Genomic DNA, 57,671 nt, shown 5'->3' with positions numbered 1-57,671 from the left:
TGTTGCGGACTGTCGCGCCGATGATCTTGCCGATGCCCCCGAGCACACTGAGCAACTGCTCCGGGTTCTCGGGATCCAGCTCGACGCCGTACGCCTCACTTGCGGCGTCGAGGAACGCCCGGACCGCGGGCGTCATCCGCACCGGCCACGGGTGGCGGCCGAGCCGGGCGACAGCCTCGGACAGTTCCGTCACGGCGTTCTCACTGGACAGCATCGAGCCGTGCCCTGCCCTGCCGTCGACCGTCAGCCGCATCCACGCGATGCCCTTCTGCGCGGTCTCGATGAGGTACAGGCGCAGGTCGTCTCGGACGGTGAGGCTGAATCCGCCCACCTCGCCGATCGCCTCGGTGACTCCGTCGAACAGGTGGGCGTGATGGTCCACGGCCCAGTGCGCTCCCATGACGCCGCCGTGTTCCTCGTCGGCCAGGAAGGCGAGGACCACCGGCCGGTCGGGCAGCCGGCCGGAACGCACCCGGTCGCGGATCACCGACAGGGTCATGGCGTCCATGTCCTTCATGTCCACCGCCCCCCGTCCCCAGACACACCCGTCGGCGATCTCGCCGGAGAAGGGGTCGTACGTCCAGTCGGAGGCGTCCGCCGGAACCACGTCGAGGTGTCCATGGATCAGCAGCGCGTCCGTGCGGCGAGGGTCGGCGCCGTCGACCCGGGCGAACACGGATGCCCGGCCGGGCGCGGATTCCATGACGATGGGCTCCAGGCCGACCTCGGCGAGTTGCCCGGCAACGTACTCCGCGGCCTTGCGCTCTCCCGGGCCGCTGTGGTCACCGTAGTTGGAGGTGTCGATCCTGATGAGGTCTCGGCACAGTTCGACAACGTCGGCATCTGGAGCGCGCGTCGGGGCAGGCAAGGAGAAGTCAGGCATGCCCTCAAGCCTAACGGTCGGCCCGAGGAGCGCTCGAGACAGCGGTACGGGACGCTAGCCCTCCGGCTCGTCTCCCCGTGACTTCTCGCGGTCCTTCTTCCACGACCAGTAGAACAAGAACGCCACGATCAGCACAGTTCCACCGAAGAAGACCAACGTCCAGATGAATGTCTCCGCGTCCACGGCATCCACTCCTTCTCAGTCGTGCCGGCCGGGTTCGGCGGGCACGGTGCTGATGGGTCCCGGATTGATCCGGTTCGCGAGGCGGTTGTTCACGACGAGGAGGATCGCCACCAGCGCACCCCACTGCACCACCATGGTGGCGAGACTGAACGTGTCCGTGGGGTCCCACCACGCCTTGCCCGGGTCGGACACGGATTGGTAGATGAACCAGCCGAACAGGAACGCGAACATCACCGGGAAGAGCCGGATGAGGATCGTCCACCAGCCGCCCACTCCGAAGTCGCTGTCCGCATCCATGTCCCGGCGGGCTTGCTCGAGGCCGTACTTCATCATCGCCACCGCGGCGAACAGACCGCTGATGAGCAGCGCGATACCCCACACGTTGTCCTGGTTGCTCAGGTAGTCGAGGTTGAACGCCGCGGGAAGCCCGGCGAGGAACGCCACCGCTGCGATCGCCGGGACGGCTACCTTGCGACGGACACCCATGTCGACGACGTTGCGGGCGGCAAGCTCGACCATCGCGATCAGGCTGGAGATGCCGGCGAGGGCGAGCACGAGGAAGAACAGGGGCGCGAAGAACCAGGTGCCGCCCGGCATCTCGCCGAAGAGTACGGCGAGATAGACGAAGGTGAGCCCCTCGTTGCCGGCTCCCGTCGCCTCGTCCGCGAATGACGCGCCACCGAGAGCGAAGATGGTGCACACGACGGCGATGCCCGCGAGGAGGGAGGCCAGATGGTTTCCCGCCACGATCGTGGTGGCGTTCAAGGCGAAGTCCTCACGACGACGCATGTAGACGCAGTAGGTCAGGTACAGCCCCCAGCCGGCGCCGGTGGAGAACGCCATCTGCGCGAAGGCCTGGAGCCACAGTTCGGCGTCGCCGAGCAGGCTCCAGTCCGGCACGAAGAGGTAGCGCAGCCCCTCGGCCGAGCCGGGCAGGGTCATGGCCCGTACGGCCAGCACGGCCAGGATGACGAACAGCGCTGGGACGACGATCTTCAGGACGGCCTCGAACCCGCCCTTGAGGCCGCGGAAGACGATCAGGCCCACCAGGGTGATGGCGATGGCGTGGAACAGGACGGTCTGCGCCGGGCTGTCTGTGAAGCCCTCCCAGATACTGGTCGTCTCGCCGACGGTGATGCCGGCACTGAACTCACCGGTGACCGCGTAGACGAGATAGCGGATAGCCCAGCCGCACACCACCGAGTAATAGAACATGATGGCGATGGTGGCCATGCCCATGAAGCCGCCCATCCAGGTGAATCGGCGGCCCATGATGTCGCGGAAGGCGCCCGCCGTGCCAAGCCTGCTCTTCGAGCCCATAAAGGACTCGGCCATCAGCAGTGGGATGGCCCAGACCAGGTTGGCGACGACGACGGCCAGCAGGAAGGCGCCGCCGCCCCAGGCATGAACGTCGCGCGGAAACCGCCAGATGTTTCCGGTGCCGACGGCCATCCCGATGGCCGCGGCGACGAATGTGAACCTGCTGGCGAAGACGACGCGCCCGCTGCCGGATGTGTTCTGTTGAGTCATGACGAACCCCGATTCGCCGCCGTGACATGTTGCAGGTGATCATGCCCGTGTCACACCACGCTTGACAAGGGGTGGTCATGCCATCGGCGTGGTTTGACTCCGCCCGGATGGGAGCAACGGCCAGACATCGATAACGTTGCGCCGTGAACGACACATCGCCGAGCCGTCGGCCCAGTCCCGACCTACCGGGACTCCTGCCGGCATTGCTGACGGCCGACGTGAGCCCGGCGGAGCGGCACGCCCGGCGCTCGCCGCGCGACTGGGCCGTCGACGTAGCCGCCTTTCTCATCGCCATCGTCTTCGGAATCCTCGGCTTCGTCGAGGTCGTCCAGGTCGATGGGTTCACCTGGCTGCGGATCGTCGACCTCGCGGTTGGGGCGAGCGCTTGTGTCGCCCTGTGGTGGCGGCGTCGCTGGCCGGTCCACCTCGCCGTGATCATGACCGTGGCCGGGCTGTTCTCCCCCGCCACGAGCGGCGCGCTGGTGGTGATGATCTTCACCGTGGCCGTGCATCGCCGGTTCCCGGTGGTGGCCGGGATTGCGGCGGCCAACATTCTCGGAGCTGCGCTCTACTTTCGCATCTATCCCTCGCCAGACATGTCGTGGCCGGCCTCCATGGTGTTCATCGCCTTGTTCACCGTCGCGATCGTCGCGTGGGGAATGTTCGTGCGGGCTCGGCGCCAGCTGGTGATCTCCCTTCGCGAACGCGCCCGCCAGGCCGAATCCGAAGCGCATCTGCGCGTGGAGCAGGCCAGGCATCGCGAGCGTGAGCGGATCGCCCGGGAGATGCATGATGTGCTGGCACACCGGCTGTCACTGCTCAGCGTGCACGCCAACGCCTTGGAGTACCGGCCCGACGCGCCTCCGGAAGATCTCGCTCGGGTGTCCGGTGTGATCCGGGAGAGCGCACACCAGGCGCTACAGGATCTACGGGAGGTGATCGGGGTGTTGCGCACGCCTGCTCAGCGCGCCGACGGCGCTGGCCAGCCCGCTCTGGAGGAGCTGACCAGCCTGGTCACCGAGTCCACGCAAGCCGGCATGGACGTCACCGTCGTGGACACCCGCACGGACGAGGGCGACCCGCCGCCGCTCGTGGACCGGTGCGCGTACCGGCTCATCCAGGAGGGCCTGACCAACGCACGCAAGCATGCTCCCGGCACGGCCGTGACCATCTCCCTCGGTGGTGGACCCGGAGAGGGATTGCGCGTGAGCGTGCACAACGCGCCCCTGCGCCGCCACGTCGCAGACGGCAGTATCCCCGGGGCCGGCACCGGCCTGGTGGGATTGCGCGAGCGGGTGGATCTTGCCGGTGGGCTGCTCTCCCATCGTTCGCTACCCGACGGAGGCTTCACTTTGTCGGCCGAGCTGCCCTGGCCCCGGTAACAGTTCGATTCTCGTCCGTTTTGATCGTCGGCTTCGGGGAACAAGACCGCCAAGACTTCGCTGACTTGCGGGGAGGCGGACATGAGAATACGCAGTGCTTGGCTGTCCTTGACGGCAGTTGCGGTGCTGGTTGCGGTGGCGTGTACTCCCGGAGGTGACGACGGCGGCGACGAGGGCGAGACCAGGCAACTGGTGTGGGCTATCGGCGGGGCCGAGGCGCAACCCGGAGGCGTCCACGAACAGGTCGCAGAGCTGTGGAACGAGCAGAATCCGGACACGCCCATCCGAATCGAGCTGTTGCCCGAAGAAGCCGATCAGCAACGCGAGCAGCAAGCGCTCGAGCTTCAGGCTCAGGGCAGCGGCTTCGACGTGCTCGGAGTCGATGTCATCTGGACCGGTGAGTACGCGGAGAACGAATGGCTCGAGAGTCTCGAAGATGTCCGGGGCGAGATCGAGGGCGCGACGCTGCCCGGGCCGTTCGAGTCGGCGACGTGGGGTGACGAGCTGTGGGTGGCGCCGTACAACTCGAACGCCGGTTTCCTCTACTACCGGACCGATCTCGTCGATGAGCCGCCGACCACGTGGGATGAACTCTGCGAGGAGGCCATCTCCGTCGCCGAGGACGAGGGCATCAACGGCTTCATCGGCCAGGGCGCACGGTACGAGGGCTTCGTCGTGAACTGGCTCGAGTACTACTGGAGCGCAGGCGGCGAGCTGTACAACGAAGATCAGACACAGGTGGCGTTCGACACCGAGCTGGGTGTCCAAGCGACGGAGTTCATGGCCGACGCCATGGCCGACGGGTGCTACGCACCGGGGTTCAACACCGCGCAAGAGGAAGAGGCCCGCAACGAATTCCAGCAGGGCAACGTTGTGTTCATGCGTAACTGGCCGTATGTGCACTCCCTGCTCGAAGAGGACGAGGAGGCCCCGGAGTTCGACATCGCTCCCCTGCCGACCTTCACCGGAGACGGGACGATCTCAGCACTCGGCGGCTTCAACAACGGCGTGAGCGCCTTCTCCGACAACATCGACGCTGCCAAAGAGTTCGTGGTCTGGGCCGCGACCAATGAGGAGGCCCAGACGATGCTCGCCACGGAGGGGTCAGTGCCACCCACCATGGCCTCGGTATATGACGATCTGGCGGACGACCCGGTGATGGCGCTGCTCGGTGACGTGCTCGGCGAGGCCAAACCGCGGCCGCCGGCCCCGGAGTGGAATGAGATCAGCGTCGAGATGCAGCGCGCGCTCTTCCCGGCCGTCAATGGTGAGGCTGACATCCAGAGCTCGGTGGAGGCGGTCCGGTCTCACCTGGAAACCACGGTCGAGCAGTGACGAGGTAGGGCACCGGCCATGGCAGACACGCCCGTCGCGCCGGCCAGGAGTGTCGAACCTGCAGGCCCGGACCAGTCGTCGGTTCGGGCCGGTGGGTTCTCCGAACGCACACTCGCCAGGTTGTTCATCGCGCCGTCGATCATCCTGATGGCTCTGGTGGCGCTGTTCCCGGTGGTCTATGCATTCATCCTGAGCCTGAACGAATACACGCGCCGCCAGCATGTCGGGTTCGCCGGACTGCAGAACTACGCCGACGCGCTGACCGACGGCCGGTTCTGGGAGTCATTGCGATTCACCCTGGTGTTCACGGTGACCTCCGTCGGAGCGGAGTTCCTCATCGGGCTCGGTTTCGCCTTGATCATGAATCAGGCGTTCAGGGGACGCGGCATCACTCGAGCGGCGATCCTCATCCCCTGGGTGATCCCCACGGTGATCGCGGCCCAGATGTGGTTCTTCATGTTCAACGTGACGCCCGGGTTCATCAACAACGTGTTCGGCCTCGGGAACTTCAACTGGCTGGGCCAGCAAGGCTGGGCGACGTTCGCGGTGATCTTCGCCGATGTGTGGAAGACCTCACCCTTCGTGGCTCTTCTGCTGCTGGCCGGATTGCAGACGATTCCGGGTGATCTCTACGAGAGCGCGATGACGGACGGCGCGAACGCGCTTCAGCGACTGTGGTACATCACGCTTCCGCTCCTGCGCCCGGCCATCCTGGTGGCTTTGCTGTTCCGTACCGTCGAGGCGCTGCGCGTCTACGATCTTCCGCAGGTGATGACGGGCGGGGCGTTCAACACGGAGTCGTTGTCGATTCTGGTCCAGCAATATGTGGTCCGCACTCCCAATCCGGGCTACGGCGCTGCGCTGTCGACCTTGTCGTTCGTCATCATTCTCGGCGTCGGCCTGGTCTTCGTCTCCATGCTGGGCCGGCAACTGGTCATCGGAAGGACAACCGAGCGATGAGCGACGTCACGCAGGAGGCCACCGCAACCCAGACCACAGGTCGCCAGGGTCCGGTCAAGGCGCGTTCAGGGGGCCGGACATGGGCGAGGACTGGCCTGCTGGTGATCGTCTTGTTCTGGTGCCTGTTCCCGTTCTTCTGGCTGATCATGACCAGCCTCAAGCTCGGCGACAGGGCGCTCAACAGCCCCGATCTGTTTCAGGGACCGTTCGGCCTGGACAACTACGCCAGCGTGTTCGAGCAGAACTTCCATCTGAATCTGCGCAATTCCCTGGCCATCGCCGGCATGACCACCATCATCTGCATCGTCATCGGGTCGCTCGCCGGTTACGCCCTGGCCAGGCTGCCGATGAAGCGCAAGATCCTGCTTCTGTCCGGCGTCCTGGCGGTCTCGCTCTTCCCTCCGGTGGCTCTGGTGCCGCCGCTCTACGAGGCGTGGCGCACGCTCGGTCTGCTCAATACCTGGGAAGGCCTGTACCTGCCCTACACGGCGTTCACCTTGCCGCTCACCATCTTCATCCTGACCGCGTTCTACGCCTCCATCCCGCGGGAGCTCGAGGAGGCGGCCCGAGTGGACGGCGCGACCCCGTTCCAGGCCTTCTACAAGGTGATCTTCCCACTGGCGGCACCCGGCGTCTTCGCAGCGGCGATCATCATCTTCGTGACGGCATGGAACGAGTTCCTGCTCGCGAACACCTTCGCCCCGCGCAATCCGGAGATCGCTCAGACCGTGCCAGTGGCGATCGCCGCGTTCACCGGCCAGGTCGAGTTCCAGCGCCCGGTCGGGATCATCACCGCGGCGTGCGTCGTCGTCGTCATTCCGATGATCATCGTCGCGCTGCTGTTCCAGCGGCGGATCGTCGCGGGCCTGACGTCGGGAGGACTCAAGGGATGAGTACGTTGTTGTCCTGATCCTCCGGCGCGAAAACGCGGCGGCCGAACAGCCACCACACCCACACCTGGCTGGCCATCAGCAGCGGAGTGAGTGCCAGGGCCGCCGGCACCAGCCACGCCAGGGTCGCCGGGTCGGCCGCGGATCCGGTCAGCTCGAGCCCCGACCCGGCGGCCGCGACCAGAGTCATCAGGGCCGCGGCCGTGAGGGCGAAAGCCTGCTTCTCCCCCATCGCGCCGAAACCCTGCGCCGCGCGGCGCTGCGGCGCTCCGGTGAGCCGAAGCGCGGCGAAGGCCAGACCATGCAGGCCGAAAACCACCAGTACGGCCAGGACAGCGAAGATCACCGCCGGATCGGTGAGAACGCGCGTGAAGGTCCCGCCCAGCATGCCGGACAGGATCCATGCCCACGCTCCGGCCGCAAGCCAGCTCCCGGCGCAGATGGCCGCGTCACACCCGGCGCGCCAGCTACGTGCCGCGACGCCGTCGCCTGTGACCCTGCCGCGGAACCAGACACCGGCGTCACGAGTCACCCAGCCGGCCAGGAGAACCACGATCAGCGGAAACAGACCGCTGACCAGCTCACCTTCCAAGGCCGGGAAGAACCCGATCAGCAGTCCGGCGGACGCGATCAGCCAGACCTCGCTGGTCAGGAAGAAGGGCACGATCGCCGCGACAACAAGCCGCCGTTCGGCCCGGTTGCGGGCGAGGAACGGAAGCATCATGCCCGTGCCGAGGTCCGCGCCGCCGAGGACGAAGTAGCCGAGCACGTAGAAGGCCAGCGTCACCACAGCGAGTGTCTCCATCGGCGCTCATCTCCCCACGAACGTCAGGACGGCGGTGGACGGCTCCTGGCCACCCCGCTCGTCGATCACCCGGCCCAGGAACCCGGTGCCCGGGTCGCGTCGCGCATGCCGGGCGAGCAACCACACCGTGACCGCGATCAGCGTCCCGAAGATCGCGGTGAACGTCAGCAGCGACGCCCGCATGACGGTGTCCGAGACGTCCGAGACCGCGTCCTCGACGGTCAGCATCTCGTAGACCACCCACGGCTGCCGGCCTACTTCGCGAAAGACCCAGCCCGCGATCATCGCGATGTACGGCAGCGGGATCGACGCCACCAGGACGACGTGCCAGAGCCGGAACCTGAGCACGGCTCGGCGGAAGGACGCAAGCAAGGCGCCGGCGATCAGCAGCCACAGCATCAAGGCGAACGCCAGCAGCATCACCACGCCACCGGCGCGGGCCAGTGACGGAGGTGTGTAGTCGCCGGCACCGAACTGCGCCGACATCGCGGCTTGGAGGGCGTCCAGCTCCGCACTGTCACCCTCGAACGCCGCGATCTTCATCGCCTGGACGTCGCCCAGCCACTCGAATTGCATGCCGCCGGTGACCACGCTGAGCACCAACCCCGCGAGCGCGGTGAACACGCCGATGCGCAGCGAGCGGGTGAACAGCTCGCCGTGGCGGCTTCGGCGGTACAGGTGGTACGCACTGACCCCGGCCACCAGGAACCCGCCGGTGAGCAGGGCACCGCCGGCGATGTGCCAGAAGGCCGTGACGGCGCTCGGATTGGTGAGCACGGCGCTGAGGTCGGTCACGACGAGCGTGTCGCCGTCGACGCGAGTTCCCACCGGATTCTGCATGAGGCCGTTGGCCACCAGGATCCAGTACGCCGACGCGTACGCCGTGAGGGCGACGACCCAAAACACGGCCACGTGCGCCCACGGGCCCAGCCGGCCCCAGCCGAAGATCCACACGGCGAGGAACGTCGACTCGATGAAGAAGGCAACCAGCGTCTCCATGGCGAGCGCGGAGCCGAACACGTTGCCCGCGAAGTGCGTGAGCCCGCTCCAGCTCAACCCGAACTGCAGCTCCATGACAAGACCTGTCAGGATCCCCATGGCGTAGTTGATCACGTAAAGCTGGCCCCAGAACCGGACCATCTCCGTCCGCACCGGGTCTCTCGAAACCGTCGCCCGGAGCTGGACACAGGCCACGATGGTCGCGAGTCCGAGCGTCAGTGCGACGAAGAGGAAGTGCGCGCCCGCGGTCACCGCGAACTGCAGCCGCGCCAGCTCCAGGGTCTCGGCGTTCACGTGGCGACCGGATCACGCGGCACGAATGCCGGCTCCGCGCGTTCGATCGGAATCTGCGGAAGCGCCCGATCCAGCCAGCGCGGCAGCCACCACGCTTTGGCTCCGAACAGCCGCATCACAGCAGGGACGACGAGGCAGCGGACCACGATCGCGTCGAGGAAGACCGCCACGGCCAGACCGAGGCCGAACTGCTGCAACATCCGGTCCGGGCTGAACATGAACGCACCGAAGACCACGATCATGATCGCCGCCGCGGCTGTGATCACCCCGCCCGTCTTGGCCAAGCCTTCCCGCATCGCGACGACGGCATCGCCTGTCCGGCGCCACTCCTCGTGCATCCGCGAGACCAGGAACACCTCGTAGTCCATCGACAGCCCGAAGACGATCGCGAAGATCATGACCGGCACGAAGGCCTCCACAGGCCCCGGCTGAACGCCGAACATGCCCTCGCCGAACACCATGGTGACCACGCCCAGTGATGCCGCGATGACCAGCAGGTTGAGCACAGCGGCCTTCAGTGGGATCAGGATCGATCGGAAGACGGCCATGAGCAGCAAGGAGGACAGGCCGACCACCACGGTGAGGAACAGTGGCATCCGATCACTGACCGCTTCGGAGAAGTCGTCAGCGGCCGCGGTCGATCCGCCGACCAGGTATGTGCCTCCAGTCTGGCCGGCCAGGTCCGGAAGGACGTCGCCGCGCAGGTTCGCGACCAGGTCGCTGGTGGCTTCGTCCTGCGGCGCACTGTCGGGGAACACCATGACGGTAGCGAGGCTGGTATCCGGTATCGGCTGCGGAGGTGACGCGCTGGCGACGCCCGGTGTCTGAGACAGTCTCTCCTGAACCAGGCCCGCGTCCTGTTCCGGCACGCCGTCGGTCAGGACGAACAACGGACCGTTGACACCGGGGCCGAACCCTTCGGCCAGCAGGTCGTAGGCCTGTCTGCTGGTGGTCGACTCGGCGTCGTTGCCGGCGTCGGCGAAGCCAAGCCGCATACCGAACATCGGGATCGCCAACGCCGCCAGGAGAATCACGGCGATCGCCACCGGAGGCCACGGCTTCCGCGCAACGCCGTCGGCGAGCCGACGCCACCGGTCACCCTCGTCGCGCTTGGTCCGGGCGGCGTGCTTGGTGATCCGGCGCTCGATCCTGCGGCCGAAGACCGTCAACAGCGCGGGCAGCAAGGTCAACGACGCCACCATCGTGACAAGCACTGTCAACGCGACTGCCAGCGCGACTCCCTGCAATGAGCCGAGACCGAGTGCGAACAGGCCGAACAGCGCGAACACCACTGTCACACCGGCGAAGATCACTGCTCGCCCAGCCGTGTCCAGGGCCGTCCGTGCGGCTTCCTGCCGGCCGGCGCCACGCAGCAGCTCGGCACGGTAACGAGCGAAGATCAGCAGCGCGTAGTCGATGCCGACACCCAGTCCCACGAGCATCATCAAGGGCGGCGTGTAGCTCGCGATGGTCGTGACGTTCGACATCAGGACAATCACGCCCAACGTGCTGCCGACAGCGAAGATCGCGGTGATCACCGGGAGTGTCGCAGCCAGGAACGAGCCGAACATGAAGACGAGGATCACCAGTGCCGCCAGGATCCCTGCGCCCTCGGCCGCGCCCCCTTCCGACTCTTCGGCGCCGCGAATCGCGTCGCCGCTGAGTTCCACCTGCAGGCCGTCGCCGCCGGCCACGTGCGCGGTGTCGATGATGGTCCGCACGGCGTCGCTCGGGACATCGGTGGCACCGCCGTCGAGCGCGACGGTGGCATAGCCGATCGTCCCGTCGGCGGAGACCATGTGCCCCGACTCGTACGGGCTCGTGACCCCGACCACGTGCGGTAGTGTGCCGACCTCATCCAGCATCGTCTCGACCCGTTCCTGGACGGCTTCGCTCCCGAAGCCGTCGGGATCATGGAGAACGATCTGAATCGAGTCACCGGCCTGCGCGGGAGCATGTTCGGCGAGCGTGTCGCTGAGCTGTTGCGACTCGGTGCCGGGCAGAGTGTGATCGTCGTAGTAGTCGTCGCCGACACTCTGCGACACAGCAGTGACGCCGACGAGTACCAGTACCCAGAGCAGCAGGGCCCACCAGCGGTGCCGTTGCGACCATCCGGCCAGCCGCCCCATGCGGCCGGCTCCCCCTGCATTGTCGGACGTGGTCGTCGCCACGGTCATCAGCCTCCTGAACACGTCGGGCGCGACATGCGCACCGCTCGGACACCGTCCAGGGTGAGGCAAAGGCACTGCTCAAGGCATCGGCCTGGGGATGACACCTGCCGTACACCGTGGGTTGTGGCTCATGGCGCGGCCGTACCACGGAGGTTGTGCCCCGACGGGCGGGGCAGGCTTGTCAGTCCAGCCAGCCCGGGGTGATCAGGCCCGACTCGTAGGCGATCACGACGAGCTGCGCGCGGTCCCGGGCGCCAAGCTTGGTCATGATCCGGCTCACGTGGGTCTTCGACGTCGCGGGGCTGAGTACCAGTTGTTCGGCGATCTCGTCGTTGGACAGGCCCGCGGCGACGAGCGTCATCACCTCACGCTCCCGTTCGGTCAGCATCTCGAGCTGCGGAGCCGGCGCCGGCCTTTCACGCCGTCCCGCGATCTCCGAGATCAACCGGCGCGTCACCGATGGCGCGATCAGGGCATCGCCCCGGGCTGCCACCCGGACCGCGTGGATCAGTTCGACGGGGTCGGTGTCCTTGACCATGAACCCGCTGGCTCCCGCCCGCAAGGCGCCGTAGACGTAGTCGTCCAGGTCGAAGGTGGTCAGGATGACGACCTTCACGGTGCTCAGGGCGTCGTCGCGAACGATCTCCCGGGTAGCCTCGAGACCGTCCATCTCCGGCATCCTGATGTCCATGAGCACCACGTCCGGACCCAGCTCACGGGTCAGCCGCAGCGCCTCGGCGCCGGTGGAGGCCTCGCCGATCACCCGGATGTCGTCCTCACCGTCGAGGATGGATCCGAATCCGGCTCGAACGAGCCGCTGGTCGTCGGCGACAAGTACCCGGATCACGTGCTCTCCTCAGCGCCACGTTCCGCTGGCGGCGTCCCGTACGGCAGGCGCGCGTGGACCCGGAACCCGCCCTCGGCGCGAGGGCCGGCGTTGAGCTCGCCCGCCACCGATGCCGCTCGCTCTGTCATCCCGATGATGCCTACTCCCGTTCCGTCCGGTGTGCTGCCGGCTTGCCGCGTACCGCCCCGCCCATCGTCCAGTACCTCGATGACGACGGCCTCGGAACCGAACCGGACGCGGACGATGGCCGTCGACGCGTCCGCGTGGCGGGTGACATTGGTCAGGGCTTCCTGAACGATGCGGTAGCCCGCGACATCGACCGCGGACGGAAGCCACGCCGGCGGCTCGCCCTGGATCTCCGCATGAACGTCGAGATCGCTCGACCGGGTCCGCTCGATCACCTCGTGGACTCTGGACAAGCGGGGCGCCGGTGTCGTGGGGGCGGCCTCGTCCACCTGCCGGAGCACGCCGAGGGTAGCCCGAAGTTCGCGCAACGCCTCCTGGCTGCTCGCCTTGATGGCGCTCAAGGCCTCCTCCGCCTGGGACGTGTCCTTGCCCATCCGGTGCAATGCCGCTCCGGCCTGGACGTGGATGAGCGAGATAGTGTGGCCGAGGACATCGTGCAGCTCACGGGCGATCTGCAGCCGCTCCTCGGTAGTGTGCCGCTCGAGCTCCGCCACCCGGTTGAGCTCGGATTCCCGCAGGCGGCGCTCGACCTCCCGCAGGTATGCCCGCCGGTTGTAGACGGCGCCTCCGATCGCCATCACCGACAGCAACCAACCAGCGAAGAACAGCACCCCGAGCTCACCGAGGTTCTCGGTGTCGGTGCTGTACTCGCCGTAGAACGACGCCACGATCACCACGGCGGCAAGGAGCGCGCCGACGGCGAACCGGCCGGTGGCCATGAGCGTGTACAGGGCGATGGCGAACGCGATGATGACAGGTCCGTCGGGATCGGGCATCAACAGATACGCCGCTGTCCCGGCGAGGGTCACCAGGGTGACCGCGAGCGGATAGGCCCGCCGAAAGTACAGGGCAGCACACGTCAGGATGAGCACGAGCCAGCCGACGGGCGTGATCTCGGTGTCGCGCTCTGGAAACACGCTGCCGGCTATCGCGACCACAGCGGTCAGCGCGGCCAGGACGGCGTCCGCCGTGCGACCACGCAACCTCGGCGCCCCCGGGCTCGCCAGGCCCGCCAGGTGGGCTGAGTCCGCTGGGTTCGATTGGTCCGCCGCCGAATCCGCCATCGCCCGACAGCATACGAGGTGACGGCCGTCGGTGCGGCTGGCGGCCACCTGGCACGAGCCGTCGCGCGCGGCGCTGCACACGGCGCGGTGCACGCCGAAGATCGAACTGCCTCTGGACAAGCGCCGTCGTTACTCATTAGATGGCCTGATGCCGCAGTCCGATTTCGCCGACATGCTCCGAAGGCACCGATTCGCGGCCGGACTGTCCCAGGAGGAGCTCGCACGTCGCGCCGGTATCAGTGGCGATGCGGTGGCGGCCCTGGAACGTGGGCGGCGCCGCGCGCCGCGCCCCCTGACCGTGCGTCTCCTGGCGGATGCGCTGGAACTCTCCGGCGAGCAGCGCCAGCTGTTCATCTCGTCGGCACGACAGCGTCCCCGGCCAGAGCCGGCCGCGAACGGGCGGTCCACCGCCGTGGCGGACGATTTCATCGGCCGGACCTCCGAGCTGGCTCACGTGGTCGACATCCTGACGCAACCTCCCGGCCCCCGCCTGCTCACGCTGACCGGCCCGGCAGGCGTCGGGAAGACCCGGCTGGCCATCGAGGCGGCCGGCGAGGTGATGCATCGGTCGTCGGGGATCGTCAGCTGGGCGGCATTGGGTTCGTGCACCGACGAGGTGACCGTCACCACCGCTGTGGCCACTGCCCTGGGCCTCACCGTTTCTCCGGAGCACGCCCAGCCCGGCTTTCTCAGCGGATATCTCCAGAACCAGCAGGCGGTCATCTTCCTCGACAACTGCGAGCACGTGATCGACGCGGCGGCGGCGTTGTCGGAGAACCTGATACGGGAGTGCGCACAGGTCAGGCTGGTCGCGACCAGCCGGGAAACTTTGCGCATACCCGGCGAGACTGTCTTGACGGTACAGCCGCTCGCCTTGTCCGACGCCGCCCGGATGTTCACCCTCCGGGCGGCGGCGCACGCGCCGCCAGTCACCGACAGCGAGACCAGACACGTCCGGGAGGTCTGCCGGCGCCTCGAAGGCCTACCCCTGGCGATCGAGCTCGCCGCGGCGCGGGTGAACGTCCTGACCATCGAGCAGATCGCGCGGGAGTTGCGCTCGTCGTTCCGGGTCCTGGGGTCCGGTAGCCGGACGGCACCGAAACGCCAGCAGACCTTGCACGCCGCGATCGCGTGGAGCTACGACCTGCTGAGCCCGGCTGAGCAGGTCTTCCTGGCGGATCTATCGGTCTTCTCCGGCGGCTGGACCATCGCCGCGGCCCAAGCGGTGTCCACGGAGCGCTCGGGGCCGGACCCATCGCCCGTCATTGACGCGATCGGCCGGCTGGCGGACAAGTCTCTCGTGAACGTTCTGCGCGCGGAGGGCGAGGCCCGCTACGACATGTTCGGAGTGATCCGGGAGTTCGCGGCCGGACAACTGGACCGCGCAAACCGGTGCGACGAGGTTGAACAGCACCACGCCATCTATTTCATCGACCTGGCAGAGGAGGCCGAGACGGAGCTTCACGGCCCGGAGCATCGTGACTGGCTCACCCGCCTCGACCTGGAACTGGACAACTTCAGGATCGCCATGAAGCGCTCCTTGGAACGGCGGCGCCCGGTTCTGGCGCTCAAGTTGGCCGGCGCCCTCTATACCTACTGCTACCTGCGCGGACACTATACCGAGGGGCGCGGGTGGCTGGACGCCGCGCTGTCCGCCTACGAGCATGCCGGTCCGGCGCCAGAACACGCGCGGTGGCATGCGAAAGCACTCCTGGGTGCTGGGTATCTGGCGTTCTTGCAATGCGACTACGACGTCGCCCAGCGCATGCTCGAGACCGCCCGAGTCGTGTATGGCGAGCTCGGCGACCGGTCCGGCACCGGATTGACACTGCGCTATCTCGGCAGCGTTGCACGGGAACGAGGCGACTACGCGACGTCGGCCGATCTTCACAGGAAGAGCCTGGCGGTCTATGACGAGCTTGACGACGCGGCGGGAAGCGCGTGGGCCGTGCACCACCTGGCGTTCGTGGCATGGCTCCGGGCGGCGTGGGACATCGCGCGCCAGCATGCCCGCGACGCCCTCGAGCGGTTCCGGCGACTCGGTGACGGTGAAGGCATCGTGTGGTCCCTGATCAATCTCGGCGTGGTGGAGCTGTACACCGAGAACCTCCAGCATGCCCGCGTCATGCTGGAGCAGGCCCTCAGTCACGCTGAGGAGGAAGGCTTCCGAGAGGGAATCGCCTGGTGCCGCAATCAGCTCGGTGTCCTGGCCACATGCGACGGGGACCTGGACCGGGCCACCGATCTCCTGGACGCCGGCCTCGATATACACCAGGAACTCGGCGATCAATGGCGCGCCGCGAGCACGGTGGAGGCGATCGCGGCGGTGATGGTCCGCCGCGACCAAGCCAAGCAAGCGGTGGTCATGCTGGGAGCGGCGGCCGCGGCGCGGCACCGCATCGGCGCGCCCGTGCCTGTGTGCGAGGCGCCCGCGCATCAAGCCACGCTGACGGCGGCCCGCGCCGAGCTGGATGACGACGCGTTCGACGCAGCTTGGCAGCGTGGCCGGGAGACCCCGTTGCATCAGATCTAGAGTTCTGCGCTACCGCGCGCTTGGCCGGCCGCGCCCATGCCCCCCGGATGGGCGCCGCCGACCAAGGCGCGTGACCATTAGCGTCGCGTACGCGGCTATCAGCTGCCCAGCGACACCGCCCTGACAATACCCTGACAAACCGTTCAGCACCCGACAAACTTCACCCAATGCGCCCAGAACACGAGGACCACGCCGGCGTCGTCGCCGGTAGTGCTGGCCGGATGGCACCGCAGAAGCAGCTGGTGCGCGAGCCGCCGGTGGGAGCGGCCAAGTAATCTGCCAGACGTGAGCCACCAGACCCGCCCGGCGCCCGAGCCGGAGTCGCTGGCCGCACTGCTCGGAGGGCGCTCCGGGGCTGTCGACGCGTCGGCCCCGCCGGTCTTCTTCGTCACCGCGTGGCTGGTCGCGGGCGAGTCCATCGGGGCCGGGATCGCCGCTGCGTTCGCGGCCGCCGCCGTGATCGCCGGTATCCGGCTGCGGCGGGGCGCACGGCCCCGCGCCGCGCTCGTCGGCCTGCTCGCCACCGGCATCGCGGCACTTGTGGTCCTCTACACCGGGCGGGCCTCGGACTTCTTCCTGATCCAGCTGGCCAGCAACGTCGCCAGCGCGCTGGCCTGGGCCGTCAGTATCGTCCTGCGATGGCCGCTGTTGGGCGTCGTCGTCGGCGGCGTCCTCGGCCAGAAGGCGCGCTGGCGGCGCGACCCCGACCTGGTGCGTGCCTACGGACGCGGCAGCTGGGTCTGGGTCATGCAGTACCTGATCCGGGTCGCCGTGTTCCTGCCCCTCTACCTGGCCGACGAGGTGGTGGCCCTGGGGATAGCACGGGTTGTGCTCACGTGGCCGCTGATCGCGGCCTGCCTCGCGGTGTCCTGGGCGGTAATCCGCAAGACGCTGCCTTCCGGCCACCCCGGCCTCCGCCACCCGGCCCCCTCCGAATGATCATGTAAACCATGTTTTCTCGTGCTTCACCAGGGCTGCAGGCATGGTGAAGCACGAGAAAACATGGTTTACATGATCATTTAGGCCGCGGGTACGGCCGGTGGTGCGGGCGCTAGTCCTGATCGGCGCCGAGACGTTCCAGAAGGTCGCGCAGCTCCTCGGCGATCTTCGGTGTGGCGGCGAAGGTCAGCCTCTCCCCCGCTTCCTCGCCACGAAGGCCGCTGACCACCGCGCCCGCCTCCGAGGCGATCAGGGCACCCGCGGCCAGGTCCCACGGCTTGAGTCCCCGCTCGTAGTAGGCGTCCAGCCGCCCCGTCGCCACCGCACAGAGGTCCAGCGCCGCGGCGCCGGCTCGCCGGATGTCACGCACCACGGAGATCAGCTCCGCCAGGATCGCCCCTTGCCGGACACGGCGCGAGGCGTCGTAGCCGAAGCCGGTGCCCACCAGCGCGAGCGAAAGCTCGCTGCACTGCGTGGTGTAAATGGGAGAACCGTCGAGAAACGCACCGGAGCCGCGCACGGCCGTCCATGTCTCCCCGCTCTCCGGGTTGTGGACGACGCCGCCCTGGACCACTCCATCGATCTGCACGGCGATGGAGACCGCGTACTGCGGGATCCCGTACAGGTAGTTCACTGTGCCGTCGATGGGGTCCACCACCCATACGACGCCCGACTCGCCTGAGCTGTGTCCACCCTCCTCACCGAAGACCGCGTCTCCGGGCCGGGCGCCGAGGAGCCGGTCCCGGATGAGTTGCTCGGCCGCCGTGTCGGACTCGGTCACCACGTCGGTGGGCGTCGACTTCGTCGCGGCCACGGTCATGCGGCTGACGGCCTGCCTCCGCTCGCGGGCCAGCGCACCGGCCTCGTGGGCGGCGCCGACCGCGAGGTCGACGAGGTTCGTGACATCAGCGCTTTGCACAATCAGCTCCTGGGGTAAGGGGGTTCGTCCGTGCCGCACAGCGCCGGCTTCGGGCCGCGCGGGTTCGGGCAGCAGGCGGCCGGGCAGACATCGTGTGACGGACCGGGAGGTCCGATGCTCGACCGGGTCACGCTCTCGCCGCGTTCAACGGCGGCACGCTCCAACAGCAAGTCGACCACGGTGTCGACGAAATCGGGGTGGGTGCCCGCCGTGGCCGCACGGGCCGCGGAAAGGCCGAGGCGGGCAGCGGTGTCCAGCGCCTCCGTGTCGAGATCGTAGGCGACCTCCATGTGGTCCGACAGGAAGCCGATGGGAGCCATCACCACGCCAGGCACTCCGGCCGCCGCGAGAGCCTCGAGGTGATCGTTGATGTCCGGCTCCAGCCAGGGCATGTCCGGCGGTCCGCTGCGCGAGCAGTAGACCAGGTCGTACTGATACTCGACGCCGGTGCGGGCAGCGACCTGTTCTGTCACCGTACGCGCGACCGCTTCGTGCTGCGCGACATAGGCACCGCCGGCCGGCCCCGAGGTCTGCGCCATGGACACCGGGATGGAGTGCGTCACGTACACGAGCCGTGCGCGCTCGGCCGACTCCGCCGGAATCTCACCCAGTGCGCCGACCACCCCGTCCACATTCGCGGCGATGAATCCCGGCTGGTCGAAGCAGTGCCGGAGCCGATCGATCCGGGGCACGCCGGGCCCCATCGCCACGACCGCCTCGGCAAGATCCTCCCGGTACTGACGGCATCCCGAGTAAGAGCTGTACGCACTGGTCACAAAGGCGGCCGCCCGGGTGATCCCGTCGGCGGCCATGCGGCGCAACTCGTCGGAGAGGTATGGGTCCCAGTTTCGATTACCCCAGTACACCGGGATGGACAGGCCCATCTCGGACAACCGGTGCTCGAGGCCGGCCACGAGGGACCGGTTCTGATCATTGATGGGGCTCTTGCCGCCGAACGCGCGGTAATGCTCGCCGACCTCCTCGAGGCGTTCGGTGGGGATTCCCTTGCCCCGGGTGACGTTCTCCAGGAACGGAATGACGTCTTCTTGCCCCTCCGGGCCGCCGAACGAGACCACCAGCAACGCCTCGTAGGGCGCGAGCCGGGAGTCGACAGAATCAGAGCTACTCACCCTCTGATCCTCCCAAGCCCGCCGCGTACGCCGCACGGAGGGTGCCGAATACGCCCGGGCGAGCAACGCGGGAGTGGCGGCGACGGGATCCGGCTTTTGTCTTGTCTCGGCACGATACGCTTCAACAGTCCCTGCTCGTGCGGCGTGGCGGCTTGGTACAAACACTCTCACAAGCGACGATGAGAGCAGTCATGGTGTGGAGGTAAGGGTATGCGAGAGCTTCGCTTGACTGCGGTCAGCGAGGACTGCGAGTACTTGATCCTCTCCGACGGTGACGAACAGTTCGCGCTGCGGGCCGACGAGCGCTTGCACGCCGCGATCCGAGGTGACCGAGCGAGGTTGGGACAGTTGGAGATTCAGCTAGAGAGCCAACTGCGTCCGCGGGACATCCAGGCCCGGATCCGGGCCGGTGAGTCGGTTGAGTCCGTCGCCGCGGCCGCTACGATGCCGCTGGAGAAGGTGCGGCGCTTCGCCGGACCCGTGCTGGCTGAGCGTGAGCACATCGCCGGCAGGGCCCGTCAGGCGAACCTGCGCCGTCCAGCGGGCGACGGGCCGGTGCGTACCCTCGAGTCCGCGGCTGCCGACTACGCCGCCTCCATAGGCGCCGAGCCGGAGAGCGTCGAGTGGGACGCCTGGCGCGCCGACGACGGCCGCTGGCGGGTCCAATGCTCGTGGACCGCGCCCGAAGACGCCCCGGACGACACGACCGAGCCGTCGGCAGCGGTCTTCTCCTTCGATCCTTCCGGCCGTTCCGTCGTCCCGCAGGACCTCGTCGCGCGGCTGGTCTCCGGAGAGCCGCGGCCCGAGCCCGAACCGGCCCCGGAGGAGCCCGACGCGCCCGCCGGACCACCGCGGCTGTCGGTGGTCGCCGAAGCGCCTGAGGACGAGACGCCGGACGATGCATTCGATTCGGCGCCCTTGCCGGAGGCGATGACCACCGCCCAGGTGAGCGACGAGCCGGTGTCGGCCCTGCTGCGGTCCACCGCGCCGGTCGAGAACGACGCCGACGACGATCCCAACGACGAGAACCCCACCACACCCATCGAGCCCGTGGCCCGCCGTCCCCGGCGCACCGGCCGGTACGGCCGCCCCGAGCGACGTCGCCGCGAACCGGAGCTGTGGAGCGACCAGCCCGCTGACGACGAAGACAACGCCAGCACGGATCGCCTCCGCCTCAGCGACATCGCCAGTCACGTCGACGAGGGCGACGACGACGAGCACGAGCAGCCTGAACTGGCCCCCACGGCACAAGAACCGCCGCCGGTGGCGAAGCCTCGCGGGTCGTCCCGGTCGCGCCGTCCGAGCGTTCCTACCTGGGACGAGATCATGTTCGGTCGTCGTAAGCCCGAATAGAGCTCGACTCCGCCAAAAGTCCTAGCCCGCGCTCGTCAGCAACGGCACGAGCATCTCGTCCTCGCTGATGGCGCCGTGCAGGCCCACCAGCTTGGTCTCGACCGGGAAGACACTGCGGTATTCCACCGCGCACTGACCGTGCACGTTGGCCACCACGTCGCCGATCCGCTCGAGCACCCGGTTCTCCACCGCGCCGAACCAGCCCAGATCCACGGCTTCCTCACGGGTCACCACCGTGGCGCGGCCGCCGTCCAGCACATCAGTCCAGGCCGCCCGGACGTCCTCGGCGTTCGAGCGGTCGCCGTCGCGCGTGTAGACGTGCCGAAAGCGTGCCTCGCCGGCGATGAGTGAGACACCTTCGCGCAGCCCAGGGTGATCTCCCACGTCGATCCGGAGCTCGCTCGGGATGTCGACCATGCCGTGGTCACCGGTGACGATCAGCACGGCGTCGTCGGGTAGGGCGTCGTACAGCTCCTCCGCGAACCGGTCCACCATCACCAGCTGGTGCCGCCACGCCGCGGACCGGCAGCCGCTCTGGTGCCCGGTGTGATCGAGGTCGCTGTCGTAGACGTAGACCAGGCTCGAGTCGCCGGCGCGGACCGCGTCGGCGGCGGCAGCCACCCGTTCACCGTAGGTGCCGGCCGCGCGGAAGGGCCCGCGCAGGGCAGCCATGGTCAGGCCGGTCTCCCGGAACCGCCGCTCCCCCAGCACCGCGGTGCTGACGCCCGCATGGTGTGCCCGTTCGAAGAGGGACGGATGCGGCTGGTACGTGGCCGGATCGATTCGCGGTTCCCATTTCAGCGCGTTGAAGATCTCGTCGCGCCCCGGTACCCGCGTGGTGTAGCCGAGGACCCCGTGCCGGCCCGGCGGGAGTCCGGTGCCGAGGCTTGTCAGGCTGGTGGCGGTGGTGCTGGGCACACCGCAGGTGAGCGGGCGCCCGGATAAGGAGGCGAGGAACGGCGTCTGGATCGGATGCGACGACAGGAGGTTCCAGCCGAGCCCGTCCACCAGCAGCACGCAGTATCGCGACGCACGCGGCAGGTCCAAGGCGTTGTCCTCCCCCGGCAGGCCGAGGGCACCCAGCACCGACGGAAGCAGATCGGCAAGCGAACGCTCGCCGTATCGAGGCAGCACCGGCAAGCGCGTCACCGCACCCGCACGGTGGCGGCCGACAAGGCCCGCGCGAAGCGCAACATGTCGTCCACCCGGGCGATGCCGTCACCGGCCTCGCTCACACGCAGGGTGAAATCGTCGGAGGTCAACGCACCGGTATATCCGTGGTCCGCCTCGCAGTCTGGATCACCGCAGGTGGCGGGCTCGAGATCGATCCGGCTCATCGCTCCCCAGCCGATGGTCACCACGACATCCAGCGGCCGGTCGCCTATCTGGTGAGACGCCGGAGACGGAACCGTCCGGCTGACGACCACCGAGGACACCCGATCGAGCGGGACCGCCTCCGTGGAGGTGGTGGCGTACGGCCCACCGTGGGTCTCGTCCGACGGGTACTCGTCCGAGTGACCGACGATGAGCCGGGTAGGAGTGAGCACGAGGACGCTGACATGGCGACGTAGCTCGTCACGGTCGAAATGCGGCTCGTGATGAACGATGAAGGACTCGACCGGTTCCCCGGCCAGCGCTGTTTCCAGCGTGTCCGCGACGAGGTCCGGGTAGTAGCCCGCCTGCTGAATCGCGATTCTCAGCCCTTCGCGAGTCCCTGTGTCCGACATAGCCCCCATCCTTACACGCTCTGCTCAGGCCAGACGGCGTGCATACCAGTCCGGGCGCGGCGCGAGTCTCGACAGCCGCGCCGCGGCGTTCACCACAGCGACGCCTTCCTCACCCACCAGGACCGGATTCAGCTCGATCGCCGCGAGCTCGGGCAGGTCGTCCGCCATCCGGGATACCCGATGCAACAGGTCTTCAACGGCTTTGACATCAGCCATGATTCCGCCGCGGTACCCGAACAGCAGCGGCGCGGCCTTCACCTCGCGGACCATCTCCGCGGCCGCCACGTCGGTCAGCGGTGGGATCCGGTAGGCGCGGTCGCTGAGCAGCTCCGTGGCGACACCGGAGATGCCGAACGAGATCACCGGGCCGAACATGGGATCCTCTCGCCCCCAGATGGCGACCGGCACGCCGCCCGCGGCCATCGGCTGGACCACGAACCCGGCGTCGGCGGGATCGGCGAGGGTACGAGACATGGTCTCCCACGCGTCGCGCATCTCGTCGGCGGTGTCGATATTGCGCCAGACATCGGCGAGGTCCGGGCGGTGCCGCAGGTGTGATGCCGTGGCCTTGAGAACCACCTCGGTGCCGAACCGCTTCATCGCGGCCAGCGCGTCATCAAGCGTCGGGGCGGGCGTCATCGGCGTCAGCTCGACGCCGTAGTGCTGCAGGAGGTCGGCCACGTCGGTCGGGGCCAGCTCGACCGTGTCCTCGGCTGATGCAGCGAGCAGCGAGTCCACCAGTGCCCGGGCCGCCGCGGCGTCGACGCCGCCCACCGCCGGCACCTGCCCGTGCCGGCGACGCCGCCACGTGCCGTACCCGGTGACGTGCGCCAGGGCTCGCGCGGCTTCCTCGACCGACGGGTACGACGGCACCGAGCCGCGCTGGGGAACCCCGTGCTCGTCGAGCTTGCGCATCTCCTCGGGGACACCACGGCTGCCCAGGAAGGTGGTGACCATGGGCTTGCCGCTGGTCTCCGATGAATGCGCCAGCACCCGAGCCACGTCCTCCCCGCGGGAGGCGTCGACGGCGGCGGTGAACATCACGAGGAGTGCGTCGATCTCCGGGCGGGAGGCGAGATCGCCTAGCGCGTGCCGGTACGCGTCCGCGGACGCGGCTACGCCCAAGTCCACCGGCTCGCATCCGACGTCGAGCCCGGCGGCGAGGACGGCGTCGTTGGCCAGCAGACACAGCGCGCTGGAGTTGCCCACGATGCCGACCCGGTTTCCGGCCGGAAGCGGCTGGTAGGCCAGGATCTGGGCCACATCGAACATCTCCGGGATGGTGTCGACCCGGATCACACCGGACTGCCGGAACATGGCATCGAGCGCGGCCTCGGGTACCTCGATGGGCCGTACGGTGTGTCCGGTCGGCACCCCCTGCGTCGTCCTCCCGCTCTTCACCGCGACCACCGGCTTCACCTCGGCGACGTCGCGGGCGAGGCGGGAGAACTTGCGCGGGTTGCCCAGCGACTCGAGGTACAGCAGGACGACTTCGGTGGCGGCGTCGTCGCGCCAGTACTGCAGCAAGTCGTTTCCGGAGACGTCGGCGCGGTTGCCGGCGGAGACGAACGTCGACAAGCCCAGACCGCGGGCCGCACCGTCACTGAGAATCGCTGTTCCCAGCGCGCCGGACTGCGCGAACAGGCCGATCCGCCCCGGCGGGGGCACGATGGGCGCCAACGACGCGTTGAGCGAGTACGCGGGGTCGGTGTTGATGATGCCCAGGCAGTTGGGCCCCACCACCCGCATGCCGTTGGCGCGGGCCACCCGCACCAGCTCGGCCTGCCTGCGCCGGCCGTCCTCATTGCCGCTCTCCGCGAAGCCCGCCGCGACGACGACGAGGCCCTTCACCCCGTGCGCCGCGCACTGGAGGACGACCTCGCCCACCGACACGGCCGGAACGGCGACCACCGCCAGGTCGACTTCAGCGGGGATGTCGGTGAGCGACGGGTAGGCAGGCACCCCCGCGACGGCCACCGCCTCGGGGTTTACGGGGTAGACCGGGCCGGTGAACCCGTTGCCCACGATGTTGCGCACCAGCGCCTGCCCCGCTTTCCCGGCCGATCGGCTGGCGCCGACGATCGCCACCGATTGCGGCCTGAGCAGCCGCTGGATCGATCTGGCCTCGGCTCGGTGTTCGCGAGCCTCCGTGACGTGCAGGGAATGGTCGGTGGGCACGATCTCGAACTCGACGTGGACGATGCCGTCCTCGAAATGGTCGTCGACGGTGTAACCGGCCTCGGAGAACACGCTGATCATCTTGCGGTTGACTGGAAGGATGTCGGCCACGAAGCGGTGCACCCCGCGCTCTCGCGCGGCCTGCGCGAGGTGCTCGAGCAACACACTCCCGACGCCCCGGCCCTGGTGGCTGTCCTCCACCAGGAACGACACCTCGGCGATGCCGTCGGTGACGCGATCGTAGCGGCCGACGCCGATCATCTGGTCGCCAACGAGGACGATCAGCGCGACGCGCCGGACGTGGTCCATACGGGTGAAATGAGCGACGTCGCGCTCGCTGAGCCGCGGGTACGGCGCGAAGAAGCGGAAGTACTTCGACTCGTCGCTGACCCGGGCGTAGAAATCGACCAGCCGGTCAGCGTCCTCCGGGCGGATCGGCCGGATGTGCGCCGTGGCGCCGTCGGCGAGAACGACGTCGGCCTCCCAATGAGCGGGGTAGGTCGCGGCGGATTGCACACGAGAAGGCTAGCGCGCGGCGGCCCACCGGCGGCGCAAGCGACGGCCGGGTAACCGGCACGAGTCCAGTACGCGACGCCTCGTGGTCCGATCCTTCTCGACCTGCCGTAGATCTTGACAGGGCAAGAGCTTTCCGAAAGAGTCCAACTGCACGAAATGCCTTCTAGGTACCCGCATTCGCAAATGCCGGTTTCCTCGGAAGGCAGAGGGGTTTCGCTTTCTCGCATGGGCGTTTGCCGACCGTGAGCGCCGTGGGAGGCCGCGGCCTCGACCCAGATCGCCCACGGTGCGTCTTCTGCGCCAAAGCCGCCCGCGACCCGGACGGCTCGGCTTTCGAGACGGGCTGGGCGATGGCCAGAACGCCAGCAGACACAAGGGGAACATCCATGCGCGTGAAAAGACTCGTACTCGCCCTCGCAGGCGGGGCACTCCTCGCAGTAGGTTTCGCGGCTCCGTCCCAGGCCGGCCTGACGATCATCTGTGAAGGTACCGCCTCCGACGTCACCATCCCCGGCGATCTCGTCGTCCGGGCCGACACCTCGTGTGAGCTCACCAACGTCACCATCACCGGAACCGCCACCGTGCGGGCCAACGCCAACCTGCTCCTGGAGGACTCGGTCGTCGAGGGTGCACTGCGGGTGAACGCCAACGGCTTCGCCAGCCTCGACAACTCCGAGGCCAAGGACGTCACCCGACTCAACGGAGCCTTCGGCGTCTACTCCGAGGACAGCTCGCACGCACTGAACGTGGTGGCCACGGATTCGGAGTTCTTCTACAGCCTCGGCTCGTCGTACGAGCGCAACGTCAACTCCACCAATGTCGAGACCTTCCTCGAGTCCAGCCGGGTCGGCCGGAACGTCAACTCCGAGGGTGGCCTGCTCACCGACGTGTACGACTCGGTGATCGAAGGCGGCATCTCGGTAGCCGGCACGGAGCTCGGCAGCGTCGTCTGCTTCTCCGAGGTGGACGGCGACGCCAGCTTCTCCGGCAACAGCGGCCTGCTGCAGATCGGTGAGCAGGGTGCCGTCGGCGACTGTGGCTTCAACGTCTTCGGTGCCGGCCTGAGCGTCACCGGCAACACCGCCGACGCAACGATCAGCGGCAACGTCATCCGCGGCGACCTGATCTGCGCCGACAACAGTCCCGCTCCGGTGGTCAGCGACAACCGGGTGCGCGGCGAGGAGCAGTGCGAAACTGCGTCCGCGGCCTCGCTGAGCACCAAGAGCAGCGCCGCCGCCGCTCGCTCGGCGAGCAGCGTGAAGGCCGACGTGCTGGAGTCCATCTCCGAGCGCGTCGCCGAGGGCGAAGAAGCCGCCGAGGAAGCGGGTCCCGCCTTCGAGTAGACCTCGCGCCACGAATGCCGCTCAACGTGATCGGCCGGGCTTTCTCGTCGGAAAGCCCGGCCGATCATGATGAGTGTGGCGGCTGTGGGACGTGGGCCCGCGGGTGGGAACGGGCCCACGCCTCAGTCGGCTGCCGCCTCTTCGAGCGCTTCCAGGCTCACCGCTCCGGCGAAGAGCCGCCCGTCATCCAGCAGGAGGATCGAGAGGAGCCGGCTCTCCAGGGCGAGCCCTGAGCCGTAGGGCCCACCCACGGGGCGCATCTGTGAGAGCAGGGCGCCGACGGCTCCAGCGACGTCACCGACGTCCTTGTCCGACTCCGTGCTCAGCTTCTCGAGCTGAGCGGCGAGGCGCGCAGGATCCACGCCGTCGACGATAAGAACCGACGTCCACGACTCGCCGACCACATCCACCGCCATTTCGTCGGTGCCCAGCGGCGCGCCGCCGAACGGATCATGCTCCTCGTGGGCAGAGAGCCAGGAGTCCAGGTCGAGTTCCTCCGTGCTGGCCCCAGGCGGCGGTGTGAACTCGTAGACCGACGGATCCGGCTCCTTGAACGAGACCGACGTGAAGCCGACCTCGATCGCGGGGTCGCCGCCGTCGGTGCTATGAACCTGGATCCGGAGCGGAACACCGTGTTCACCGTCGATCGCCACCCGGATCGAGCCGATGAGGGACTGCTCGTCGCGAGGGGCGATGACGAGCTCATAGGCAGGACGGCCGGCCACGGTGGCGGTGCCGTCCACGGAGATCTCGGTGGTAGGCGCCAGCCAGTGCATGGCCAGCTGGGCGACGACGTCCGAGCTGCCGAGCGCGCGACCCATATCAGCTCCGAACAGGCCACCCGCGGGGTCCTCCTGACTCGCGGGCGCGTCCAGGTGTGTCACGGTGTTCTCGTCACTGTCCCAGTACCAGAAGCTGTCGCCGTCCCGGATCAGGTCGGTCTCCGACAACTCTCCGTGCAACGCGATCCGGAACGTGTCCAGGTCGGAATACCAGATCCGGGCCGTGGTGGCTCCGCTGAGCAGTGACCACGGGGTGGTGCTGTCGTCATCGGTAAAGGCCGACAGGTCGGGCAGTCCCAGGTCCGCGGAGTACACGAGGGTACCGGCGAAGGGCACCTCGGGCGCGCGGGCGAGGCCGGCGAACAGTTCCGCCGCGCTGCGCTCCGGAAGGTCGGAGTCGGCATCGGCGATGAGAGGCACGGCGACGGCCGTGGCCACCACCGCCGTCGCGGCTACCGCGGGGACCACCCACGGCTTTCCGAACACTTTGCGCCTGCCGGGGTGGTCCACTGCGGTAGCCATCTCTATGTTCTCCTTGCATCACGGATCCAATACGTCCACTGTGCGCGGCCGGCGCTGTGAGGACACTGAGAGCTTGACGGCCATCTTGGCGGGAAAGGCGGGACACTGGCCACATGCGAATTCTCGTGGTGGAAGACGAGCGGGGCATGGCACGTGCGCTTCAGCGCGGCCTCTCCGCGGAAGGGTTCTCCGTGGAGCTCGCCCACGACGGCCTCGAGGGTCTGCACCTGGCCAGGGAGAACGACTACGACGCCGTCGTCCTTGACATCATGTTGCCGTCCTTGTCCGGCTACCGGATCTGCCAGACGCTGCGCGCGGAGAACCGGTGGATGCCGATTCTCATGCTCTCGGCCAAGGACGGCGAGTACGATCAGGCGGACGGCCTCGACGTCGGCGCTGATGACTATCTGACCAAGCCGTTCTCCTATGTCGTGCTCGTCGCTCGGCTGCGCGCGCTCATCCGGCGCGGCGCGCCCAAGCGGCCAGCCGTGCTCAGCGTGGGCGATCTCTTCCTCGACCCCGCCACGCGTGCGGTCCGCCGTGGCGATCAGCCCATCGAGCTGACCCCGCGGGAGTTCGGCGTGCTGCGCTACCTCCTGCACCGCCGTGACGAGGTGGTGTCCAAGCTGGACCTCCTCGAGCATGTCTGGGACCCGCATTACGACGGCGACCCCAACGTCGTCGAGGTCTACGTGGGATACCTGAGGCGCAAGATCGACGTCCCGTTCGGCCGCCACAGTCTGCGCACCGTGCGCGGCGCCGGATACCGGCTCGTCGACGACCAGGTCGCATGACAGCGGCTCCCCGCTCCCCCAAGCACTCGCTGCGCGCGAGGATCACCTTCACGGCAGCGGTCGTCGCGTCGCTCGGCATCGCCGTCGCCGGGTTCCTCATGGTCCTGGTGGTCGAACTCACGCTGCGCAACTCGCTCGACGAGTCGGCTCGCAGCCACGGCCACGACATCGCGGTCCTGGTCGAGGCGGGGCGGCTGACCAACCCGCTTCCGAGTTCGGGTGCCGCCATCGCACAGGTGGTCGACGACCAGGGCCGGGTCCTCGCCTCGACGCCGGGCGGGGATCAGCTCGTGCCTATCGTGGGCGGCGACGACCTGACGGCCGTCAGGTCCGGCGGTGCCGTCGATCTGGATGGGACCAGGCTGGGTCAGCCAGAGCCGTACCGCGCCGTAGGTGTGCCGATCGAGCTGGTGGAGCACCCGCAGACCGTGATCGTCGCCGTGTCGCTCGCCGAACAGCACCGCACCGCTCGCCTGCTGCGCATCGGCGTCATCGCCTCCGGCTCGGGCGTGGCGGTGGCCGTCGCCTTGCTGTGCTGGTTCATCACGGGCCGGACTCTCCGCCCGGTGGAGGAACTGCGCCGGGGCGCGGCCGAGATCACGGGCACGGGCCAGCAACGGCTGCTTCCGGTGCCGGCCGCCCGCGATGAACTCTGGCGGCTGGCCACCACCCTCAACGACATGCTCATCCGGCTGGAAGCGGCATCGTCGCGTCAGCGCGCGTTCGTCGCGGACGCCGCCCACGAATTGCGCAGCCCCATCGCGGCGCTGCGCACCGAACTGGAAGTCGCCCTCGCCCATCCCGACGCCGTCGACCCCCACGAGACCGCTCAAGAAGCGCTGCAGGAGGTGGACCGGATGGGCCGCCTCGTCGACGACATGCTCGTGCTGGCTCGCCTGGAGGAGGGGAGGCGGTCATCGACCTGGCTGATCGACATGAACGACGTCGTCCGGGATGTCCTGGCCACGCTCCGGGAGGCGCGGGTCCCGATCTCGGCCGAGCCCGGTGAGTCCGCGATGGTCCACGGAAATCCCGAGGCACTGGCCCGAATGATGCGCAATCTGATCGTCAACGGCGTCCGGCACGCGGCCAGCCGCGTGGAGGTGACGATCGCGGTCACCGACCACGTGATCGAGGTGCGGGTCGGCAACGACGGCCCGGCGATCCCGCCGCGCCACCGGGAGCGGGTGTTCGAGCGATTCACCCGGCTGGACGACGCTCGCAGCCGCGACGCCGGCGGAACGGGGCTCGGTCTGGCGATCGTCCGGGAGATCGCCCGTGCGCACGGTGGAGACGTCGAGGCCGGCGACGTGCCGTCCGGAGCCTGCTTCATCGTGCGGCTGCCCGGCCGCACGCCGTGACCGGGACAGTTACGCTCGAGCCATGACACGCAATTCCACCAGTGATGAATTCGACGCGAGGCAAGCGCGCGTGAGTGACGGCGAACTGGTCATCCGTCCCTGCACCGAGCAGTACAAGCAGATGCTCAAGGCAACGCCGGTTCTCCTGCTCATACCGGTGTCCTTCCTCGTCCTGCGCCAGGGAGTGACCGGCGTCGTGCTCGCGGCGGCGACGGCGGCGGTGTGCGTCGTCGTCATGTACTTCTACTTCCGGGGCGTGCACGTGGTGGTGACTCACACCGAGATCGGGCGGTCCGGCTTCACCTCTCGCCGCAAGATGCGCCCACGTGCGGACATCGCCACGGTGGTCACCGCATCCCTGCCCCTGTCGGCCATGGACTCGCGGATCGCCAACAACCTGTTCGTGCTCGACCAGCGCGGCCGCCCCATCCTGCGGCTCAAGAGCACACACTGGACCGAAGAAGACATGACCAGTGTCATCGAACGGCTCGGCATGCGGCCGGTGACCTATCCGCGCATCGTCACCGCCAAGGAACTCAGCCGGGCACACCCGCGGGCTCTGCCGTGGATCGAACGACGCCCGATCCAGTCCGCCGTGGTGCTGACACTGGCGATCATCGCAGCGATCGTGGCCGGCATACTCGTGTTCGCCGACATCTGAGCCGAACCGGACACCCGGCCGGGCCGGACAGTGGGTCGCTGCGCACAACTGTCGGCCGGAGGCGCAAGAATAGGCGGCATGGCTCGCGGAACCAAGACTCCCCCACCTGAGGACTACGAAGAGACGATCATCGACGTCGACGTCTCCGAGGAGATGCGCGGCAGCTTCCTCGAGTACGCGTACTCGGTCATCTACTCCCGCGCTATCCCGGACGCTCGGGACGGGCTGAAGCCGGTACAGCGGCGGATTCTGTTCCAGATGCACGAGATGGGTTTGCGGCCGGACCGCGCGCACGTCAAGTGCGGCCGCGTCGTCGGCGACGTCATGGGCAAGCTGCATCCGCACGGTGACGGAGCCATCTACGACACCCTGGTGCGCATGGCCCAGCCATGGGCCATGCGGGTTCCGCTGGTGGACGGGCATGGGAACTTTGGATCTTTGGACGCAGGTCCGGCGGCGTACAGGTACACGGAATGCCGGATGGCCGAGCCTGCCATGCTGCTCACGGGCTCTCTCGACGAGAACGTCGTCGACATGGTGCCCAACTATGACGGCCAGTTCCAGCAGCCTGACGTCCTGCCGGCGGCCTTCCCCAACCTTCTCGTCAACGGTGCCAGCGGGATCGCTGTCGGGATGGCGACGAACATGGCGCCGCACAACCTCGGTGAGGTCATCGACGCCACCCGGCATCTCATCGCCAACCCGGACGCCAGCCTGGACGACCTGATGCGCTTCGTCCCCGGGCCGGACCTGCCGAGCGGTGGGCGCATCGTCGGCCTGGACGGTATCCGCGACGCCTACGAGACCGGCCGCGGCGCGTTCAAGACCCGTGCCACCGCACGCATCGAGAACATCACCGCGCGCCGTAAGGGCATCGTCATCACCGAGCTGCCGTACATGGTCGGGCCGGAGCGCGTCCGCGAGCGCATCGTCGACCTGGTGCGCAACAAGAAGCTCGGCGGTGTCGCCGACGTCGTCGACTACACCGACCGCAACACCAGCCTCCGTCTCGTCATCGAGCTCAAGAGCGGGTTCGTGCCGGAAGCCGTGCTGGAGGAGCTGTACCGGCTCACGCCGCTGGAGGACTCGTTCTCCATGAACAACGTGGCCCTGGTCGACGGTCAGCCGCGTACGCTCGGCCTCAAGGAACTGCTCGAGGTCTTCATCAAGCACCGCCTCGACGTGGTCCGGCGGCGCAGCGAGTTCCGCCGCACCAAGGCGGCGGACCGGCTGCACCTGGTGGACGGGTTGCTTGTCGCGTTGCTCGACATCGACGAGGTCATCGCCGTCATCCGGTCCTCGGACGACGCCACGGCGGCCCGCGAGCGCCTCATGGAGATCTTCGACCTCTCCGAGATCCAGGCCCGCTACATTCTGGACACCCCGCTGCGCCGGCTCACCAAATATGACCGGCTGGAGCTGGACAAGGAGGCCGACGAGCTGCGCCGGACCATCAGTGAGCTGACCGCGCTCCTCGATGACGAGTCGCTGATGCGCCAGGCGGTGTCGGCAGAGCTCGCCGACGTCGCCGCGGCCCACGCCACGCCACGCCGCACGGTCCTGCTGGAGGACTCCGGCACCCCCAGCCCGCGGCTCCCGGCCACCGCGCTCGAGGTCACCGACGACCCATGCCAGGTGTTGCTCTCGTCCACGGGACTGCTCGCCCGCACGGCCGGCGACGAGCCGCCCGTGCCCGGCGAGAAACGTGCCAAGCACGACCTCGTCGTCTCGGCGGTGGGCGCCACGGCGCGCGGCGAGATCGGCCTGGTCACCACCGCGGGCAGGGTGATCCGGTTGTCCGTGCTGGACTTGCCCGCCCTGCCGCCCACGGCGTCCCCGACGCTCGCCGGCGGAGCACCGATCAGTGAGTTCGTCGAGCTCGAGGCGGCAGAGCGAGTGCTGTGCCTGGCCGACTTCTCACCGGACTCCCCCGGACTGGCACTTGGCACCGAATACGGCGTGGTCAAGCGAGTGGTGCCCGAGTATCCCTCCAACCGGGACTCGTGGGACGTGATCCGCCTCGACGACGACCGGGTCGTGGGCGCGGTGCAGTTGAGAACCGGCGAGGAGGACCTCGTGTTCGTCAGCTCTGACGCCCAGCTCCTGCACTTCTCCGCCAGCGTGGTCCGGCCCCAGGGCCGCTCCGGTGGTGGCGTCGCCGGCATCAAGCTCAGTCCCGATGCCCGTGTCACGTTCTTCGGAGCGATCGATCCGGCCCAGGACGCCACCGTGGTGACCGTCTCCGGCTCGTCGTCCGCCCTTCCGGGCACACAGGCAGGCAATGTCAAGGTGACCCCGTATTCGGAGTATCCGGCCAAGGGCCGGGCCACCGGCGGAGTGCGCTGCCATCGCTTCCTCAAAGGCGAAGACACGCTGTTGCTGGCCTGGGCGGGACACGCTCCGGCACGGGCCAGCGCCGCGAGCGGTGTGCCGATCGACCTTCCGCCGCCAGGGCGCCGGGACGGTTCCGGCACGCCGGCTGCCCAGCCGATCGCTGCCGTCGGCACGCATCTCACGGGGGACTGAGCCATCGGCCACCCGTTACGGCTCTCAGGATGCTCACAGGCCTCGGGCCTGTTCGGCTGGCAGACTTCAGCCATGCGCCGCTCATTGACGAAGGTCCGGGCCCTGCTCGTGGTCGCGACTGTGCTGGCCGCCGCCGGATGCAGCGACGACGGCGGAAGCGGATCGGATGAGGACCCGCAGGCCCAGCTCGATGCGGCCGGAGAACGCCTTGACTCCTCGTCCAGCGTCCGCTTCACCGTGGAGGGAGACAACCTTCCCGGCTCAGGCACGGTGGTGGTCGGTGCCGAGGGCGTGGCGGTCCCCCCGGCTTCCTTCGACGGCGGTGTCCGCATCCGGGCCGGGGCGATTCCAGCCACTATTGACGTCGTCTCCATCGACGGACAGCTCTGGGCGCAGCTGCCCATGACGGACGGATATGAACCCATCGACGCGAGCGACCTGGACTTCGGAGACCCGGGCAAGCTGATCGACCCGGACGAGGGCGTGAGCCTGCTGCTCAGGTCCGGCACCGAGGTGACGGCAGCCGACCGGATCCGCCTCGACGGCGAGGTCTACAACCAGGTCCACTCGACGCTGCCCGGCGAGCTGGTCGACACTATCCTGGCCATCGCCGACCCCAGCGCGGCTGTTAGTGCCACCTGGGCACTTCACCCGGACACCGGAGAGCTCCGGCAGGCCACATTGACCGGTCCGTTCTACGAGGGTGGGGAGCAGACCTACACAGTCCACCTCGACCAGTACGACGAGCCGGCCGAGATCAGTGCGCCGACCGGCTAGCCGCACCGGCGCGCGCCGGGCAGGGCAGGGCGTGCTGATCTTGTGCGCCGTCGGGATTCTTCTCGCGGCGGCCGACACGTATGTGATCGTGCTGGCTCTGCCCGACATGATGCTCGGGGTCGGCCTCGACGTCGATCAGCTGCAGCAGGCGGCTCCCCTGGTCTCCATGTTCCTGCTCGGCTACGTCGTCGTGCTGCCGCTCGTGGGGCGCATCTCCGACGTCGTCGGGCGGTTGCCGGTGCTTCGTGGGGCCCTTCTTGTGTTCGCTGCCGGATCCCTGCTCACCGCCTCCGCCGATGGTGTGGGCGAGGCCGTCGTCGGGCGCTTCCTGCAGGGCGCAGGGGGCGGCGCCCTGGTGCCGGTGACTCTCGCCTTGGTGGCCGACATGTGGCCGGCAGAACGGCGTGGCGTGCCGCTGGGCGTCGTGGGCGCGGTCCAGGAGCTGGGCTCGGTGCTCGGGCCCCTGTTCGGCGCGGCCGTTCTCGCGGTGTCCGACTGGCGGGCGATCTTCTGGGTCAACTTCGCGGTCGGTGCCGTGCTGTGTGTGGCCACCGTGCGCAGGTCTGGAACCGGCCTCACGACGGTAACCGGCCGGGAGCCCGCCGGGCGCCGGGACGTCACGGGGGCCCTCCTGGCCGCAGGCGCGCTCACCGCGGCGGCCGTGGCCGCGGTGCGGCCGGTATCGCTCGAGCAGAGCGTCACCTGGGGAGAGCTCCTGGTGCCCGTAGCCGGTGGGTACGCGTGGACCACCCCGCTGGCGCTGACGGCGGCGGCCCTCGGCGCCGGTTTCGTGGCCCGCGAACTCACCGCGTCCAGGCCCTTGCTCGACCTGCGCCGGACGCCGGCCGTCCTGCGCGCGTCCGACCTGCCGGGCGCGGCCTTCCTGGGTGCGGCGCTCGGCGGAGTCGTCCTGACGTTCGCTGTCGCCGATCCGGCGGTGGAGTTCATCGCGCCGGCCGGCACCTGGATGCTGGTGGCCTCCGCGGTGGCGCTGGTGCTGTTCGCCTGGCGGCAGCGCCGGGCGGCCGCGCCACTCGTCCCAGCCGAGGCCATCCGTGCACGGCCCGCGTGGGGGGCCCTGCTGGTCAGCCTCTTCGTCGGTGCCGCGCTGGTGGCCGTCGTCGTCGACGTGCCGATCCTCGCCCGCACCGTCATGCCCGGCGCCGATCAGCTCGACGCCGCTCTCGTGCTCTTGCGGTTTCTTGTGGCACTACCCGTGGGCGCCGTCCTGGGCGGCTGGCTCGTCCGGCACGTCTCCCCCGCGGCCGTGTCCACCGTGGGCATGGGGCTTGCGGCCGGCGGGCTGGGGGTTATGACCACCTGGAGCGCCGGATCTCTCGACGGCCTCGCCGACGACGCCGTGCTCGCCACCGCGGGACTCGGGTTCGGACTCGCCATCGCCCCGGTGAACGCCGCCTTACTCGCGGCGACGCCCCGGGCGACGCATGGTGTGGCCAGCGCCCTGCTCGTGGTGTCGCGGATGATCGGCATGCTCGCCGGGCTCTCCGCGTTGACCGCCATCGGGCTGCGCCGCCTGCACAGTGTGCAAGCCGGGATCGACTCTCCCATGGTGCTGTGCCCGAGGTCACCCACCAACTGCCCGCCGTACGACGATGCGGTGCGCGAAGCGATCGTCGCTCAGCTCCAGGCCACGTTCACGGGCGCGGCCGTGTGCGCGCTTCTCGCCGCAGTGGGTGCCGCCGCACTCCTGCGCACGCGGGTCGCCGCCGTTTCGTCGTGACCATGCGCCAGACACCCGGAGACCGGCCGGGTGCCGGCATCTCCTAGGCTCGCCCTGTGACTGAGCCTGACGACTTCGCCGATGTCCTGGCAGCCAACGACCAGTACACCCGTACCTTCGACCTGATGGGACTGGAGCCGCGCGCCGCCCGCGGGCTGGGCATCGTAACCTGCATGGACTCCCGCATCGAGCCCCTGGACATGCTCGGGCTGAAGCCGGGCGATGCGAAGATCATCCGCAATGCGGGCGCCCGGGTCACGGAGGACGTGCTACGCACTCTCGTGCTCGCCACGCATCTGCTCGGCGTCGAGCGTGTGATGGTCGTCGCTCACACCAACTGCAAGATGGCCAGCGCCACCCGGGACCAGGTGATCGAGATCATCGAGGCCGAATCGGCCATCGACGTGCGCAGCCTCGATTTCCGTCTCGTCGCCGACCAGCGCGAGTCACTCGCCGTCGACGTACAGAAGATCCGTTCGTGGCCGTTCCTCCCGCCGGGCATCGTCGTGGGTGGTTTTGTCTACGACGTGTCGAACGGACGTCTCCTCCACGTCACCTGACCGAAGGCCGGGCCTCCCGCTTGCCGCGCCTCAGTCCGATCTCGTAAGCGACGAGGAGAAGGAGCCACAGCGCCGTGATCGGGATGACGAACCACAGCATGGCGGCGCTGAACGGCTCGAGCGCGGCATGGTCGGTGGCCTCCAGGTACAGGTACGCCACATAGGCCACGAAGAGCGCGACGAACAGACCGCCCTCCCAGCGGGCGATGGCTTGGCCGGTGAATGCCACGGGCAGCAGGACCAGGCTGACCGCCACCATGATCGGAATATCGAACCGCACGGCCGACGCCGCGACCTCCACGCCGTCAGGGGCCACCAGCGCCGTGGTTCCCAGCACGGCGCCCACGTTGAACACGTTGCTGCCGACCACGTTGCCTACCGCGAGTTCCCGCTCTCCACGGATGACCGCGATGATGCTCGTGGCCAGCTCGGGAAGAGACGTGCCGATCGCGACGACGGTGAGGCCGATGATCAGGTCGCTGACACCGAACGCAGCCGCGATGTCGGTGGCACCGCGCACCAGCAGCTGAGCGCCACCCACCAGCAGGCCCACACCCAGGACGACGAGGCCTACGTCCAGCAGCGGTGAGCGGCGCCGCGCGCTGACCCGGCCAGGTGGCCGGCGAGGTGGCTTGCCCAGCTTCCTCCGCCTGGCCACCAGTACCGTCACCACGAGGTAGATCACCAGCGCGGTCACCAGTATCAGGCCGTCCGTGCGGCTGACGAGGCCGTCGAGTGCCACCAGGAGCATCGCGACGGCCATCACCACCATCACCGGGATGTCCGCTCGCACCAGCTGTGATTTCACGACGAGTGGCAGGAACAGCGCCGAGAGGCCCAGAATCAGGAGAATGTTCGCCACATTGCTGCCGACGACATTGCCCACGGCCAGCCCCGGCGAGCCGGTGAACGCCGCTCCCATGCTCACAGCCAGCTCGGGAGCCGATGTGGCGAACGACACCACGGTCAGGCCGACGATCAGCGGCGCCATGCCGAAGGTGCGAGCCAGGGAGCCGGCACCGCGCACCAGCACCTCGCCACCGCCGATGAGGACAGCCAATCCACCTACCAGCATCAGCACAGTCGCAAGAGTCACGATCACCACACTATGTGTGCGAACCGCCTGAACCTTCGATCGGTAGGGGTGCCGTGTCGTGGCTCCCGAAGGCCTCGGTCCACGTCGACGACGGATCCACATGTGGCCGCAACAGGCCGCTGAGTTCCGCGTCTGCTCGCCGGTTGAGCACGTCCGAGGAGATCTTTCGCGCAACACCGGCCAGGATGTCGGCCAGCTGGACGCGCGAGTCCGCACGGGAGTCGACGAGCCGTAATCCGGCGAAGACTCGCCCGGGCGACGCGTGCGTCCGCTCGAGCAGGTTCCCCAGCTGGTCGATCCGGGCGGCTGTCAAAGAGTTCTGCTGGTCGTGGACGACTGACACGGGAAGGACCCCGGCACTCCAATGGATGACCGCGCGAGCGATAGCCGGGATCAGCGGGTCGAGCGCTGGGATGGCCGAAGGATCGGCGAGTATCCCTGACCGGAAAGCCTCCGCCCGGGGGCGCGCCTGCCGGAGACCGGCGACGATCTCGTGAATGCTCTCGTGCCGCTCAGCGTGTACGTCACCGACCAGCTCGAAAAAGACTCCGACAGGATCGGTGTAGTTCCCGCGGATTCTCACTCGCAGCAGAGCCGTGGAGGCCTCCAGGAACGTCCGCCACCGTGCGGCGCCGAGCACGCGCGGCCCGTCGTGGACCAGTGCGAGTGCGCTCGCCTCGGTCTCCGGACTGGGGAACAGACCCCCGCTCTCCGCGTCCGCGGCGTCGCCGATCAGCGTGTCGACAATCCGCCTGACGACGAGGAACGTGTTGTCGGTGAGATGAACGCTGGCCTTGCCGTGAATCGGCGAGTCCGGCCCAAGCAGCCAGATGAGTACGCTCCGGTGCTTCTCTCGCAAGAGATGGTTCGCCTTGTACTCCACGGCCGGCGAGCGGATCCGCTCCCGCAGCTCGAGTAGACATGCGGCCGCCTGTTCCGGGCCTAACCGGATACTCGCGTGGGCGAACACGTCTGTGTTTCCGCCGACGAGGTTCTCGCCCTCGGCGCCGGACTCGTCACACGCGATCTCCACCGAGCCGAGGCCGCACGCCTTGTCTGCCGGCGGGTCAGGTCCGGCAGGCTCCGCGCCCTCGCCTGCCACGGGATGCGTGTCCACGGGACGCCAGCATACGGCGATCCCGCGACCAGGTCCGGTGGCGGCGGGGATTCCCGGAGACGGATCAGGCGGCGCCGGAACGCCAGATCCGGTAGTGCAATGTGAGAAACGGCAGACCGAACAGCGTGAACGCATGCTCGGCGCTCAGCTCGCCGCCGTCGGCACGGACGTGCAGCTCTTCGGCGAAGCCCCGTACGGCCAGCGACGTGAGGTGACTCGACCCCGGGTCGATGTAGGTCAGGTAGTGGCCGGGATGGGTGAGCGTGCTCGTGCTCGACAGCGTCAGTCCACCGTCATCGCGGGCAGTGGGCGTGAGGGTCGCGGTGAAACTCGAGCCGGGCAACGGGAATCCAACGCTGATGTAGCCGCGCCCGCCGTGCCGGTAGGTGGTGTAGATGCCGACGTAGATGGGCTCGTCGTCGTCGGTGAACGATCGGATCCAACCTCGGACGTCGGGGCCGTGGAGCCCACTGATCGTGTCGATCCTGCTGGTGACTCCGCGAAGGGCGGCGCGTTGGTTCATGGGGACGTTGGCCTGGCCGAGCGGGCGGGCGACCAGCGTCCGGTACAGCACGTACCCCGGCCGGACCCAGGCGCGCCAGTGCGGCCGGATGTCGAGACTGAACCGGGTGGTGTGCTCGTAGAACTCGCGGACCAGGGGATCCACCCGCTGGGCATCGAAGTCCGGGCCGTTCAGCTCATCCAGCGAGGAGACGATGCCGACGTCGGAGGCGTCACGCGTATAGGTTCCCCCGGCGATACCCGCGAGCTCACGGACGTAGTCGGTCCCGACATACCGAGCTTGAGTGCCGAGCGGCACCACGAAAGGCAGCTCGGCGGGATCCGCGTCCTCGGCAAGAAGCGAGATCTGAGCATCACGGAAGACCAGCGCGGAGATCGTGCGGTACGCCAGAACGGTCGCTGCCGCAACCGTCGCCGCAGGTACGTGCTGCCCCGCGCGTCCCAGGACGGCGCCTACGGCACCCCCGACCGCGGGTCCCAGCACCACCTTGTGCGGCCGGACACCCATGGCTCCCGCGATGCCTCCGGCGACCAGGCCGACACTCAGCGGACGCGGAGTGCCCAGCCGGTCGGCGAGCCATCCGACAGGGGCGGCGAGCGCCGTGCTCACCAGGATCCGGTGCGGCAGGGCAGGAATCTCGTCCGGCCGCTGCCGGGCGCGGGCGATCCATTCGGACACTCCGGTGAGGCCGGCGCCGACGAGCGTGCCCGCCAGCGCCGCCCGCCGGCCCCGCCCTGACGTGAGTGCCGCGCCGGCCGCTGCGCCGATCACCGCCGCCGAGACGATCTGGCTGGTGCGCATCGCTGGCCGGCGTCTGATGTCCGCGGAGGTCTCAGCCGACATACACGCCCTCACTCTCTCGGGGATCCTCCGTAGCGTGGGATCCAGTAGCCCATACCGAGGGCCGCGAGAGCCGCGACCGCACCCATCGACAATATCGCCGGCCCCAGCGCGGCGGCAGCGGTGACCGCGCTGATCAGCACCGGCCCCGCTCCGTTTCCGACATCGGCACACAGCCGCCACGCCCCGAGGAAGGTCGCACGGCTGCCCGCCGGTGAGATGTCCGATCCGATGGTCATGATGATGCCGCTGCCCATGCCGTTGCCCAGACCCATCACCATCGACACTGCCGCCAGCGTAGCCACGCTGTGCGTGAGCGGAAGGAGGACGTAGGACAGACCGAGTACCAGCATCGACGGCACGGCCACCCAGCGCCGCCCCAGCCGGTCCATGACCAGGCCGGCCGGATAGAAGAGCAGCATGTCGACAGCACCGGAGAGACCGAAGATCAGGCTCGTGGTGGCGGCATCCAGGCCGATGTGGTCGCCCCACAGGGGTATCACCACCTGACGCGATGCCCGGGCCGCCCCCACCAGGAGCGCGCCCATCCCCAAGGTACGCAGGACCGGCAGGTGCCGTCGGACCACGTCGAGCGTGCTCTCTCGCGAGACGTCGTGTCCTGAGCGGGGCGACGGACTGGGGACCGCGGGAAGCAGGACGAGCAGGCCGGCAGCCAGGACAGCCGTAGCGACGTGCACCCAGTAGCCGCCGTCGGTCCCCATGCCGCTCATGACCAGCGCACCGATGAACGGGCCTGCGAACATGCCGACCCGGTGCGTTCCGCCCAGCGTCGACAGTGCCCGGGCGCGCTGTGCGTACGGAATCACCTCGGTCAGGTAGGCGTGCCTGGCCAGTCCCCACACCGATGCGGCTGTTCCGACCATCCCGATACCGATGGCCAGCACCCATACCGAGTTCGCCATGATGCACAGCACCAGCGCGCCCACGGTTGCGGCGGCCGCCACGAGCATGGCCCGCTGCTCCCCGATCCGTACGGCGAGCATGCCCGCTGGCAGGTCGCCGATGATCTGGCCGACGCCCAGCATCGCCACCACAAGACTGGCCGTCGCTACCGAGGCGCCCAGCTCTCGTGCGGACAGCACGACCACCGGCGCTATGGCTCCCTGGCCGATGCCGAATAGTAGGGACGGCAGATATACCGACGGCCCGATGGACCAGAGGCTGACCTGTGCTGACATCGGCAAGTTAGCCCGCAGGCTAGGCGTCGATCTGTTCGCGATTCAGCTCGGCCGCACCGGCGATGATGAACTCCTTACGGGGTGCGACGTCGTTACCCATGAGCAGTTCGAATACCCGCTCGGCCGCCTCCGCGTCGGCGGCCGTGATCCGCCGCAGCCGCCGGTGACGTGGATCCATGGTGGTCTCGGCCAGCTGGTCGGGGTCCATCTCGCCGAGGCCCTTGTACCGTTGGGGGGGTTCCTTCCACCGCACACCCTTACGCTGCAACTCCAGCGACACGCGGTGCAGTTCCGCGTCGGTGTACGTGTAGATGTACTTGTCCTGTCCCTTCTTCGGGTTGATCAGCTCAAGACGGTGCAGTGGGGGCACTGCGGCGAACAGCCGGCCGGCCTCCACATAGGGCCGCATGTACCGGAAGAAGAGCGTGACGAGAAGCGTGCGGATGTGGGCGCCGTCGACGTCGGCGTCGCACATGAGGATCACCCGGCCGTAGCGGGCCTGGTCGATGTCGAACGTCCGGCCGCTTCCCGCTCCGAGCACCTGGATGATGGCGGCGCACTCGGCGTTCTTGAGCATGTCGCCCACGGACGCCTTCTGCACGTTGAGGATCTTCCCGCGGATCGGCAGCAATGCCTGGAACTCCGCGTCTCGGGCCGATCTGCCAGTGCCGAGAGCGGAGTCTCCCTCGACGATGAACAGTTCGGATCGATCGAGACTGTTCGAGCGGCAGTCGACCAGCTTGGTAGGCAGTGTGCTGGTCTCCAGCGCGTTCTTGCGCCGCACGGTCTCCTTGTGCAAGCGCGCCGCGACGCGTGCCTTAGCGGCTGAGACGACCTTCTCCAGCACGGCCGACGCCTGGGCCTTCTCGTTGCGTTTCGTGGAGGTGAGGAAGGCCTTGAGCTCACGTTCCACGACGCTGGCCACGATGCCGCGTACGGCAGACGTTCCGAGGACCTCCTTGGTCTGCCCCTCGAATTGCGGCTCGTCCAGGCGAACAGTGACGACCGAGGTGAGCCCCTCGAGCACATCGTCCTTCTCGATCTTGTCGTTGCCGGCCTTCAGCCGGCGGCTGTTCGCCTTGATCTGATCGCGCATCACCTTGATCAGGCCCTGCTCGAAGCCCGCGACGTGGGTTCCGCCCTTGGGCGTGGAGATCACGTTGACGAACGAACGGGAGATCGAGTCGTAGCCGGTGTCCCACCGCAAGGCGATATCGACCTCACAGGTGCGTTCGGTGTCCTTGGAGATCAGCTGGCCGTCGTCGTCAAGGACTGGGACTGTCTCCCGGAAGGTGGCCGAACCGGTGAGCCGCAGGACATCTGTGACCGACGCGCCCGGGCTGAGATACTCCACGAACTCACTGATGCCGCCGTCGTGGCGGAACTTCTCCTCCACCGGTGTCTCGCCACGCTCGTCTCGAACCACGAGTTCCAAGCCCGGAATGAGATACGACGTCTGCCGCGCCCTGGAGACGAGCTCATCCCAGGTATACGTGGCGTCACGCAGGAAGATCTGCCGGTCTGCCCAGAACCGCACGCGGGTTCCCGAGGCACGCTTGGCGACCTTACCGGTGACGCGAAGCTCAGAATGGTCGGTGAACGGCTCGAACGGAGCCTCGGGGCCGTCCCCGCCGTACAGACCCGGCTCACCGCGGCGAAATGACATGGCATGGGTCTTGCCCGCGCGATCCACCTCGACATCGAGCCGGCCCGAAAGCGCGTTCACGACGCTGGCGCCCACTCCGTGCAGCCCACCGGTGGCCGCATACGACCCGCCGCCGAACTTACCGCCGGCGTGCAGCTTCGTGAAGACCACCTCGACGCCGGACAGGCCGGACTTGGTGTGCATGTCGACCGGAATGCCCCGGCCGTTGTCCCGGACCTCGGCGGATCCGTCCGCGCGCAGCACCACATCCACCCGGTTGCAATAACCCGCCAGCGCCTCGTCCACGGCGTTGTCGATGATCTCCCACAGGCAGTGCATCAGGCCCCGGGCGTCGGTGGAGCCGATATACATGCCGGGCCTCTTGCGAACCGCTTCCAGTCCTTCGAGGACCGACAGATGACGCGCGGTGTAGTCGCTGCCTCGGCTGCTGGCGGTCTGCCGGTTCACGGGGCGGCTCCTCCTTGCACTGCTTCTGGCGTGTCGGTCACGCCGGCTCTGCCAGCATAGGCCGGGCGACCGACGGGTCCGCAGCGCCACGCCCTGAGTGCCACCCGGCTGGGCGTGAGTGCTGCCGTCACCAGGTGAGCGCGATGACGCACGTCCATCTGCTTGAAATGTGAGACGAACGGTGTCACTATATGGACAGTTGGCGATGAGGCCGGCACCCGGTGATGGCGTCCGTTTCTCCACCCGAGAAGAAGGATGTCCTGACCTGTGACCAGCGTCACTCGGAATTCTGTACGCGCAGAGCGAACCCGCCCGTGGGGGCATACCGGGAACGCATCCGGGTGATTACATGTTGGTACGGATGCAAGACACGACCACCCGCCACAGCGAGTGGCCCCACGATCAGGAAGGTGCGCGACGTGACGACTACTCTCGCGACCAAGCCGTTGAACGCCGCTGACCGCTGCGACAGCTGCGGAGCCCAGGCCTACATCCGTGCGATGCTCGACCAGGGCGAGTTGCTGTTCTGCGGCCACCACGGCCGCAAGTTCGAGGCCAAGCTACGTCCCATCGCGCTTGAATGGCACGACGAGACCGCGCGTCTCACAGCGCCGAGCGAACCCGCGTCCTAAATTCAGCCAAGCCCAGCTTCCCTGCCCGCGGCGCCACGGCGTCGCGGGCAGGACTCTAGGTAGCCCAAAACCCGGCTGCCGCCGACCAGGGAACCGCCAGGACCACCACGACGATCTTCACGGCGCACTGACCAGTGTCTTTGCACCAGCAATCTGCCCCACGGCGATCGTCACGGCCGGTGTGGGCCGCGTCGTGTGGCTATGTGCCGTCCGCAGTCCCGATTCTTCCCACGACCGGTTCCACGACTCACGACGCCCAGCATCCCGCGGCCGGAACTCACACGACACCACGCACACGCGGGTCTGAGCGAGCGAACCGACATCGTCCCACCAATAGCCCGGATAATGTCGGTGTGTGCCGACGCGCCGATGAAGAACCCTACCTCACCCCTTGCGGCGCAGCACAAACGCCATGACGACGCCGGCCAGGGCGCCGAAGAGGTGACCTTGCCAGGAGATGCCCGGCTGGCCCGGCAGCACTCCCACGACGATCCCGCCGTACATGACGACGACGAGGATGGACACGACGAGGCTCAGCAGGCGGCGGGTGAGAACACCCCAGGCGACGAGGAACGCCGCGAAGCCGTAGACGAGCCCGCTGGCTCCGATGTGATTGGTATTGGCCGCTGCCACCAGCCAGGTGCCCAATCCTCCCAGGAGCGCCACACCGATGGTGACCGGCCAGAACTTTCTGGTGGTGAGCGCTATGAGACTGCCGAGTACCAGAAACGCGCCGGTGTTGGCGATCAGATGGTCGAAGCCGCCGTGGAGGAAGGGCGCGCTGACAATGCCTGCGAGCCCCTCCGCACTGCGCGGACGGATACCGTACTGGTCGAGATCGACGCCAGGAAGCTGGTCGACGATCTCCTGTCCCCACATCAGGGCGATCATGCCGATCACGGGGATCAGCTGAGCTAGCGGCGAGGAACGTCGGCGCTCGATCTCTGCGGGCGGACTCACGCTCGGCTCACCTCTCCCCGATCTGCGATGGACGCCGGCCGGCCTGCGTTGTCTGCTCGCGACACGAGAGGAGAGAGACAGGTCTAGTCGAGGTAGTCCCGCAGAACCTGCGAACGCGACGGGTGCCTGAGCTTGCTCATGGTCTTGCTCTCTATCTGCCGGATCCGCTCGCGCGTGACGCCATAGACCTTGCCGATCTCGTCCAGGGTTTTCGGCTGCCCGTCGGTCAGGCCGAAACGCATGGAGACGACCCCGGCCTCACGTTCGGACAGGGTGTCCAGCACGGCGTGCAGCTGCTCCTGGAGCAACGTGAACGACACAGCTTCCGCGGGCACGATCGCCTCGGAGTCTTCGATGAGATCTCCGAACTCGCTGTCACCGTCCTCACCGAGCGGGGTGTGCAGGGAGATGGGTTCGCGCCCGTACTTCTGGACCTCGACGACCTTCTCCGGCGTCATGTCCAGCTCTTTGGCCAGCTCCTCCGGTGTGGGCTCGCGCCCCAGGTCCTGGAGCATCTGGCGCTGAACCCGGGCGAGCTTGTTGATGACCTCGACCATATGGACCGGAATGCGGATGGTCCGGGCCTGGTCGGCCATGGCCCGGGTGATCGCCTGCCGGATCCACCACGTGGCGTAAGTGGAGAACTTGTACCCCTTCGTGTAGTCGAATTTCTCGACCGCACGGATCAGTCCGAGGTTGCCTTCCTGGATCAGGTCGAGGAAGAGCATGCCCCGGCCGGTGTAACGCTTGGCTAGCGAGACGACGAGTCGCAGGTTCGCTTCGAGCAGATGATTCTTGGCGCGCCGGCCGTCTTCGGCGATCCACGACAGCTCGCTGACCAGCTTCTGATCGGTGGTGCCGGACTCGTTGGCGATCTTCTCCTCGGCGAACAGGCCGGCTTCGATGCGCTTCGCGAGCTCGACTTCCTGCTCGGCGTTGAGCAGCGGGACCTTGCCGATCTGCTTCAGATAGTCCTTCACCGGGTCGGCCGTCGCACCGGCGACGACCACCTGCTGCTCGGGCTCGTCGGTGTCGTCGTCCTCGGACAGGACGAAGCCTTCGTCGGTCAGCTCGCTGGGATCCGGCTCATCGGCGCCCGGTGCCGCCTGCGGCGAACCGGGTGCGACCTCCGCGGTCTCCGCCGCGCCGCGCTTGCCGCCCTTGCGCCCGCGGGCGGGCTTGGTCTTGGTAGCAGCCGCCTTGGCTGTGGAAACCGCTGGAGCGGCCTCGGAGGGCTCGTCTTGAACTGCCGCCGCCGGAGTCTTCTTCACCGCAGTCTTCACAGATCCCTCGCTCTTCTCCGGTGCCTGCTGGCCTGTACTCTCGGCCGCCGTCTCGGCCTGGTGCGCTGGTGTGGATGCCGTCGCCGTGGTGCGACGAGCCGCAGCGGCCACCACACGCTTCCGTGAACGGGTCCGCGAGTCGGCAGCTGCAATCTCGACAGTAATACCTGTTGACTTCAAATGCTCGACGACGATGCGGCTCTCTTTCATCGCGAGGTTCGCCTCCTCGCAAGCCACGCGCACATCCTGGGCGTTCACCGATCCGGACTCCCGGCCTCGAGTCACAAGCTCTTGGACGGGCGGTAGCTCGAAGATCCGGGCGTACTTGGAACGGGACGGGCTAGGCGACACGAACAACCTCTCGTCGTTTGGGGGGCAGACGATCAAGACACGCAACACAACATTCTGACACGAAGCACGCTTCCCGTCCCGCCCCACACATCGGGGCACGGGCCGTGGCGTAGCTCACAGCCCCGTCCACCGTAGCGCGAGAACCGTGACGTCGTCCGATGGGCCGGGCATGCGAAGCCGCTCGACCATCGCGTCGAGCATCGTATCCAATGGCTCCCGCCGATGCTCGTCCAAACAGCTCAGCAGCTCGGCGACGCCTTCTTCGACCCCGCGCGACCTGCTCTCCACCAGGCCGTCGGTGAAGGCGAGCAGGATCTCACCGGGAGCCAGCGCGATGCCACGGCTCAGCCGGGCCTCCCCGACCCCGATGGGCGTGGTGTCGGAGCCACCGTCGACGAGCTCGAGCTCGCCGTCGAGGGGCACCCGCACCATGGGCAGATGTCCCGCGTCACCGAGCCGGACACGCCCGTCCGACGGATCGATGACCAGGTAGACCACCGTGGCCATCTCTACCGAGCCACCGCCCTCCACCAGGCGGTCCAGGCCTTCGAGGACCGCTCCCGGGTCGGCGTCGCCCAGCGCTAGCGCACGGAGCGCGGCGCGGAGCTGACCCATGCCGGACGCGGCGGACAAGCCGTGTCCCATCACGTCGCCGACGACGACCGAGACGGTTCCGTCCGGCAGTTCGAAAGCGTCGTACCAGTCGCCGCCCACGGCGTCCGCGGACCCGGGCACACTCCGTGCGGCCAGCTCGAGGCCCTCGATGCGGGGTAGCACTGGAGGCATCAAGCCCTCGGTCAGGGAGGCCGTCGCGGTGCGTTCCTGTTCGAACAGCCGAGCTCGTTCGAATGCCACGGAGCATTGCTGGGCGACTGCCCTGAGGAACCGGCAGGCCTCCGATGCGAACTCCTGTTCCTCATCGAAGCCGAAGCGCACGGCGCCGATCCGGCCGGAATCGGTGGACAAGGCCAGCACGGCCCAGGAACGCTCCTCCGTTTGGTCGAGGAAGGCGCCGAAGCGCTCGTCCGGGAACTCCTCGCGCGCTTGTTCACGCGAGGGCAGGAAGAGCGGCCATCCGGTACGCAGCACTTCCGACATGGGTGTCACGGCTCGGTCCGGCCATCGCGACACGTACGGTCCGTCGAGCTCAAGGTCGGTATCCCCGACCAGGACGACCGACGTCCACCGCGCGCCGACGGTGGCCCGGCCGATGACCGACACAGCGGCGGCCACCTCCTGTACGGTCACGGCCTCGGCCAGCTCCTCGGCGACTTCCAGGAGTCGCGCGTTGCGAGCCCGGCTGTGCCGCAGGGCGGAAAGCGCACTGCGCTGCGAGGTGTCGTCGACCACGAACATAGCCACCTCGCGCCGGTCGCCCTCGTCCACCAGGTACCACGTGGACCGCAAGTAGGTCACCGCTCCGCTCGCGTTCGGCACCGCGGGCTCGTCGGCCTTCACGGTCTCGCCGGTGCGCAGCACACGATCGATCATCGCTTCGGTATGCGCGGACAAGGCACCCGGAAGGACGTCCGACGGCCGCCTGCCGAGGTGGTCCGCGATGGTCTTGCCGGACCGCTCGGCGAGAAACGCGTTCACCGCGAGGTAACGGTACTGGTCGTCGAACACGGCGAAGCCCACGGGCGCGTCGGCTCCGGCCAAGGCTCCGAGCAGCCGTTGTGCATCTGCTGGCCGCACGGGCCTTCCCCTTTGCTCTTGTGGCGGCACGGCACCGACCCCCACGTGTTCTCCGTCAACGGGTGTTGCCGCAGACCCGCGCGTCCTGTCGTCGCCCGATGGACCCCGCATCGAGCTCCTCCTCAGGCTGGCTGGACGAGACCGCCTCGCCCGTATGGTCGTGCCGCTATCCGCGCGACCTCTGCTTCTGCTTTGCTTCCCTCTTGAACGCACGCACCTGAGCGAGCGTCTCAGCGTCCACGACGTCCGCGATGGACCGTGTGGAGCCGTCCTCGCCGTATGCGCCCGCAGCTTGCCGCCACCCGTCGGGCCGTACGTCGAATTGCTTGCCCAGCAGTGCCACGAGGATACGCGCTTTCTGGTCGCCATAGCCGGGTAGGGCCTTCACCCGCTTGAGTAATTCGGCTCCGGAGGTCGCATCCCGCCATATCGCGCTCGCGTCACCGCCCCAGTGCTCCGCGACGTGGGCCGCGAGCGCCTGCACACGACCAGCCATCGAGCCCGGGAACCTGTGCACGGCGGGCTTCTGCGCCATCAGCGCGGCGAACGACTCCGCCTCATGCCCGGCGATGGCCACGGGGTCCAGCGTGTCGACGCCGAGCCGCTCGGCGATGGTGGCCGGGCCTGCGAAAGCCCATTCCATGGGGATCTGCTGATCGAGGAGCATGCCGACGAGCAAGGCGAACGGATCGCGTTCCAGAAGCGCATCCGCGGCCGGGTCTCCTGCCAGGTGCAACCGTGTCATCACGCGCCCCCCTGGTCCGCCGCGTCGTCGGCCTTCACCGCGAGCACCGGACACGGGGCGTCGAGGAGAATCCGCTGCGCGTTGCTACCCAGGATCAGCTTGCCCACGGGGCTTCGCCGGCGCAGCCCGATGACGATGAAGTCCGCGGCCGTCTCGGCGGCGACCGAGATGAGGTCCTCGGCGACGTCGGCACCCCGCGCCAGCTGGCGGACCTCGGCCTCGATTCCTGCATCGGCGAGCTCCTTGCGCGCGACCTCGAGCTGCGCGTCCTCCGTCTCGACCTCGCCGTCGGCCAGATCGCGGCCGCTGCGTTCGGAGTGGACGACCACGAGGCGCGCCCCGCGCAGCTTCGCTTCCTCCGCCGCGCGCCGCAACGCGGCACGACCCTCCGGTTTGGGGATGTATCCCACAACGATCGCGGTCATCGCCTCTCGCCTTCCTTCGGTCGACACTGGCCTGCGGCGTGATCGAGACTAACGCGAGCCGGGTGGATTCGGACACGTCACACCCGTTCGTGGCAGGATTAGAACGTGCGTGCGGCATCGAGCAAGGCGGGCGCGGAGTGACCACGCGCCGCGATCCGACCGTGCTGCACCTTGATCTGGACGCCTTCTTCGCCGCGGTCGAGCAGCGCGACAAACCGTCGTTGCGTGGGCGCCCGGTCGTCGTCGGCGGACTCGGGCCGCGCGGTGTAGTGTCCACAGCGTCGTACGAGGCCCGTGAGTACGGCGTCCGTTCGGCCATGCCGATATCCGAGGCCAGGGCACGCTGCCCGCACGCGGCCTACCTCGGTGGGCGCTTCCCGGCCTACCGAGCCGTCAGCCGGGTGGTCATGGACCAGTTGCACACGCTCTCGCCCCTGGTGGAGCCGCTCTCGCTCGATGAGGCGTTCGTCGACCTGGCGGCCGGGAGCGACGCGCCGTTGCCCGCTGACGCGGTCCGTGCCCTCGGTGAGCGGCTGCGTTCCACCATTCGTGAGCGCACCGGTTTGACCGCCAGCGTCGGCGCCGCCACGTCCAAGACGCTCGCGAAGATCGCCTCCGAGATGGCCAAGCCGGATGGCCTGGTGATCGTCGAGCCCGGCCGCGAGATCGACGTCTTGCATCCGCTTCCGGTGCGTGCCCTGCCGGGCGTCGGCCCGGCCACCGCCGCGAGGGTGGCCCGGCTTGGTGTGCGCACCGTCGGCGACCTGGCCCGGATCACCGAGGCCGAGCTCATCGACCTCCTCGGAGAGTCGCACGGGCGGTCATTGTTCCATCTCGCGCATGGACGCGACGAGCGGCGGGTCAGCTCCGAGCGAGCCTCGAAGTCGATCAGCGTGGAGGATACCTTCGACCGCGACATCACCGATCCCGCGCTCCTGACCGCTCTGGTCACCCGGATGGCGGAGAAGGTGACCGAGCGCCTCGTGCGCGCGGGACATTCTGGGCGCACCATCACGCTCAAAGCCCGTCTGCACGACTTCACCACCTACTCCCGGTCGGCTACGCTCCCCGGACCCACGGACGATGCCCGGGCGGTGGTCAGGCTCGCTGTTCAACTGCTCCAGGAGATCGACACGTCCAATGGCATCCGGCTCCTCGGCGTGGGGGTGTCAGGACTGTCCGACTGGGTTCAGGACGACCTCTTCGCGGCGGTCCACGACGCCGGCACGGGCGACCCGAGACCGGGCGAGGAAGACCTCGACGCCGCCGTCCACGCCGAACGGCGCTGGGTTCCCGGCATGGACGTCGTCCACGCCGTGCACGGCGCCGGCTGGGTGTGGGGCAGCGGGCTGAGCCGGGTGACCGTGAGGTTCGAGTCCGCCGGTACACCGCCAGGTCCGGTCCGTACGTTCGCCTCCGACGACGCCGACTTGTCGCCCGCCGAATGGCCCGAGATGTCCGACGAAGCCGGCGCCCCGCCGGCGTCCTAGTGCATCGTATGGAGTCACGAGACGGCGCGACACGCTGATCTCTCAGGCGTTTCTCACGTCGGCGGTGCAAACTTGCAGCATGGACGTTCTCGTCGTCGACGACGACCCCTCGGTACGCGAATCACTGCGTCGTTCACTGTCGTTCAACGGCTACCAGGTATGCATCGCCGAGGACGGCGAGGACGCGCTGAAGAAGATCAGCACTGCCCAGCCTGACGCCGTCGTTCTCGACGTCATGATGCCCCGCCTGGACGGCCTGGCCACCTGTCGCGCGCTGCGCGCCTCAGGCAATGACGTTCCCATCCTGATGCTGACCGCCCGGGACGAGGTGTCCGACCGAGTCTCCGGTCTGGACGCGGGTGCGGATGACTACCTGCCGAAGCCGTTCGCCCTCGAGGAGTTGCTGGCCCGCATCCGTGCTCTCCTGCGCCGGGCGACGCCGGCAGGCGCGCCCGAGTCGGCCGGCCTCCGGCTGGGTAACCTCGAGCTCGACCCGGTCACCCGTGACGTGCGTCGTGGTGACCGCGTCGTTCGGCTCACCCGCACCGAGTTCTCCCTCCTGGAGTTGCTGCTCCGCCACCCCCGGCAGGTGCTCACTCGTGAGCGGATCCTGGAGGAGGTCTGGGGTTACGACTTCCCCACCACCGCGAACTCGCTCGAGGTCTACATCGGGTATCTGCGCCGCAAGACCGAATCCGACGGTGAGCCTCGCCTGATCCACACGGTGCGCGGCGTGGGCTACGTGGCCCGGGAAGATCCGCCGTGACCGTATCCGCGCCGCCACCGCCTCCCCCTCCGTCGTCCACCGAGTCCCCGCGCCAGGACGGTCATGCCTCCCGGGGGACGCTCCGCCGCGTCTCGCTTCGGACCCGTGTCGGAGCGCTGGCAGCCCTCAGCGTCGGCCTCGCCGTGACGCTGACCGCGCTGGCCGCGTACCTCACCGTGTCCACACAGCTGACCCGGAGCGTCGACGAGAACCTCATCGAGCGCGCTCACGACGTGGTCTCGTCCTCGCTGGGTGATCGGTCCACGATCGACACGGTACCGGCGGACGCATTGCTCGCGGTCGGTATCCGGCTGGCGATCGTCTTCTCCGAAGGAGAGCAAGTCACCGCGTGGGTGGCCGGCGGTGAGGAGAACGCGCCACCGCTGGAGGAGCCCGAGCTCGCGGTCGCCCAGGGTGCCGACCAGCTCAGCGTGCGGACCGCCAGTCTGGGGGGCGAGGCGTACCGAGTGGTCGCCGTTCCCGCCGGGAGCGGGTTCGCGCTGGTACTGAGCCAGTCGACGGAACAGACGGAGAAGACACTGGACCGCCTTCAGGTGGTATCGATGGTTGTCGGCGGCATCGGCATTGTCGTGGCCGCCTGGGCCGGCGTGTCGATCGCCCAGGCGGGACTGCGGCCGGTGCGCAGGCTCACCGAGGCGGCGGAGCATGTCACCCGTACGCAGCGCCTGGATCCCATCGAGGTGGAGGGGAACGACGAGATCGCGCGCCTCGCGCACGCGTTCAACGCCATGCTGGCAGCGCTCGACGAGGCTCGCTCACGCCAAGCCCGGCTGGTTGCCGACGCTGGCCACGAGCTGCGCACCCCGCTGACGAGCATGCGGACCAACCTCGACCTGCTGGCGCAGAGCGATCGGGAAGGCGGATTGCACCCCGACGAGCGGGCCCAGATCATCGCCGACGTCCGAGCCCAGGCCGAGGAGCTCTCGCAACTGATGGGCGACCTCGTCGAACTGTCTCGAGAAGACCCGCCGCAGGCGTCCCGGGAGCGCGTGGACTTCGCCGACGTGATCCGCGATGCGCTGGTCCGAGTGCGGCGGCGCGCACCCGGCGTGGTGTTCTCCGCTGACCTGCGGCCCTGGCCGGTCGACGGCGACGCCCGGCTGCTCGGCCGCGCCGTCACCAACCTTCTCGACAATGCCGCCAAGTACAGCCCGCGCCACGGTACGGTCTCAGTCACCCTCCGCGACGGCACGCTGGAGGTCAGGGATGAGGGACCCGGCATCGCCGACGAAGACCTGCCGTATGTGTTCGAGCGCTTCTACCGCTCCAAAGAGGCGCGAGGCCGCCCCGGCTCCGGCCTGGGCCTGGCGATCGTCCGGGCCGCTGCCGTGCGCCACGGCGGCGCCGTGCACGCGGATCGCAACCCCGATGGAGGCGCCCGGCTGACGATGTCGGTGCCGGCCGCTTCTTCGCAGTGATTAGGCCAAATCTCAGGTTGTTTTCAGCGTTCCGGGAAACAGTAATCTCATGAACGAGACACCTCACGGCACCACCCGGCTGCCCTCCAGCTCTGAGACTGCCAGCTCTTCTGCTCCGCCACCGCCACCAGGCACGCCGCGCCCAGGTGAGACCGGCTGGTCGGCTGGTCCCGGTGCGCCCGGGTCGTCCTCTCCATGGCAGAGCAGGGCAGCGCACACGGGCACCGGGAACCCGTCGATGTCACCGGATCCACACAGGGAGCCCGGCGGCGCTGTGCCCCCGGCTGAAACCGCCGTCTTCGCGGCACCCGCGAGCACGCCACCGGAGAAGAAGGCCGGCCGCGGGCGGATGCTGCTCGCCGGCCTGGCCATCGGCGCCGTTCTCGGCGGCGGTTCCGGCGCGGCGGCGTATTCGTGGCTCGACGAAGACTCCCCCGCCTCCCAGGAAGGCGTGCAGAGCAGCCTGACGCCGAACAACGGCACGCCGGCGGGATCGACCGACTCTCCCCGGGGCGGCGTTGAGGCCGTAGCCGAACAAGTGCTGCCCAGCGTCGTCTCGATCACCGTGGGCGGTCAGATGGGCGCCAGCGGGACCGGCACCGGTGTCATCATCTCCTCCGACGGCGAGATCCTGACCAACAACCACGTCGTGGCCGCCGGTGGCCCGGGCAGCGCCCTGCAGGTCACGTTCAGCGACGGGACCACCGCCGAAGCCGAGATCATCGGAACCGATCCTCTGACCGATCTTGCGGTCATCCAGGCTCAGGACGTGGAGGGAGTCACCCCGGCGGCGCTGGGCAACTCCGCGGACCTGGCGGTGGGCGAGCAGGTCGTCGCGATCGGTTCTCCGCTCGGTCTGGAAGGAACGGTGACGAGCGGCATCATCTCGGCGCTGGAGCGGCCGATCATCACCGGCGAGGACCAGAGTTCCCAGACCTTCATCGACGCCATCCAGACCGACGCGCCGATCAACCGGGGCAACTCCGGCGGTCCGCTCGTCAACATGGCGGGTGAGGTGGTCGGCATCAACAGCGCGATCGCCACCTCCGGCATGGACACCGGCTCGATCGGCTTGGGCTTCTCCATCCCTGTCGATCAGGCCAGGCCCATCGCCGAGGAGCTCCTCGAGACCGGTTCAGCCACACATGCACGGATCGGCATAGGCGTGGACACCCCGCGCGACGGCACGCGCGGCGCGCTGGTCCGTGAGGTCGAGCCCGGCGGCAGCGCGGCCGAAGCCGGCCTGCAAGAGGGTGACATCATCACCAAGCTCAACGATCGTGTTGTCACCGACCACATCACACTGATCGCGGCCGCTCGTTCCTACCGTCCCGGTGACGAGGTCACACTCACCTACGTCCGCGACGGTGCGGAGAACACCGCGGAGATCACCCTCGGAAGCGACGCCGACGCGACGTGATCGCGGATGCCGGCCGTCCGCGGACGAGCACCGCGTGCCCGAGTGTCCCGTCAACCAGGTCTTCTTTCCGGTCAGGGAACCTGGTTCGCAGACACTAGGCGGTTGTCAGTGGTCACAGGCAGACTTGGCGCATGCTGTTCGTAGAAGTGGCTGACACGTCACAGGCGGTCGCGCAGGCCGGGGGCCGGCTGCGCAAGACGGCCCTCCTCGCGGCATGCCTGGAGCGGGCCGCGCCGCAGGAGGCCGAGGTCACCGCCAGCTATCTCGCCGGCGAGCTTCGGCAACGCCGCACCGGACTCGGTTACGCGGCACTGCGCGCCGCTCCCGGCCCGGCGACGGAGCCGGTGCTCACGGTGCTCGACGTCCACCACGAGCTCGATCGCATCTCGGCCCTGGCAGGTCCGGGGTCCACGACGGCCAAGCGCGCGGCCTTCCACGCGCTCATGAGCAAGGCCACGGCCAGCGAGCAGCGCCTGCTCGGTGGTCTGATCACCGGCGAGGTGCGCCAGGGAGCGCTCGACGGCGTGCTCACCGAGGCTGTGGCCGAGGCGGCCGGCGTGCCGTCCCGAGACATCCGGCGCGCGGTGATGATGGCGGGGGCGCTCGTCCCGGTGGCGGCCGCCGTGCTGGCCGATGGCGCCGCCGGACTCGAGCGCTTCCGCCTGACTGTCGGGTCGCCGTTGCGCCCGATGCTCGCGTCGCCCTCGACCGGACTGGCCGAGGCGCTCGAGCAGGCAGGCGAGGCCGGCATCGAGTGGAAGATCGACGGCGTCCGGGTACAGGTGCACCGGAGCGGCGACGACGTCGGGGTCTTCACCCGCACACTCGATGACATCACGGCTCGGGTACCCGAGATAGTCGAATCCGCCCGCGCGCTCCCCCGCAGTCCGTTCGTGCTCGACGGGGAGGCCATCGCGCTCGACGTCACCGGCCGGCCGCTCCCATTCCAGCGCACATCCTCGCGGATCGGACACCGTACAGACGTGGTCCACGCCCGGGCCGAGACGCCCCTGTCGGTCTTCTATTTCGATTGTCTCCACGCCGAAGGAGACGATCTCGAGGGTGCATCGGCGCGGGACCGGTGGGACGTGCTGGCCGAGCTCGCGCCGGTGTCGCAGAGGGTGCCCCGGATCGTCACGGCCGACGTCACCGAGGCCCAGGCGTTTCTTGACGACGCCCTCGGCCACGGCCACGAAGGCGTCGTCGTCAAATCTCTCTCGGCGCCCTACGAAGCCGGCCGCCGCGGCGCCAGCTGGCTCAAGGTGAAGCCGCGGCACACTCTCGACCTGGTCGTACTGGCCGCAGAATGGGGACACGGGCGCCGGCAGGGCTGGCTCTCCAACCTCCATCTGGGAGCACGTGATCCCGACGGTGAGTACGGCCCGCCCGGCGGCTTCGTCATGCTCGGCAAGACCTTCAAGGGCCTGACCGACCAGATCCTGACGTGGCAGACCGAGCAGCTCCAACGCCTCGCCACCGGCTCCACCCGCGAATGGTCAGTCCCGGTACGTCCCGAACTCGTCGTCGAGATCGCCTTCGACGGCGTCCAGACGTCACCGAGATACCCTGCGGGGCTCGCGCTTCGCTTCGCCCGGGTGTTGCGGTACCGCCAGGACAAACCGGCAGACGAGGCCGACACGATCGCCTCAGTGCGACGCCTAGCGCCGTGGCTGACCAGCTGAGCGCCACGAGATCAGGCGTCCCATGCCGCCCAGACGGCCGCTGTCTAGGCGCTGCCCCGGTGGGCGCGCTCCAGCCGCTCCACGCCCTCGGCCAGCACGTCCACGCCCGTGTGGTCCGACGACGTCAGCAGCAGGCCGGCCGCCTCCCACATCGCGATATGGATGGCTTCCACGGTCTGAGTATCCGGATCTTCCAGGTTCTTGCCGGCCTCCTTGGGAAGCGCCCCTTCTAGAGCCGACGCCGCTTCCACCAACCGGCTCCACGATTTCGACGCGTAACGCCCGACGACCACACGCAGGCGATCCTCGTCGCTGAGGAGAGCGGAACGCTGCCGCTCCACCGCGTATCCGGCCGCGAAGCCGCCCGCTACCGCGCCGGCTATCGCGCCGAGGAGCACCGCAATGATCATTCCCCATGGACCGGCGCCGGCGAGCGCGACGCCAACGGCTGCCACGACACCAAGCGCGGCAGCACCTGACACCAAGCCGATGACGTGATGTCTTTGCAGCCCGAAACCCACCGCGCGCACAACCGGCGCGGGATCCTTCAGCGTCTCCATCACCTGATCGAGCGTGTCGCCGGCCGCATCAGGCCGGAGGACGACGAAGGTCTCGGCGACCGCCCTGCCTGACGTGGCCGCGTGGCTGGGCCGACCAGATGTCCATCGCATGGCACCCCACCTGCGACGCTCGATGACATTCGGCAACCAGCTGCCGCGCTGCGAGTTCAACTGCTCGTCGACGATGCGCTGCTGCTCTTCCCACGCCTGCGACCACTCCCGTTCCCTCATCGCCGTCAGCGGGTGCGGTCGGGTCATCTGCATTCTCTTTCCCCATCATGGTCATGGTTGATCTGCGTGACGTTGATCTGTTCCCCCACATCAGATGCGTAGAAGCCTACTCTCACCCCCTTGCGCTGTTCATCACGCCAGCCGAAATAGTGACCGAAGCGTGCACAAAGAGATCACATTCCTCACGAATTATCTGTTCTGTCTCTCACACTCCGGACAGCACGCCCCGATGCCGTCTCACACGATCGTCGTCACGTGGCCGGTGTGACATAGGGTGCACGTGCCGGCGGCCGGTCGAGGCACTACCGTGAAGAGGTGCTCCGGTATCTCCTGACACCTCGCTGGATCGCGGCGCATGTCGCGTTCATACTGGCCATCGCGTTCTGTATCTACGCGGGCTGGTGGCAGTTCGGCGCCTATGAAGACAGCCATGGCCGCCACGCCGATCGCGACCGCGAGCCGGTGCTGGTTCAGGAGCTGATCGGTCCGGACGAGCCCATCGACGCCGCGGCGGATCGCGCGGTGCGTGCTGAGGGCAGATACATGGCCGAACTCCAGCACCTCGTCCCCGGCCGTATCCGCGACGGCGTCCTCGGCTGGTATGTCCTGACGCCGTTGCGGTCCGACGACGGCACCGTGATCCCGGTGGTGCGCGGCTGGGTGATGGAACCCGAGACAGCGCAGGAACCCGCGAGCACGCGTGTCGCGATCACTGGTCACGTCCTGCCGCCCGAAACCCCGGAACACGCCACGGTACGCAGCGGTCAAGTCCTCGAGCCGGACGAGCTCGCCTACATCGCGCCGGCGCGCGTCGCCGAGGCCACGGGCCTGCCGGCAGGCGAAACCGTCCGCGGATACCTCCTGCTGAACTCGCAGGTTCCGCCGGCCGGGGATGTGGAAGAGCTGGACGTGGATGACGTTGCCCCGATCCGCAACGTCAATCCGTGGCAGAACTTCTCGTACGGGGCACAGTGGTGGGTTTTCGCCGCGGCGGCGCTGGTGTTCTGGGCCTCCGCGATGCGCGCTTCGATTCGTTCACGTCGCCGCGCCACGAATGAGCAGGACGCGAGCGTCAGCGAACCCGGGCTTCCTCGCGTGCCTTCCTGACGACGTACCGCTCGGCGAAGAACGAGGCGAGCGGGATGGTTCCCGCCGCGGCGATGAGAACCGCGCGGGTGCCCTTCCACCCTCGCTGGTACACCAACAGGCCGGC

General features: G+C 68.3%; 48 protein-coding genes (2 of these 48 cut by a window edge). 22 read left to right on the top strand and 26 right to left on the bottom strand.

Features of this window, described 5'->3' with window-relative positions; genetic code table 11:
• The 3 genes in view from G1H11_RS19965 to G1H11_RS19960 are tightly spaced (at most 54 nt apart) and all read right to left on the bottom strand, a layout consistent with a single transcriptional unit that may run on beyond the window.
• A protein-coding gene (locus G1H11_RS19965; RefSeq protein ID WP_163820354.1) for a M20/M25/M40 family metallo-hydrolase crosses the window boundary here: on the bottom strand, positions 1–883 show its 5' portion. It extends 449 nt beyond the left edge of the window; the window shows 883 of its 1,332 coding nt (coding positions 1–883); the start codon lies at positions 881–883; the stop codon falls past the left edge of the window.
• A gap of 54 nt (positions 884–937) precedes the next feature.
• The gene (locus tag G1H11_RS25335; RefSeq protein ID WP_216843956.1) at positions 938–1,066 is read right to left on the bottom strand and encodes a DUF2681 domain-containing protein; all 129 of its coding nucleotides are present in this window, start codon (positions 1,064–1,066) and stop codon (positions 938–940) included.
• Positions 1,067–1,081: 15 nt separating this feature from the next.
• Positions 1,082–2,596: a sodium-dependent transporter gene (locus tag G1H11_RS19960; RefSeq protein ID WP_163820353.1), complete on the bottom strand. Its 1,515-nt coding sequence runs from the start codon at positions 2,594–2,596 to the stop codon at positions 1,082–1,084.
• Positions 2,597–2,739: 143 nt separating this feature from the next.
• On the opposite strand from G1H11_RS19960, the gene G1H11_RS27200 reads away from it, so the two are divergent.
• The 4 genes from G1H11_RS27200 (at position 2,740) to G1H11_RS19940 (ending at position 7,166) form a co-directional block, all read left to right on the top strand.
• Positions 2,740–3,978, top strand: a complete 1,239-nt coding sequence (locus G1H11_RS27200; RefSeq protein WP_216843954.1) for a sensor histidine kinase — start codon at positions 2,740–2,742, stop codon at positions 3,976–3,978.
• A gap of 81 nt (positions 3,979–4,059) precedes the next feature.
• Entirely contained in the window at positions 4,060–5,313 is a 1,254-nt protein-coding gene (locus tag G1H11_RS19950; RefSeq protein ID WP_163820352.1) for an ABC transporter substrate-binding protein, read from the top strand.
• A gap of 18 nt (positions 5,314–5,331) precedes the next feature.
• Positions 5,332–6,273, top strand: coding sequence for a carbohydrate ABC transporter permease (locus G1H11_RS19945; protein WP_163820351.1), 942 nt, complete (start codon positions 5,332–5,334; stop codon positions 6,271–6,273).
• On the top strand, positions 6,270–7,166 hold the full coding sequence (locus G1H11_RS19940; RefSeq protein ID WP_163820350.1) for a carbohydrate ABC transporter permease: 897 nt from the start codon (positions 6,270–6,272) through the stop codon (positions 7,164–7,166). Before G1H11_RS19945 ends, G1H11_RS19940 begins: the two co-directional genes overlap by 4 nt.
• Here G1H11_RS19940 and G1H11_RS19935 read toward each other — a convergent pair.
• From G1H11_RS19935 to G1H11_RS19915, 5 genes are all read right to left on the bottom strand, one after another.
• Complete coding sequence (locus G1H11_RS19935) at positions 7,156–7,968, bottom strand: cytochrome d ubiquinol oxidase subunit II (RefSeq protein ID WP_163820349.1); 813 nt, start codon at positions 7,966–7,968, stop codon at positions 7,156–7,158. The two genes, G1H11_RS19940 and G1H11_RS19935, sit on opposite strands and share 11 nt — an antisense overlap.
• A gap of 6 nt (positions 7,969–7,974) precedes the next feature.
• Positions 7,975–9,261, bottom strand: coding sequence for a cytochrome ubiquinol oxidase subunit I (locus G1H11_RS19930; RefSeq protein WP_163820348.1), 1,287 nt, complete (start codon positions 9,259–9,261; stop codon positions 7,975–7,977).
• Positions 9,258–11,438 carry an MMPL family transporter gene (locus G1H11_RS19925; RefSeq protein ID WP_163820347.1) on the bottom strand — a complete coding sequence of 727 codons (2,181 nt, stop codon included), beginning with the start codon at positions 11,436–11,438 and terminating at the stop codon, positions 9,258–9,260. Before G1H11_RS19925 ends, G1H11_RS19930 begins: the two co-directional genes overlap by 4 nt.
• A gap of 175 nt (positions 11,439–11,613) precedes the next feature.
• The gene (locus G1H11_RS27195) at positions 11,614–12,279 is read right to left on the bottom strand and encodes a response regulator (protein WP_163820346.1); all 666 of its coding nucleotides are present in this window, start codon (positions 12,277–12,279) and stop codon (positions 11,614–11,616) included.
• Entirely contained in the window at positions 12,276–13,529 is a 1,254-nt protein-coding gene (locus G1H11_RS19915) for a sensor histidine kinase (protein ID WP_163820345.1), read from the bottom strand. Before G1H11_RS19915 ends, G1H11_RS27195 begins: the two co-directional genes overlap by 4 nt.
• 31 nt (positions 13,530–13,560) lie before the next feature.
• Between G1H11_RS19915 and G1H11_RS19910 the strand changes: the two genes are divergently transcribed.
• Positions 13,561–16,062 (top strand): tetratricopeptide repeat protein, encoded by a 2,502-nt coding sequence (locus tag G1H11_RS19910; RefSeq protein ID WP_163820344.1) that lies wholly within the window; start codon positions 13,561–13,563, stop codon positions 16,060–16,062.
• Between the two features lie 285 nt (positions 16,063–16,347).
• Entirely contained in the window at positions 16,348–17,001 is a 654-nt protein-coding gene (locus G1H11_RS19905; RefSeq protein WP_216843953.1) for a DUF3159 domain-containing protein, read from the top strand.
• A 112-nt stretch (positions 17,002–17,113) separates the two neighbouring features.
• On the opposite strand, the gene G1H11_RS19900 is transcribed toward G1H11_RS19905, so the two are convergent.
• Positions 17,114–17,920: an inositol monophosphatase family protein gene (locus tag G1H11_RS19900; protein WP_163820343.1), complete on the bottom strand. Its 807-nt coding sequence runs from the start codon at positions 17,918–17,920 to the stop codon at positions 17,114–17,116.
• Positions 17,921–17,922: 2 nt separating this feature from the next.
• A complete protein-coding gene (locus G1H11_RS19895; protein ID WP_163820342.1) occupies positions 17,923–19,050 on the bottom strand; it encodes a ferrochelatase in 1,128 nt (375 codons plus the stop codon).
• Between the two features lie 210 nt (positions 19,051–19,260).
• Between G1H11_RS19895 and sepH the strand changes: the two genes are divergently transcribed.
• A complete protein-coding gene (gene sepH / locus G1H11_RS19890) occupies positions 19,261–20,403 on the top strand; it encodes a septation protein SepH (RefSeq protein ID WP_163820341.1) in 1,143 nt (380 codons plus the stop codon).
• A 21-nt stretch (positions 20,404–20,424) separates the two neighbouring features.
• Here the strand turns inward: sepH and G1H11_RS19885 are convergent, their stop codons facing one another.
• The 3 genes from G1H11_RS19885 to G1H11_RS27190 are packed head-to-tail and all read right to left on the bottom strand — an operon-like array spanning position 20,425 to position 24,824.
• On the bottom strand, positions 20,425–21,552 hold the full coding sequence (locus tag G1H11_RS19885; protein WP_163820340.1) for an alkaline phosphatase family protein: 1,128 nt from the start codon (positions 21,550–21,552) through the stop codon (positions 20,425–20,427).
• Positions 21,549–22,130, bottom strand: a complete 582-nt coding sequence (locus G1H11_RS19880; protein ID WP_163820339.1) for a DUF5998 family protein — start codon at positions 22,128–22,130, stop codon at positions 21,549–21,551. Before G1H11_RS19880 ends, G1H11_RS19885 begins: the two co-directional genes overlap by 4 nt.
• A gap of 24 nt (positions 22,131–22,154) precedes the next feature.
• Positions 22,155–24,824 carry a GNAT family N-acetyltransferase gene (locus G1H11_RS27190; protein WP_163820338.1) on the bottom strand — a complete coding sequence of 890 codons (2,670 nt, stop codon included), beginning with the start codon at positions 24,822–24,824 and terminating at the stop codon, positions 22,155–22,157.
• Between the two features lie 386 nt (positions 24,825–25,210).
• Between G1H11_RS27190 and G1H11_RS19870 the strand changes: the two genes are divergently transcribed.
• Positions 25,211–26,167, top strand: coding sequence for a hypothetical protein (locus G1H11_RS19870; RefSeq protein ID WP_163820337.1), 957 nt, complete (start codon positions 25,211–25,213; stop codon positions 26,165–26,167).
• A gap of 122 nt (positions 26,168–26,289) precedes the next feature.
• Here G1H11_RS19870 and G1H11_RS19865 read toward each other — a convergent pair whose 3' ends face one another.
• Positions 26,290–27,471 (bottom strand): LolA family protein, encoded by a 1,182-nt coding sequence (locus G1H11_RS19865; RefSeq protein WP_163820336.1) that lies wholly within the window; start codon positions 27,469–27,471, stop codon positions 26,290–26,292.
• Positions 27,472–27,584: 113 nt separating this feature from the next.
• Between G1H11_RS19865 and G1H11_RS19860 the strand changes: the two genes are divergently transcribed.
• The 7 genes from G1H11_RS19860 (at position 27,585) to G1H11_RS19830 (ending at position 35,891) form a co-directional block, all read left to right on the top strand.
• Positions 27,585–28,265, top strand: a complete 681-nt coding sequence (locus tag G1H11_RS19860; protein ID WP_163820335.1) for a response regulator transcription factor — start codon at positions 27,585–27,587, stop codon at positions 28,263–28,265.
• The gene (locus G1H11_RS19855) at positions 28,262–29,626 is read left to right on the top strand and encodes an ATP-binding protein (RefSeq protein WP_163820334.1); all 1,365 of its coding nucleotides are present in this window, start codon (positions 28,262–28,264) and stop codon (positions 29,624–29,626) included. Before G1H11_RS19860 ends, G1H11_RS19855 begins: the two co-directional genes overlap by 4 nt.
• A 22-nt stretch (positions 29,627–29,648) precedes the next feature.
• The gene (locus tag G1H11_RS19850; protein ID WP_163820333.1) at positions 29,649–30,287 is read left to right on the top strand and encodes a hypothetical protein; all 639 of its coding nucleotides are present in this window, start codon (positions 29,649–29,651) and stop codon (positions 30,285–30,287) included.
• A 78-nt stretch (positions 30,288–30,365) separates the two neighbouring features.
• Positions 30,366–32,813 carry a DNA gyrase/topoisomerase IV subunit A gene (locus G1H11_RS19845; RefSeq protein WP_163820332.1) on the top strand — a complete coding sequence of 816 codons (2,448 nt, stop codon included), beginning with the start codon at positions 30,366–30,368 and terminating at the stop codon, positions 32,811–32,813.
• 72 nt (positions 32,814–32,885) lie between these two features.
• Entirely contained in the window at positions 32,886–33,590 is a 705-nt protein-coding gene (locus G1H11_RS19840) for an LppX_LprAFG lipoprotein (RefSeq protein WP_163820331.1), read from the top strand.
• Positions 33,574–35,331 carry an MFS transporter gene (locus tag G1H11_RS19835; RefSeq protein WP_163820330.1) on the top strand — a complete coding sequence of 586 codons (1,758 nt, stop codon included), beginning with the start codon at positions 33,574–33,576 and terminating at the stop codon, positions 35,329–35,331. The genes G1H11_RS19840 and G1H11_RS19835 overlap by 17 nt, the downstream gene beginning before the upstream one ends.
• A gap of 56 nt (positions 35,332–35,387) precedes the next feature.
• Positions 35,388–35,891 (top strand): beta-class carbonic anhydrase, encoded by a 504-nt coding sequence (locus tag G1H11_RS19830; RefSeq protein ID WP_216843952.1) that lies wholly within the window; start codon positions 35,388–35,390, stop codon positions 35,889–35,891.
• On the opposite strand, the gene G1H11_RS19825 is transcribed toward G1H11_RS19830, so the two are convergent.
• The 5 genes from G1H11_RS19825 to G1H11_RS19805 all read right to left on the bottom strand — a co-directional run bounded on the left by G1H11_RS19825 (position 35,884) and on the right by G1H11_RS19805 (position 42,779).
• The gene (locus G1H11_RS19825; protein ID WP_163820329.1) at positions 35,884–36,987 is read right to left on the bottom strand and encodes a calcium/sodium antiporter; all 1,104 of its coding nucleotides are present in this window, start codon (positions 36,985–36,987) and stop codon (positions 35,884–35,886) included. The genes G1H11_RS19830 and G1H11_RS19825 overlap by 8 nt on opposite strands.
• Positions 36,988–36,997: 10 nt before the next feature.
• Positions 36,998–38,104, bottom strand: coding sequence for a hypothetical protein (locus tag G1H11_RS19820; protein WP_216843951.1), 1,107 nt, complete (start codon positions 38,102–38,104; stop codon positions 36,998–37,000).
• A gap of 64 nt (positions 38,105–38,168) precedes the next feature.
• Positions 38,169–39,470 (bottom strand): hypothetical protein, encoded by a 1,302-nt coding sequence (locus tag G1H11_RS19815; protein ID WP_216843950.1) that lies wholly within the window; start codon positions 39,468–39,470, stop codon positions 38,169–38,171.
• Positions 39,471–39,478: 8 nt separating this feature from the next.
• Positions 39,479–40,666, bottom strand: a complete 1,188-nt coding sequence (locus G1H11_RS19810; RefSeq protein WP_163820328.1) for an MFS transporter — start codon at positions 40,664–40,666, stop codon at positions 39,479–39,481.
• A 19-nt stretch (positions 40,667–40,685) separates the two neighbouring features.
• Positions 40,686–42,779: a DNA gyrase/topoisomerase IV subunit B gene (locus tag G1H11_RS19805; protein WP_343074889.1), complete on the bottom strand. Its 2,094-nt coding sequence runs from the start codon at positions 42,777–42,779 to the stop codon at positions 40,686–40,688.
• A 419-nt stretch (positions 42,780–43,198) separates the two neighbouring features.
• Here G1H11_RS19805 and G1H11_RS19800 point away from each other — a divergent pair, with 419 nt between their 5' ends.
• On the top strand, positions 43,199–43,411 hold the full coding sequence (locus G1H11_RS19800; protein WP_281352465.1) for a DUF7455 domain-containing protein: 213 nt from the start codon (positions 43,199–43,201) through the stop codon (positions 43,409–43,411).
• Between the two features lie 384 nt (positions 43,412–43,795).
• Here G1H11_RS19800 and G1H11_RS19795 read toward each other — a convergent pair whose 3' ends face one another.
• The 5 genes from G1H11_RS19795 to G1H11_RS19775 all read right to left on the bottom strand — a co-directional run bounded on the left by G1H11_RS19795 (position 43,796) and on the right by G1H11_RS19775 (position 48,870).
• A complete protein-coding gene (locus G1H11_RS19795) occupies positions 43,796–44,371 on the bottom strand; it encodes a rhomboid family intramembrane serine protease (RefSeq protein WP_216843949.1) in 576 nt (191 codons plus the stop codon).
• 83 nt (positions 44,372–44,454) lie between these two features.
• Complete coding sequence (locus G1H11_RS27185) at positions 44,455–46,011, bottom strand: RNA polymerase sigma factor (RefSeq protein WP_425501264.1); 1,557 nt, start codon at positions 46,009–46,011, stop codon at positions 44,455–44,457.
• Positions 46,012–46,119: 108 nt separating this feature from the next.
• Positions 46,120–47,700 carry a SpoIIE family protein phosphatase gene (locus G1H11_RS19785; RefSeq protein ID WP_163820326.1) on the bottom strand — a complete coding sequence of 527 codons (1,581 nt, stop codon included), beginning with the start codon at positions 47,698–47,700 and terminating at the stop codon, positions 46,120–46,122.
• Between the two features lie 166 nt (positions 47,701–47,866).
• Complete coding sequence (locus tag G1H11_RS19780) at positions 47,867–48,448, bottom strand: HhH-GPD-type base excision DNA repair protein (RefSeq protein ID WP_163820325.1); 582 nt, start codon at positions 48,446–48,448, stop codon at positions 47,867–47,869.
• Complete coding sequence (locus G1H11_RS19775; protein ID WP_163820324.1) at positions 48,445–48,870, bottom strand: universal stress protein; 426 nt, start codon at positions 48,868–48,870, stop codon at positions 48,445–48,447. The genes G1H11_RS19780 and G1H11_RS19775 overlap by 4 nt, the downstream gene beginning before the upstream one ends.
• Positions 48,871–48,908: 38 nt before the next feature.
• On the opposite strand from G1H11_RS19775, the gene G1H11_RS19770 reads away from it, so the two are divergent.
• From G1H11_RS19770 to G1H11_RS19750, 5 genes are all read left to right on the top strand, one after another.
• The gene (locus G1H11_RS19770) at positions 48,909–50,360 is read left to right on the top strand and encodes a DNA polymerase IV (protein WP_216843948.1); all 1,452 of its coding nucleotides are present in this window, start codon (positions 48,909–48,911) and stop codon (positions 50,358–50,360) included.
• Positions 50,361–50,439: 79 nt separating this feature from the next.
• A complete protein-coding gene (locus tag G1H11_RS19765) occupies positions 50,440–51,126 on the top strand; it encodes a response regulator transcription factor (protein WP_163820323.1) in 687 nt (228 codons plus the stop codon).
• A complete protein-coding gene (locus G1H11_RS27180; protein ID WP_163820322.1) occupies positions 51,123–52,565 on the top strand; it encodes an ATP-binding protein in 1,443 nt (480 codons plus the stop codon). The genes G1H11_RS19765 and G1H11_RS27180 overlap by 4 nt, the downstream gene beginning before the upstream one ends.
• A 274-nt stretch (positions 52,566–52,839) precedes the next feature.
• Positions 52,840–53,985 carry a trypsin-like peptidase domain-containing protein gene (locus G1H11_RS19755; RefSeq protein ID WP_163820321.1) on the top strand — a complete coding sequence of 382 codons (1,146 nt, stop codon included), beginning with the start codon at positions 52,840–52,842 and terminating at the stop codon, positions 53,983–53,985.
• A 131-nt stretch (positions 53,986–54,116) separates the two neighbouring features.
• Positions 54,117–55,667 (top strand): ATP-dependent DNA ligase, encoded by a 1,551-nt coding sequence (locus G1H11_RS19750; protein ID WP_163820320.1) that lies wholly within the window; start codon positions 54,117–54,119, stop codon positions 55,665–55,667.
• 44 nt (positions 55,668–55,711) lie between these two features.
• On the opposite strand, the gene G1H11_RS19745 is transcribed toward G1H11_RS19750, so the two are convergent.
• Positions 55,712–56,485, bottom strand: coding sequence for a hypothetical protein (locus tag G1H11_RS19745; protein WP_163820319.1), 774 nt, complete (start codon positions 56,483–56,485; stop codon positions 55,712–55,714).
• A 288-nt stretch (positions 56,486–56,773) separates the two neighbouring features.
• On the opposite strand from G1H11_RS19745, the gene G1H11_RS19740 reads away from it, so the two are divergent.
• On the top strand, positions 56,774–57,565 hold the full coding sequence (locus G1H11_RS19740) for an SURF1 family cytochrome oxidase biogenesis protein (protein WP_163820318.1): 792 nt from the start codon (positions 56,774–56,776) through the stop codon (positions 57,563–57,565).
• Here the strand turns inward: G1H11_RS19740 and G1H11_RS19735 are convergent.
• On the bottom strand, positions 57,531–57,671 hold the final stretch of the coding sequence (locus tag G1H11_RS19735; protein WP_216843947.1) for a DUF3817 domain-containing protein. Its footprint extends 171 nt past the window's final position; only the last 141 of its 312 coding nucleotides appear in the window; the start codon falls outside the window, past its right edge; the stop codon is at positions 57,531–57,533. The two genes, G1H11_RS19740 and G1H11_RS19735, sit on opposite strands and share 35 nt — an antisense overlap.

Source organism: Phytoactinopolyspora alkaliphila, assembly GCF_010550695.1.
GTDB lineage: Bacteria > Actinomycetota > Actinomycetes > Jiangellales > Jiangellaceae > Phytoactinopolyspora > Phytoactinopolyspora alkaliphila.
Note: the sequence above shows the minus strand (reverse complement) of the source record. Positions and strands in the feature narration are given on the sequence as shown.

What these genes read in the sequence shown, in the direction of transcription:
- G1H11_RS19960 (WP_163820353.1), bottom strand. Translation starts at nt 2,596, where the DNA reads ATGACTCAACAGAACACATCCGGCAGCGGGCGCGTCGTCTTCGCCAGC.
- G1H11_RS19950 (WP_163820352.1), top strand. Translation starts at nt 4,060, where the DNA reads ATGAGAATACGCAGTGCTTGGCTGTCCTTGACGGCAGTTGCGGTGCTG.
- G1H11_RS19945 (WP_163820351.1), top strand. Translation starts at nt 5,332, where the DNA reads ATGGCAGACACGCCCGTCGCGCCGGCCAGGAGTGTCGAACCTGCAGGC.
- G1H11_RS19940 (WP_163820350.1), top strand. Translation starts at nt 6,270, where the DNA reads ATGAGCGACGTCACGCAGGAGGCCACCGCAACCCAGACCACAGGTCGC.
- G1H11_RS19935 (WP_163820349.1), bottom strand. Translation starts at nt 7,968, where the DNA reads ATGGAGACACTCGCTGTGGTGACGCTGGCCTTCTACGTGCTCGGCTAC.
- G1H11_RS19925 (WP_163820347.1), bottom strand. Translation starts at nt 11,438, where the DNA reads ATGACCGTGGCGACGACCACGTCCGACAATGCAGGGGGAGCCGGCCGC.
- G1H11_RS19915 (WP_163820345.1), bottom strand. Translation starts at nt 13,529, where the DNA reads ATGGCGGATTCGGCGGCGGACCAATCGAACCCAGCGGACTCAGCCCAC.
- sepH (WP_163820341.1), top strand. Translation starts at nt 19,261, where the DNA reads ATGCGAGAGCTTCGCTTGACTGCGGTCAGCGAGGACTGCGAGTACTTG.
- G1H11_RS19880 (WP_163820339.1), bottom strand. Translation starts at nt 22,130, where the DNA reads ATGTCGGACACAGGGACTCGCGAAGGGCTGAGAATCGCGATTCAGCAG.
- G1H11_RS19870 (WP_163820337.1), top strand. Translation starts at nt 25,211, where the DNA reads ATGCGCGTGAAAAGACTCGTACTCGCCCTCGCAGGCGGGGCACTCCTC.
- G1H11_RS19865 (WP_163820336.1), bottom strand. Translation starts at nt 27,471, where the DNA reads ATGGCTACCGCAGTGGACCACCCCGGCAGGCGCAAAGTGTTCGGAAAG.
- G1H11_RS19860 (WP_163820335.1), top strand. Translation starts at nt 27,585, where the DNA reads ATGCGAATTCTCGTGGTGGAAGACGAGCGGGGCATGGCACGTGCGCTT.
- G1H11_RS19855 (WP_163820334.1), top strand. Translation starts at nt 28,262, where the DNA reads ATGACAGCGGCTCCCCGCTCCCCCAAGCACTCGCTGCGCGCGAGGATC.
- G1H11_RS19850 (WP_163820333.1), top strand. Translation starts at nt 29,649, where the DNA reads ATGACACGCAATTCCACCAGTGATGAATTCGACGCGAGGCAAGCGCGC.
- G1H11_RS19845 (WP_163820332.1), top strand. Translation starts at nt 30,366, where the DNA reads ATGGCTCGCGGAACCAAGACTCCCCCACCTGAGGACTACGAAGAGACG.
- G1H11_RS19840 (WP_163820331.1), top strand. Translation starts at nt 32,886, where the DNA reads ATGCGCCGCTCATTGACGAAGGTCCGGGCCCTGCTCGTGGTCGCGACT.
- G1H11_RS19815 (WP_216843950.1), bottom strand. Translation starts at nt 39,470, where the DNA reads ATGTCGGCTGAGACCTCCGCGGACATCAGACGCCGGCCAGCGATGCGC.
- G1H11_RS19810 (WP_163820328.1), bottom strand. Translation starts at nt 40,666, where the DNA reads ATGTCAGCACAGGTCAGCCTCTGGTCCATCGGGCCGTCGGTATATCTG.
- G1H11_RS19775 (WP_163820324.1), bottom strand. Translation starts at nt 48,870, where the DNA reads ATGACCGCGATCGTTGTGGGATACATCCCCAAACCGGAGGGTCGTGCC.
- G1H11_RS19765 (WP_163820323.1), top strand. Translation starts at nt 50,440, where the DNA reads ATGGACGTTCTCGTCGTCGACGACGACCCCTCGGTACGCGAATCACTG.
- G1H11_RS19750 (WP_163820320.1), top strand. Translation starts at nt 54,117, where the DNA reads ATGCTGTTCGTAGAAGTGGCTGACACGTCACAGGCGGTCGCGCAGGCC.
- G1H11_RS19745 (WP_163820319.1), bottom strand. Translation starts at nt 56,485, where the DNA reads ATGACCCGACCGCACCCGCTGACGGCGATGAGGGAACGGGAGTGGTCG.